Origin of the sequence: Pseudomonas sp. LLC-1 (assembly GCF_002992185.1) — a bacterium.
GTDB classification, from domain to species: domain Bacteria; phylum Pseudomonadota; class Gammaproteobacteria; order Pseudomonadales; family Pseudomonadaceae; genus Aquipseudomonas; species Aquipseudomonas monteilii.
In genome coordinates this window covers 56550-114220 of the sequence record NZ_LUVY01000009.1, presented here as the reverse complement: position 1 = coordinate 114220, position 57671 = coordinate 56550, and the positions used below count along the sequence as shown (strand labels likewise).

The following is a 57671-nucleotide window of genomic DNA, read 5'->3' as shown; positions in this document are numbered from 1 at the left end:
GCCTCGGCGTGCTCGGCCAGGCGGTGTTCCACCAGGTAGTTGATTACCGCCGAACCCGCCGCCATGGCCATCTGGTTGCCCCGGAAGGTGCCGGCATGCGCGCCCGGCTTCCAGGTGTCCAGCCAGTCGCGGTACACCACCACCGCCAGCGGCAGGCTGCCGCCAATGGCCTTGGACAAGGTGACCACGTCCGGCACGATGCCGGCATGTTCGAAGGCGAACATGCGCCCGGTGCGGGCAAAACCGCTCTGGATCTCGTCGACGATCAGCGCCACACCGGCCTGCTCGGTGATGCGGCGCACGCCCTTGAGCCACTCGATATCGGCCGGGATGACCCCACCCTCGCCCTGCACCACCTCCAGGATGACTGCAGCCGGCAGCGGCACACCGCTTTCCGGATCAAGCAGCAGGTTTTCAAGGTAATGCAGGTTGGCCTTCACCCCGGCTTCGCCACCCAGGCCGAACGGGCAACGGTAGTCGTAAGGGTACGGCATGAACTGCGCGCCATTGCCGAGCAAGGCCCCCAGTGGCTCCTTCGGCCCATGGCTGCCCATCAGGCTCAACGCCCCCAGGCTCATGCCATGGTAAGCGCCCTGGAACGCCAGCACGGTGCTACGACCGGTGGCCGTGCGGACCAGCTTCAGCGCTGCTTCTACCGCATCGGTGCCGGTCGGGCCACAGAACTGCACCTTGGCCTCGCGGCGTAGCGCCTCGGGCAGGATGCCGAACAGGTCCTGGACGAAACGGTCCTTGACCGGCGTGGTCAGGTCCAGGGTATGCAGGGGCAACTCATCGGCCAGTACCCGCTGGATCGCCTCGACCACCACCGGGTGGTTATGGCCCAACGCCAACGTGCCGGCGCCGGCCAGGCAATCGATGAACTGGCGGCCTTCGACATCCTCCACGTAGATGCCACGGGCGCGCTTTAGCGCCAGCGGAATGCGCCGTGGGTAGCTTCGGGCATTGGATTCCTGTTGTTGCTGGCGTTGCAGCAGGGGCGATTCGGTAAATTCGTACAAAGGTTGCGACGCGCTGACCGGTGCAACCTGGGCAAGGCTGGAAGCGGTGGACATGGGTAAATCCTCGCAAACAAGCGAATGGGCAGTTATCGCTTGGAAAACGCTTGAGTGCCGGGAGGATTTAGCGGTTGTTGTGGGATTTTGCTTTACCTGTGCCGGCCCTTTCGCGGGCTCGCCCGCTCCCACAGGGACCGCACGGGTTCTGAAACTTGTGTAGTACCTGTGGGAGCGGGCGAGCCCGCGAAAGGGCCGGCACAGGCAATAATGATCAACTGGCCGAGCGCGCCGGCACCTGCAGCAACACCCGCAACCCATCGCTACGGCTGTCGAAGCGCAAACTGCCGGCACACCGCTGCACGATCGCCTGCACGATCGCCAACCCCAACCCGCAGCCACCACTCTGTCCGTTACGCCAAAAGCGCTCGGTCAGGTGCTCAAGGTCGGCGTCGGCAATCCCCGGCCCATGGTCGCGCACCATGAACCCCACCTGCCCGTCGGCCATCTGCACCTCCAGTTCCACCGCCGCATCGCCCCCATGGCGCAGGGCGTTGTCCAGCAGGTTGCGCAGCGCGGCCACCGCCAAGGGGGCCGGCATGCCCAGGTAGATCTGCGTCGCTTCTTCAGGCAAACGCAGCACGATGCGCCGGTTATCACCGCCACCGGCGTCCTGCACCGCCTGCCGAGCCACCTGTTCGGCGCTGCACTGCACGCCATCTTCGAACGACAGGCTGCCTTCCACCCGCGCCAGCATCAGCAACTGTTCCAGCGTGCGATGCATGCGGTCGGCCCCTTGTTCGGCATGCTCCAGCGCCTGCTCGCGCACGGCACCGTCGGTCATGCGCGCCACTTGCAGGTGGGTCTTGATCGCGGTCAGCGGGCTGCGCAGCTCATGGGCGGCATCGTCGGTCAGGCGCCGCTCGCGCTCGATGGTCTGGGCAATGCGCAGGAACAGCTGGTTCTGGGTTTCCAGCAACGGCTGCAATTCGCTGGGCATGCCTGCCACCTGCAGTGGCTCGACGCTATCGGCACGCCTTCGCCGTAGCGCATCGCGCATGCGGTTGAGCGGCTCCAGGCCTTTGCCCAGGCCAATCCACAACAACCCCAGGCTGCCGAGCAGGGCCATCAGCACCGGTGCAGATGCCGCCAGCAGAATCGACTGGTTCAGCGCCTCACGCTCCATGTGCCGGTCAGCCGTGGTGATGCGCACATCACCATGGTTGTAGGTGAAGGTACGCCACAGTGCACCGTCGATCGTCTGGTCTCGGAAGCCACTGCGCTCGTCGTCCATGGCGCCATCGTGCTTGTGGTTGCTGGCAAGGATCTCGCCACGCAGCGAGCTGACCTGGCAGGCCATGCCGTCCGGTACGCTGAACTGGTCGGCAGAAAAGTGCGCCTCCCCGCCCTTGGCGGTGAGCGGCTGCGGCAACTGGTCGATCAGCCCGGCGACCATACGCGCCGACGCCACCAGGCGCTGGTCGAGGGAAAACATCATCTGCTGGCGCAGGTCGCGCAGCATCCACGCAGCGGCCAGCACCCAGATGATCACAAAGGCACTGCCCAGGATAAGGCTAAGGCGTACCCGCAGGCTCATGATGCGGCCTCTTCCGGCGCCTGCGCCGGGCCCAGGCGGTAACCCAGGCCACGTACGGTCTCGACGATGCCGTTGCCCAGCTTGCGCCGCAGGTGGTGAATATGCACGTTCAGGGCGTTGCTCTCGACTTCGTCGCTAAAGCCATACACGCAGTCTTTCAGTTGTTCGCTGGACAACACCCGCCCAGGGTTCTGCAGCAATGCCTGGAGTAGGGCCTGCTCCCGGCGGGACAAGTCGACCGGCCGTCCGGCCAGGGTCGCCTCGCAGCTGCTGGGGTCGTAACGCAACGGGCCGTGCTCGATCACATTCACCGCCCGCCCCGCCACCCGCCGCAGCAGCGTGTGCAGACGAGCGGCCAGCTCGCGCAGGTCGAAGGGTTTGAGCAGGTAGTCGTCGGCACCGGCCTGCAGGCCATCGACGCGGTCGGTGACGGCATCACGAGCAGTCAGCACCAGTACCGGCAGTGTTTCGCCCTGCTGACGCAGGCGGCGCAGCAGTTTCAGGCCGTCTTCGTCGGGCAGGCCGAGGTCGAGAATCATCACATCGAACTGCGCGGCCTGCAGCATCGCCCGCGCACCGGCGGCGTTACCCACCCGGTCAACGGTCAGGCCCTGGGCGGTAAGGCCGGCGCAGATGCCGGCGGCGATCAGGTCGTCGTCCTCGCAGAGCAGAACGTGCATGGTGGAGCTCCCGGAGTGGTATGGCTGGCATTGCACCTTGGGCGGATTAAGGTGGGATTATGAACCAAGCGAGGCCCTGCGGCGTGTCGACATCCAGCAATACCCCTGCATCTTCCACCTCGACCACCACACAGCTACCCCGGTGGGCATGCACCACCGAGCGCGCCCCTTCATCGCCATGCAGTTGCCCCAGCGCCGGCCAGAAATCCCGCCCGAAGATCACCGGGTGCCCTTGCTGCCCTGCATGGCGTGGCAGCACGATACGGGACGCATTGGCGGCCTCGGCCAGGCGGCGCAGGGTTGCCGGCTCGATACATGGCATGTCACCCAGCAGAATTGCTACCGCCTTTGCCTGGCTGTCGTGAAGCGACCGTGCCCCGACAGCCAGGCTATGCCCCATACCGGACGCGGCATCAGGGCTGCCGATTACCCGGCAACCGGCAGGCAACCCGAAATCCTCCCCGCGCTCCCCCTCACGCAAGACCACACGCACCTCGTCGAACACCGCCCTGGCCCGCTCCACGCTGTGCGCCAACAGGCTGCGGCCATCGGCCAGGGTCGCCCGGCGCTTGTCGGAGCCGAAGCGCGTGCTGCTGCCAGCCGCCAACACCAGCGCCATCACGCTCACGGCGCAACCTTCTGGCGCTTGCCAAACCACTGCAACGCCCGGCATACCCCCTGTCGTTCACAATGCTGCACGTTTGCTCCGCCTTCAGCGCGACGAATCGCAGGGATTCAAGACCGACATACAGGGGGCCACAATTCGTATCCGTTGAAAAGGGGTTAACCTTGGGTTAATCGACTCCAGCCAGCATGGCCCCATTCCTGGATCTGCCAAGGCGAAGACATGCGCGTTTTCCTGCTCTTCCTGACACTGTTGCTGGCCGGCCCCTTGCAGGCCAACCCGTTCGACGTCAAACCTGACTTTCTACCGGTCAACCAGGCCTTCGTGCTCACCCACGACCGCCAGGCCGACGGCCAGATGCGCCTGTACTTCCAGATCAAGCCGGGCTACTACCTGTACCAGAAGCGCCTGAAGTTCGACGGCCTGCCCGCCGATCAGCACCCGCAGCTGCCGCCGGCGCTCAACCACCATGACGAGTTCTTTGGTGACAGCGCGGTGTACCGCGACCAGCTTGAGCTGCTGCTGCCCGCCAATGCCCAGGGGCAATTGCGCCTGGGCTGGCAGGGCTGTGCCGACGCCGGCCTGTGCTACCCGCCGCAAACCACGCAAATCGACCTGGGTGGCAGTGTGGCGCCTGCCGCCGAGCAAGCCGGCGACCAGGCGCTGGCCAGCGGCCTGCAACAGGGCCACCTGGCCTGGAGCCTGCTGGCGTTCTTCGGCCTTGGCCTGCTGCTGGCCTTTACCCCCTGCTCGCTGCCCATGCTGCCGATTCTTGCCGGGCTGGTGCTGGGCAACGGCGCCAGCGCCCGGCGCGGCTGGCTGCTGGCCGGGGTGTATGTGCTAAGCATGGCGCTGGTGTACGCCGCCCTGGGCGTGGTCGCCGCGCTGCTGGGGGCCAGCCTGCAAGCTTGGCTGCAGCAACCCTGGCTGCTGGGCAGCCTGGCGGGGCTGTTCGTGCTGCTGGCCCTGCCGATGTTCGGCGCCTTCGAACTGCAACTGCCCGCCGCCCTGCGGGACCGCCTGGACCGCGCCGGGCAAGGCGCCCGTGGCGGCAACCTGTATGGTGCGGCACTGCTGGGGGCGTTGTCCGGCCTGCTGCTTGGCCCGTGCATGACCGCGCCACTGGCCGGGGCGCTGCTGTACATCGCCCAAAGCGGCGACGTGTTGCAAGGCGCGCTGGTGCTGTTCAGCCTTGGCCTGGGCATGGGCGTACCGCTGCTGTTGCTGGTGACCCTGGGCAACCGCTACCTGCCTCGTCCGGGCGCCTGGATGGAGCGGGTCAAGGGCGTGTTCGGCTTCGTGTTCCTGGCCATGGCGCTGTACACCCTGCGCAGCCTGCTGCCCGCCACGCTGCTGCTGGCGCTGAGTGGCGCCTGGCTGATCGCCCTGGCCTGGGCCAGCTGGCCGGCCTTGCAGCGCCAGCCAGCATTGCGCGCCGTGCCACTGCTGGGCGCCCTGTGGGGCGGCCTGTTGCTGGTCGGCGCAGCAGCCGGTGGCGACGACCTCTGGCAACCCCTGCGCCCGTTCGCTGGGGGCGCCACGCCGGCCGCCGCCCAGCAGGCCGAAGACCGTTTCGTGACGGTGAGCCGCCCTGAAGACCTGCAACGTGAACTGGATGCGGCCAAGGCCCGTGGCCAGTGGGTGATGCTCGACTACTACGCCGACTGGTGCGTGTCGTGCAAGGTCATGGAAAAGCAGGTGTTCGCCCGCAGCGACGTGCAGGCCGGCCTGGCCGGCGTGCACCTGTTGCGCCTGGACGTGACCGCCGACACCCCGGCCAGCAAAGCCTTGCTGCAGCGCTACCAGGTACCCGGCCCGCCCAGCATCATCTGGATCGGCCCGGAAGGCGACGAACGCCGCGCGCGGCGCATCACGGGTGAAGTGGACGCCACCACGTTCCAGCAGCACTGGGCCCAGACCAGGAGCCAAGGCTGATGCTGACCGTAACCCTCGGGCCACTGACCATGGCCCTCAACCACCTGCTGATGCTCGCCGCCCTGGGGGTCGCCAGCGTGGTCGGCTGGTTCGTCGCCCGGCGTGGCGGCGAAAGCCCGGAGTCGGCACTGTTCAACCTGTTCCTGATCGGTGTGCTGGCTGCCCGCGCAGGCTTCGTGCTGGCCTACTGGCCGATGTACCGCGATGAGCCGTTGCAGATCATCGACATTCGCGACGGCGGCTTCCTGTTCTGGTCGGGCCTGGCCGGTATCGTCCTCGCAGCCCTGTGGCAGGGCTGGCGCCAACCGGGCCTGCGTCGCCCGCTGGGTTGGGCGCTGTTCAGTGGTGCGTTGTTCTGGGGCCTGGCCAGCCTGGGCGGGCACCTGTACAGCAAAGGCACCGAGCTGCCGGAACTGAGCCTGCGCAACGCTGGCGGCCAATCCGTCGCCTTGCACAGCTACCGTGGCAAGCCGCTGGTGATCAACATCTGGGCCACCTGGTGCCCGCCCTGCCGCCGGGAAATGCCGGTGCTGCAACAGGCGCAAAGCGACTATCCGCACGTGACCTTCCTGTTCGTCAACCAGGGCGAGACCCCGGAAAACGTCAGCACCTTCCTTGCCACCACCGGCCTGAGCCTGACCCACGTGCTGTTCGACGGCACCGGCCTGCTGGCCCAGCGCGTCGGTTCCATGGCCCTGCCCACCACCCTGTTCTACGACGCCGACGGGCGGCTGGTTGGCAGCCACCTGGGCGAACTGTCCCGGGCCAGCCTGCGCCACGCCCTGGAGCCTTTCGACCGGGCCACCGCGCCCGCCCCTGCCGCACAAGGAAACTGACATGCGACTGACTGCCCTGCTGCCCCTGTCCCTGGCCCTGCTGGCCGCCCCCGCCTTGCAGGCCGAAGAGCTGCCCAAGGCCGTTCAGCAACTGCAAGCCAAGGGCGCCGTGATCAAAGGCAGCTTCGATGCGCCCAACGGCCTGCGTGGTTACGCCGCCGAGTACCAGAACAACGCCCTGGCCCTGTACCTCACCCCCGACGGCAAGCATGTGCTGGTCGGCAGCCTGTTCGACGAACAAGGCAAGGACCTGAGCGCCGAGCCGCTGGAAAGGCTGGTGTATGCGCCGATGAGCAAGGAAATCTGGGCGAAGATGGAGAAAACCGCGTGGATTGCCGATGGCAAGGCCGATGCGCCACGCAAGGTTTACCTGTTCAGCGACCCGAACTGCCCGTACTGCAATATGTTCTGGGAACAGGCACGGCCATGGGTGGAGTCGGGCAAGGTGCAGTTGCGCCATATCATGGTCGGCATCATCCGCAAGGACAGCCCGGGCAAGTCGGCAGCCCTGCTGGCGGCGAAAGACCCGGCCAAGGCATTGCAGGAGCATGAAAAAGCCGGCAAGGCCAGCACGTTGAAGGCACTGGAGCAGGTGCCGGAGGCCGTGCAGCAGAAGCTGGCGGCGAACATGGCGTTGATGGAAGAGATGGGGTTGCAGGCGACGCCGGCGATTTTCTATCAGGATGAACAGGGCAACCTGCAGAGCCAGCAAGGCGCGCCGCGACCGGAGTTGCTTGGGAAGATTCTTGGCAAGCGCTGAATGTTAGATCGCCGGGGCAATTGTCCCATCTGTTCGGGCCGCTTCGCGGGTAAACCCTCAACCACAGGCTCATCGATGCAGGTCTACCGAAGAAATTCGCGAATATTCCTACAACCGTGGGCCGTTCAGTGCTTTGCGTACTCCGTCGGTAATGCGACGAAGTTCATCATCGGAGTCCGACTCCGATGATGTGTCGAACGAAGCTGATCTGGTTCGCTGAGCCGCCCGGAATTTTCTGCTGGCCTCGATATCACGGATAAGTTGGTCCCTCGCACCATCAGGACGTGATTGGGGAGGGAGCTTTATATCGGGTCGTTTCACCAAAAGCTCATTGGAGTGGCCAAGGGCGGGGCCGACGGTACCCTTAAGTGCGGCATCGAGTAGTTGCTCAGGATGACTCAGCGAACGCTCGATCTTTTGGAAGGCTGGCCTGGTCATACGGTAAAGGTGTTTATTGGCTATTGATAATGCGCGAGCGCTTTCCAGGTCTAGATGTCTGATGATTGTGGAGAATATGTCGGGTTCATGTATGGAAGTGATGGAAGTGGCCGATTGCGGCATCTGAGCGGAAGGACGTAGCGTGCGTTTCATCCGGCCGCTGGGGTCGACGTGGTTGACGGGATCGCAACTGCAATAGCAGTATGCATTTCTCCCCCCCTTTCCAAACGGGCTCAACCTGTCAGGCGAGATGAATCGCATCATGGCGGGGTTGAATGATCGATAGCCGTTGCCTAGCGCATAGCCACCCGGAACGAGAGAGAAAGCTTCGCCATTGAAACCAAGTAATGTGAGTGATGACGGTAGCTTCGGGTCGTGACCGTAAGCTGAGTATGCGTGATGTTCCCCTGTGTCAGTTTCCTGCACCGACAGTACCGAGGCCTTTTCATCTGTCGCGAACAAACCGTATGCCTCACCGCCAGCGACTCGTTGCTCGGCCAAGGGCAGATCAGGCGTGCGAAAAAGGGTGCGATGCTGGTCACCCTGCTTCACCGTTATGAGCGTATCACCTTGGTAGAAGACCAACACCCTGTTCGATGAACTGATCATGATTGAAACCCCTGATGTCCGGAGTGGATAGAGAACGCTGCTACCCACTGTGAACCCCTTGCAGAGATTGAGGAACTGGTAGAAATAGGAGGTATACCGCGATGGCTTTTTGTCCATCAGCCCATTAATGGTATATCCCATACGTACCCCATCAACTCGGGGGTGTGGTCACGGGCGTCCTGACAAGGAGGGCCAACACTGCATCGCGACAGGAATTACTTGGGAAGATTCTTGGCAAGCGCTGAGTTTTTGGCTGCCTGCACCGGCCTCTTCGCGGGCATGCCCGCGAAGAGGCCGGTGCAGGCTAGCCAATCACTTTAAAGCCCCTCAAGCTCCGCCATCAGGTCACTGAGCCGGTCGACCTTGTCGTCATCCAGCGCACTGCCCTGAAGCCCCTGCACATACTCGGCCAGCGCCTCCACGGTGCTGCACTCGAACATCGCCCGCAGCGGCACGTTCAACTGCAATTCTTTCTGCACCCGCGAGGCGATCTGCGTGGCCAGCAGCGAATGCCCGCCCAACTCGAAGAAGTTGTCGTGCACCCCCACCCGCTCGGCCTTGAGCACATCGGCCCAGATACCGGCCAACACTTCCTCCAGCTCGTTGCGCGGCGCCTGATAGGCCTGGCTGTGCTGGCCGCCGATGTCGATGGCAGGCAACGCCTTGCGGTCGAGCTTGCCATTGGCGTTGTGCGGCAGGTGGTCGAACCAGCCCCAGTGCAGCGGCACCATGTATTCCGGCAACTCGGCACGCAGGCGTTGCTTCACCTGCTCCAGCAACCCGGCGTCAGCGGCGATACCCTGGTGTGCCACGAGATAACCGACCAGGTGCTTGCCATTGACGCCTTCCTGCACGCCCACCGCAGCGTCGAGGATTTCCGCCTGTTCGTGCAGGCGCGCTTCGATCTCGCCCAGCTCGATGCGGTAACCGCGGATCTTCACCTGGTGGTCAATGCGCCCGACGTATTCCAGCACACCGTCCGGGCGCTGCCGCGCCAGATCGCCGGTGCGGTACAGGCGCTCGCCCGGCGCTCCGTAAGGATGAGGAATGAACGCCAAGGCCGTGCGCACCGGGTCGCCGACATAGCCACGGCCCACGCCAGTCCCTGCAACACACAGCTCGCCCACCGCACCCAGCGGCACCAGCGCCTGATCTTCGCCGAACAGGTACAGGCGGTTGTTGTCGGTCGGCGTGCCGATGGGCAGGTAGCTGCCTTGGGTCGACGCAGCATCGACACGGAAGAACGCCACGTCATCGGAGCATTCTGCCGGCCCGTAGGCATTGACCAGGCCGATGTGCGGGTAGCGTTGCAGCCACTGCGCCGCCAGCTCCGGTGGCATGGCTTCGCCGGTCGGCAGCATCCAGCGCAGGCCGTCGAGGGCCTGGTGATCGTTGGCCAGCATGCCTTGAATGAGCGATGGCACGCTTTCCAGCACGGTGATGCCGGTCGTCTGCACATGTGCCAGCAGGCCCTGCGGGTCATGGGCGATGGCGTTCGGCACAATCTCCACCTTGGCCCCGAACAATGGTGCAGCCAGGAACTGCCACACCGAAATGTCGAAGCTCTGCGAGGCAGTCTGGGCGATCACGTCCTGTTCGCTCAGCGCCAGATACGGTACCTTGCTCAGCTGGTTGTTGAGCATCCCGCGCTGCTCCACCACCACCCCTTTTGGCAGGCCGGTGGAGCCTGAGGTGTAGATCACATAGGCCAGGTTGTCCGGGCCACTGTGGATGCCAGGGTTATGGCTGGCAACCGGGCTTGCCTGGATGTCTTCCCACACCAGCAACCGTGGCCGTACCGCAGCCTCCAGTTCGCCCAGCAGTTGCCGACCTTGCTCGGCACAGGCCGCGCTGCACACCAGCACCGGGGTACGGCTGAGCTGGATGATGCTTTGCAGACGCGCCGCCGGCAGGCCCGGGTCCAGTGGCAGGTAGCCGGCACCGGCCTTGAAGCTGCCGACGATCATGCCCAGCAACGGCAGACCGCGCTCGGCCAGCAGTGCCACCGGCTGATCCACCTGCACACCAGCCTCGATCAGGGCGTGGCCCAGGCGGTTGGCCGCCAGGTTCAGCCCGGCGTAGTCGTACGACGCCTCCAGGCAGCGGGCCACGGTACGTTCCGGGTGCGCGGCCACCTGCGCTTCGAACAGCGCAATGTAACTGTGCTCCAACGGGTAGTCGCGGTCGGTGCGGTTGCAGTCTTCCAGCAGGAAGCGCTGTTCTTCTGCACCCAGCAGCGGCAGTTCACTTACCTCACCCTCGAAGCCTTGCACCAGCGCCAGCAGCAGGCGCTTGAACTCGGCCAGCAAGCGCTCGACGGTCGGGAAGTCGAAGTAGCGCTGGTCGAACGACAGGTGCAGGCCAAGGTCGTCGCCCGGGTAGCACACTGCCGTCAGCGGGAAGTTGGTGTGGGTACGGCCCGAATCGGAACTGGCATTCAGGTGCTGGGCATGATCGAGCACGGCGGTTTCCACCGGGGCGTTCTCGAACACGAACAGGCTGTCGAACAGCGGCTGGCCTTTGGGCAGCTCGCTGCACTCCTGAATCGCCACCAGCGGCAGGTATTCGTACTCGCGCAGCTCCATGTTGCTTTGCAGCAGGCCTTGCAGCCACTGGCGCACACTGCGGCGCTCACCGGCTACCGGCAACTGCACGCGCAAGGCAACGCTGTTGATGAACAGGCCGACGGTGCGCTGCATCTGCGGCATGCTCACCGGGCGCCCGGCCACGGTCACGCCAAAGGCCACATCGCGGTCGCCGCTGTAACGCGCCAGCACCAAGGCCCAGGCCGCCTGGGCGAAGGTGTTGACGGTGAGCTGGTGGGCCTGGGCCAGTTCGCGCAGGCGCACGCCATCACTGACTTCAAGGCGGGTGTAGCAATCACCCACCACCATGCCGCTGCCGGCGTGGTCATGGCGCAGCGGGCGGTCACTCGGGATGGCAGTGGCGCGCTCGAAACCGGCGAGGTTGGCCTGCCACCAGGCGCGTGCATCGTCCAGGCCCTGGCGTTGCAGCCAGCCGATGTAGTCGCGGTAGCGCGGCGGCACCGGCAGTTTGGCCTGACGGCCTTCGCCAAGGGCCTGGTACACCTCGAAGAAGTCGTTCATCAACAGCGAGCGGCACCAGGCATCGATCAGGATGTGGTGGTTGCTCATCATGAACCAGTAGCGCTCGTCGGCCACGCGCACCAGGCGCAAGTGGAACGGCGCCTCGCTGAGCAGGGCGAACCCGGCCTCACGCTCCTGCTTGTGCAGGGCTTGCAGGCGCTGTTCCTGGGCATCGTCCGCGAGGCCGCGCCAGTCCTGATAGTCCACCGCCAGGTTGCCCGGCTTGTGAATGATCTGCAGCATCGCCTCGCCACTGTTCCAGCTGAACGATGCGCGCAACGCTTCATGGCGCGCCACCACGGCCTGCCAGGCCTGGGCGAAACGCTCGGGGTCCAGGGCGCTGTTGATGCGGTAGCGGTCCTGCATGTAGTACAGGCCCGTGCCCGGCTCCAGCAGGGTGTGCAGCAGCATGCCTTCCTGCATCGGCGTCAGCGGGTAGACGTCTTCGATCTGTGCAGCCGGTACAGGCAGCGCGTCGATCTGCTCCTGAGTCAGATGCGCCAGCGGGAAGTCCGACGGGGTGAAGCTGCCGTTGCCATCGGCCAGGCAGTGGGCGACCAGCGCCAGCAGTTCCTGGCGGTAGGCTTCGGCCAAGGCAGCGATGGTGTGCTCGTCGTAGCGTTCGGCACTGAACGTCCAGCGCAGTTGCAAGGCACCGCCATACACTTGGCCATCGACGCTCAGCCAGTTGGGCAGCGGTGCGTCGAGGTCATGCGCCAAGCCGGCCGGGGCTTCCAGCGGCTGGAACAGCGCCGCGCTGTCGAACTGCTGGTCGAACTGGCCCAGGTAGTTGAAGGTAATGCGCGCCTGCGGCAAGGCCGCCATCTGCTCGCGCCCTTGCGGGTCGGCCAGGTAGCGCAGCACGCCGTAGCCCAAGCCTTTGTGCGGCACTTGGCGCAGTTGTTCCTTGATGCGTTTGATCGAGCCGGCCCGCGCCGCGTCGTCCTCGCCTGGCTGTGGGCGCAGGCTGAGCGGATACGCGTTGGTAAACCAGCCGACGCTGCGGGTCAGGTCCATGTCTTCGAACAGCCCGTCACGGCCATGGCCTTCAAGCTGCACCAGCACTTCCTCATCGCCGCTCCAGCGGCACAAGGCTCGCGCCAGCGCCGTCAGCAGCAGGTCGTTGACCTGGGTGTGGTAGGCCGCCGGGGCCTGTTGCAGCAGTTGCCGGGTCTGCTCCACATCCAGCCCGATGGCCAGGGTGTGGGCGTGGCGGTGCAGGTTGCCACCTTGCGGGTGATCGCACGGCAACTCGCGGCGCACGCCACCCAGCTGGCCTTGCCACCAGCCCAGCTCGTCGCGCAGAGAATCGCTGCCCGCGTAGCTGGCCAGGCGCGCGGCCCAGTCGCCCATGGCGTGGGTCTTGGCCGGCAGCGGCTGGCCACGGTACAACGTCTGCAGGTCTTCCAGCAGTACCCGCCAGGACACGCCATCGACCACCAGGTGATGAATCGCCAGCAACAGACGCTGACTGCCCTGCCCGTCACACACCAGCAAGGCACGCAGCAGCGGCCCCTGTTGCAGGTCGAGGCTGCGCTGCAAGTCGGTGTACAGCGCCTGGCAATCGGCGAAGTCGGCGACGGTGGCTGTCCACAGCAGTTGCTCGGCGGCTGGCTGGGCGTACTCGGCCTGCCAACGGCCACGGGCCTCGCTGAAGCGCAGGCGCAAGCTGTCGTGGTGCTGGACCAGTGCGGCCAAGGCCTGCGCCAGCGCAGCCTCATCCAGCGGCTGACGCGCTTCCAGCAACACCGCCTGGTTCCAGTGCTGCGGCTGCGGCACCTCGCTGTCGAAGAACCAGTGCTGGATCGGCGTCAGGCCGGCCTGGCCCTGGCGCTCGCCCTGTTCGATGGTGCTGGCAGCTTCGCTGCGCTGAACCACCGCTGCCAAGGTCTGGATGGTCTGGTGCTGGAACAGGTCGCGCGGGGTGAATTGCAAGCCGGCCTGACGGGCCCGGCTGACCACCTGAATCGACAGGATCGAGTCGCCGCCCAGTTCGAAGAAGTTGTCTTGCACGCCAACCTGGGCAACATTGAGCACATCGCGCCAGATCTGCGCGAGTTGCGCCTCCACTTCGTTGCCGGGGGCTTGGTATTGCTGGCGGGCCTGCTCCAGATCGGGCAGCGGCAAGGCACGGCGGTCGAGCTTGCCGTTACCCATCAGCGGCAGGCTTTCTAGCAGCACCAGGTGCGCAGGCACCATGTAGTCCGGCAGGTGCTGGCGGGCATCAGCCTTTACTGCTTCGCGCAACAGGCTTTGCGCCTCGCTACCGGCAGCGGCCTGCTTGCACACCAGGTAACCCACCAGCTGCTTGCCACCGGGCAGGTCGAGGGCCAGCACCACAGCCTCTTCGACGTCGGCATGCGCCTGCAGGCGGCTTTCGATTTCGCCCAACTCGATGCGGAAGCCGCGAATCTTCACCTGCTGGTCGGCACGGCCGACGTATTCCACCAGGCCATCCGTGCCCAGGCGCACCAGGTCGCCGGTGCGGTACAGGCGCCCGCCTTCAGTGCTGAACGGGTCGGCAACGAAGCGCTCGGCGCTGAGGCCCGGGCGGTCGTGGTAGCCCTGGGCCAGGCCGGCACCGCCAACATACAGTTCGCCAATGCCGCCCTGTGGCAGCAAGGCCAGATCTTCGTCAAGGATGTAGGCGGTGCGGCTACCGATGACGCGTCCGATCGGCACGCTGCCCAGCTCTGCCGGCAGCGTTTCTGGCGCCAGGCAGGCCAACGGCATGACCACGGTTTCGGTCGGGCCATAAGCGTTGAAGAACTGCTGCGGCGCAAAGGCCTGGCGAATACGCTGCAGGTGCTCGCCAGTCAGTGCTTCGCCACCGGTAATCACCAGGCGCACCGGCAGTTGTTCGCCTTGCCCGCCCAGGTACTGGGCCAACTGGCTGCCATAGCTGGGGGTGAAGCCCAGAATGCTTACCTGCTGATCACGTACCAGCTGGCAGATCTCTTCGGCACCCCACTGCCCCTGGGCGCGCAGCACCACGCGGGCACCGCACAGCAGCGGCACCCACAGGCGCTCGCTGGCCGCGTCGAAGTTGATCGAATAGAAATGCAGCTCGCAGTCATCGCTGCGCATGCCGAATGCGGCGATCACCGCCTGGCAATGCATGGCGAATTCGCCGTGGCTGACCACCACGCCCTTGGGCTTGCCGGTGGAGCCGGAGGTGTAGATCAGGTAGGCCTGGTGCTGCGGCAGGCTGAGGTTGTCCAGCGGTGCATCGCTGTAGGCCGACAGGCTGCTGGCATCGTCTTCCAGGCTCCAGCGGGCCATGCCTTCGGGCAGCTCGCCCAGGGTTTGCAGCAGCTCGCGCTGGCTGATCAGCAAGCCAATGCGGCTGTCCTCGATCATGTAGCGCAGGCGGTCGAGCGGGTACTCTGGGTCCAGCGGCACATAGGCGCCCCCCGCCTTGAGGATGGCCAGCAGGCCGACGACCATTTCCAGCGAGCGTTCCAGCGCCAGGCCCACGCGTACCTGCGGACCAACACCTCGCTCACGCAAGGCGCGGGCCAGGCGGTTGGCCTGCTGGTCGAGTTCGGCGTAGGTCATGTGCTGGCCGGCGAAGGTCAGCGCACCTGCCTGCGGCGTGCGGGCCGCCTGGGCGGCGAACAGGCCATGCAGCGTGTGGTCAAGGTCGAAGTCCTGCTCACCCTGCAACTGGCCCACCAACACCTGCTGCTCGGCGCTGCTCAGCATCGGCAGCTCGCACAGGCGCTGTTGCGGGTTGTCCAGCAGACCGACCAGCAGTTGTTGCCAGTGCTCGGCCATCCGCGCGATGCGTGGCTCTTCGAACAGGTCGCGGCTGTAGGTCAGGCAGCAGCCCAGGCGGCCGTCGAGGTCGGTCACTTCCAGGTACAGGTCGAACTTGGTGGCGCTGGCGTCGTTGACCAGGTAATCCACCTGCATGCCGGCCAGCGTGCGGCTTTGCTGGAAGGCCCAGCGCTGCACGTTGCACATCACCTGGAACAGCGGGTTGTAGGCACTGCTGCGCGGCGGCTGCAAGGCTTCGACCAACTGGTCGAACGGCAGGTCCTGGTGCGACTGGCCTTCGATGGCGGCCTGGCGCATCTGCTCCAGCAGGTCGCTGGCGGTCATCTGGCCGTCCAGCTCGCAACGCAGCACCTGGGTGTTGAGGAAGGCGCCAATCAGGCCTTCGCTTTCCGGGCGAATACGGTTGGCCACCGGCGCGCCGATGCGCAGGTCTCGCTGGCCACTGTAGCGGTGCAGCAAGGCGGCCAGGGTGGCGGTCATGGTCATGAACAGGGTCAGGCCGCGCTGGCTGTTGAAGGCATGTACGCGAGCGACCAGTGCCGGGTCGAGCTCGAAGCGGTACAGCTCGCCACGGTGGCTCTGCACGGCCGGGCGCGGGCGGTCGGCGGGCAATGCCAGCACCGGGTGTTCGTCGCCCAGGCGGGCCTTCCAGTAATCCAGCTGGCGGGCACCCTCGCCGCTTTCCAGCCACTGCCGTTGCCACACGCTGTAGTCCAGGTATTGCACCGGCAGCGGCGCCAGCGGCGATTCGCGGTCATCGACAAAGGCCTCGTACAGCTCGCCCAGTTCGCGGGCGAAGATGTCCATGGCCCAGCCTTCGGTGACGATGTGGTGCAGGGTCAGCACGAAGAAGTGCTCACGCTCCTCGGCCTTGACCAGGCAGGCGCGCAGCAGCGGGCCACGCTCCAGGTCGAACGGCTGATGCGCCTGGTCGTCGGCCAGTTGTTGCAGGCGTTGCTGGCGGGCATCGGCGGGCAAGGTGCTGAAGTCTTGCCAGTCCAGCTGCAGGCCGCTGTCTTCGGCCACGCACTGGTACGGCACACCGTCGATGCTGGGGAAGGTGGTGCGCAGGGTTTCGTGGCGCACGATCAGCGCCTGCAGTGCACGCTCGAAGGCGTCTACATGCAGGGTGCCGCGCAGGCGCGCCATGCCGCCGACGTTGTAGGCCGGGCTGTCCGGCTCCATTTGCCAGAGGAACCACATGCGCTGCTGCGAATACGACAACGGAACAGCCTGGCGGCGGTCGACACTGGCGATTTCGCCTTGCAGGTTGCGCTCGCCGGCAGCGCGGATGCGTGCGATCTCGGCACAGAACGCGCCCAGCTCGCTGGCTTCGAACAAGGCCTTGAGCGGCAGTTCGACGTCACAAGCCTGGCGGCTGCGCGAGACGATCTGGGTGGCCAGCAGCGAATGCCCGCCCAGGGCGAAAAAGTCGTCCTGCAGGCCGACACGCGGCAGGTTCAGCACCTCACGCCAAATGGCAGCGACCTGCTGTTGCAGCTCGGTTTTTGGCTCGACGTGTTCGCGTTGCTGCCACACCGGGGCCGGCAGCGCCTTGCGGTCGACTTTGCCGCTGGGGCCCAGTGGCATCTGTGCCAGCGGGATGAGTTGCGCCGGCACCATATAGGCGGGCAGTTGTTCAGCCAGCACCGCCAGCAACCCGGCGGGTGGGGCACTGCCGCTGTAGTAGCCAACCAGTTGCGCGCCGACGGCATCCTTGTGAATCAGTACCAGTGCCTGATCGACACCGGCCTGGGCCAGCAGGCAGGCCTGTACTTCCTCAGGCTCGACACGGAAGCCGCGCACCTTCACCTGCTGGTCGAGGCGACCGAGGTACTCCAGGGCCTCAAGCTGAACCTGCCAGCGGGCGCGGTCGCCGCTGCGGTACAGGCGTTCGCCATTGCCGTCGGCCTGGGGCACGAAGCGTTCGGCGGTAAGGCCGGGGCGGCCCAGATAGCCACGGGCCAGGCCTGCGCCACCGAGGTACAGCTCGCCCGGTACGCCGGGGGCCGTCAGTTCCAGCTCATCGTCCAGCACGCGGCACAGCACATTGCCCAACGGGCGGCCGATGGGCGAGCGCTCGCCATCCGCCACCTGGCAGTGCCAGTGGGTGACGTTGATGGCGGTTTCGGTCGGGCCATAGCGGTTGTGCAGTTGCACCTGCGGCAGCACTTGCAGCACACGGTCGCGCAAGGCGGCAGACAGCGCTTCGCCGCCCGAGAACACGCGGCGCAGGCTGTTGCAGGCGGCCACCTGCGGCTCCTGGACGAACACTTGCAACAGCGGCGGCACGAAGTGCAGCGTGGTCACACCATGGGCCTGTACCAGCGCAGCGATGCGCTGCGGGTCGCGGTGCTCGCCGGGGCTGGCCAGTACCAGCTTGCAACCGGTGACCAGCGGCCAGAAGCATTCCCATACCGATACATCGAAGCTGATCGGCGCCTTCTGCATCAGCACGTCGCTGTCATTCAGCGCATAGGTGACCTGCATCCACTGCAAGCGTTCGGCCAGTGCCGCATGGGTGTTGCCCACGCCTTTGGGCTGGCCGGTGGAGCCGGAGGTGTAGATCACGTAGGCCAGGTTGTCGCCGTGCAGGTGCAGGCCTGGCGCGTGGCTCGGCCAGCTGTCCAGGTGCAACTGGTCGAGGGCGATGGCGCTGACGCCGTCGACCTGCGGCAGCTTGCCCAGCAGGCTGCTGTGGCTCAGCAACAGGCCGGCGTTGCAGTCGGTGAGCATGTAGGCCAGGCGTTCGGCCGGGTAATCGACATCCAGCGGCACGTAGGCGCCGCCAGCCTTGAGGATGGCCAGCAGGCCAACCAGCAACTGCGGCGAACGCTCGATGGCAATCGCTACGCAGGTGTCAGGGCCGACGCCTTTATCACGCAGGTAATGGGCCAGGCGGTTGGCCTGCTGGTGCAGTTCGGCGTAGTCGAGGCTGCCGCCGTCCCAGGCCAGCGCTGTGCGCTGCGGGGTCTGGCGGGCCTGTTCGTTAAGCTGCTCGACCAGCAGCCGTTGCGGCGCAGCAGCCGGCGCCTGGCCCCAGCCCAGCAGTTGCGCTCGGCCAGCCTCGTCCAGCAATTGCACCTCGCCCAAGGCCCGCTGTGGCGCGGCACTCACTTGCTCCAGCAGCGCCAGCAAGTGATGGGCCAGGCGTTTGACGGTGCTGGCTTCGAACAGCTCGGCGGCATAGTCGAAGGCCAGGCTCAGGCGGCCCTGGTGGTCTTCTTCACTGTGCAGCTGCAAATCGAACTTGGCTTCGCGGCTGTGCCACGGCAGCTCCTCGGCCAGCAGGCCCGGCAGGCGGCGCAAGGCCGACAGGTCGCGCTGCTGGTGGTTGAACATGACCTGGAACAGGCCCTGCTCGCGTGCGTCGGGCAGGGCTTCGACCAGCTGTTCGAACGGCAAGTCCTGGTTGGCCTGGGCATCCAGGGTGGATTGGCGCACCTGGGCCAGCAACTGCGTGAACGGCAGGCGGCCATCGAGCTGTGCGCGCAGCACCTGGGTGTTGATGAAGAAGCCGACCAGGCCTTGGGTTTCCAGGCGCGGGCGGTTGGCGTTGGGCACGCCGACGCGGATGTCGGCCTGGCCGCTGTAGCGGTGCAGCAGCGCCTGCCAGCCGGTCAGCAGGACCATGAACAGGCTGGCCTGCTGTTCGCGGGCCAGGCCTTTGAGTGCTTCGGTGAGCTTGGCCGGCACCTTCAGATTGAAACGTGAAGCACTGTGCTCGCGCTGGCTGGCGCGGGGGTGGTCGGTGCACAGGTCAAGCGCCGGCAGGTCATCGCCCAACTGTGCCTTCCAGTGCTGCAATTGGCGTTCGGCTTCACCGTCGGCCAGCCATTGCCGCTGCCAGGTGCCATAGTCGGCGTAACCCAGGGTCAGCGGCGCCAGGTTGGCCTCCAGGCCTTGGCAGCGGGCGGCGTACAGCTTGGCGAATTCATCCAGCAGGATGTTCAGCGACCAGCCGTCGGCGACGATGTGGTGCAAGGTCACCCACAGCTGGTGGTCTTCGTCGTCCAGGCGGGCCAGGGTCACACGCAGCAGCGGGCCCTGGGTCAGGTCGAACGGCTGGCGGGCTTCGGCTTCACGCTGGGCGCAGACCTGCTCGGCGGCCTGGCCTTCGAGGTCCAGGCGGCGCAGGCTGAACGGCTGTTGCGCCAGGATGCGCTGTAGGGCCTGGCCGTCTTCTTCACTGAAGACGGTGCGCAGGGATTCGTGGCGCGCCACCAGCGCCTGGAAGGCAGCCTCCAGCGCGCTTTCGTCCAGCTCGCCACGCAGCTGCAGGCCGGCCGGAATGTTGTAGGCTGCCGATTGTGGCTCCAACTGCCACATCAGCCACAAGCGGTTTTGCGCCAGCGACTGGGGCAAGGCCTGGCCGCGCTCCAGCGTTGCGATAGTGGCGGTTTCGGCGGCGCCCTGCGCGATGATCGACGCCACAGCGCTACTGTAATCGGCCAGCACCGGTGCTTCGAACAGGGTGCGCAGGCTCAGGTTGATACCCAGCTCATCGGCCAGTCGGGCGGTGGCCTGGGTGGCGGCGATGGAGTTGCCGCCCAGTAGCAGGAAGTGGTCGTCCGCCGCAATCGCCTCGACCTTGAGGATGTCGCGCCACACCGCTGCGATGCGTGCCTGCAGTTCATCGGCCGCACCCGCGCCCGTAACGGCTTCGCTCACATCCGGGAAGCGGGCATAGCAGTCCAGGCTGCCATCTCCCATGCGCAGGCGGCAGGCCGAGCGCTGCAGCTTGCCACTGGAGGTCTTGGGCAGCGCGCCGGGGTTCAGTAGCAGGACCACGGCCGGGGCCTGGCGGCAGGCATCGGCGATTACCTGGCGCAGGGTCTTGATCAGGTCTTGAGGCTTGATTGCCTTTTGCACGTTGCGGCTGATCTCCACCGCCACGCCGATGCCCTCCTCGCCCTGATGCTCGACGGCGAACACGGCCACCCGGCCTTTGCGCAGTACTTCGACTTCACGCTCGAGGGTTTTCTCCAGGTCCTGCGGGTAGAGGTTCTGCCCACGCACGATCAGCATGTCTTTCAGGCGCCCGGTGACGAACACCTCGCCCTCGCGCATGAAGCCCAGGTCGCCGGTGCGCAGCCAGGTCTGGCCGTCCATTTCAACGAAGGTGCGGGCGCTGGCTTCGGGGTTGCGCCAGTAACCCAAGGCGATGCTTGGGCCACCCGCCCAGATTTCACCCACCTGGTTGTCGCCCAGTACCTGCAGCTGCTGCGGCTCGACGATGCGCACGGCATGCCCGGGTTGCGGGTAGCCGCAGCTCATCAGCACGCTGCCCTGGCCCGGCTGGGCACGGTTGGCGGCGAAGGCTTCGGCGTCCAGCTCCAGCGCGGCGATACCCTGGCCGCGGCGGCTGCCACTGACGAACAGGGTGGCTTCGGCCAGGCCGTAGCTGGCGAAGAAACTGGACGATTCGAAACCGCAGGCCTGGAACTTGTCGGCGAAGGTGGCCAGGCTGTCCTGGCGGATCGGTTCGGAGCCGGAATAGGCCACGCGCCAACGGCTGAGGTCGAGCCCGGCCAACGAGGCCTCGCTGACCCGCTCGCTGCACAGGCGGTAGGCAAAGTCGGGGCCGCCGCTGATGGTGCCGCCGTACTCGCTGATGGCCTGCAACCAGCGCAGTGGCCGGGCCAGGAAGTAACCCGGCGACATCAGCACACAGGGCACTCCGCTGAAGATGGGCTGCAACAGGCCGCCGATCAGGCCCATGTCGTGGTACAGCGGCAACCAGCTGACGATCACGTCGTCGGGGTTGAGGTCGATGCCGAAGCCTTGGCGAATCAACTGCTCGTTGGCCACCAGGTTGCCATGGCTGACTTGCACGCCCTTGGGCAGTGCGGTGGAGCCGGAGGTGTACTGCAGGAAGGCGATGTCATCGCCTTTCAGCGCGGGCTCGCGCCAGTTCGCGGCCAACGCCGGGTCCAGACTGTCCACTGCCAGCAGCTCAGGGCCGTTGTCCGCTGCCAGGGCTTCCAGGCCCTGCAGGGTGCCGTGCAGTGCCGCCACGGTCAGCAACAGGCGCGGCTCGGCGTCATCGATGATCGACAGCAAACGCTCCTGGTGGTGCTGGCGCGCGGACTCCGGCGGATACGCTGGTACCGCGATCACGCCGGCATACAGGCAGCCGAAGAACGCTGCCACGTAATCCGGGCCGCTGGGGAACAACAGCACCGCACGGTCGCCGAAGCCGGCACGGGCCTGCAAGGCGGCGGCGATGGTGCGGGCGCGCTGGTCGAGGTCCCGATAGCTGAGCACGGCCTGCTCGCCGGGGGCGTCGGCCAGAAAGCGCAAGGCGACCTTGTCCGGGGTCTGGGCGGCGCGTTGCGCCAGGGCCTGGACCAGCGAGAGCGGGAGTTCGAAGGCGTCCGTCATGGGGTGTTCCTGCCAGTGTCTGGTTGGGGCGGGCCGGCTGCGGCGCGAACGTGGGCGGGCAGCGAATGGCGACCAAGGATGTACACAGGGGAACGGATGGGCAGGGGCAGAAATTAACGGGTCATGTCTTGAGAGGTGTGGCGCCTGGGAGATCGAGCGCCGCCCGCGCGGCGCATCGCCGGCAAGCCGGCTCCCACATTTGTTTCGGGCCAGTTATTCCTGGGACAGAGACGCGCGCCCTTAGAACTGAAAGATACAGATACTAATTACGTTTCGTATTTGACAATCATTATCATTCTGAATAGCTTGTCGCACGTCGTAGGAAGCTTCCCAGCCTTGGGTGCCTCCTTTCCCCTCTGTGACAAGGTGATTTCCATGGCGGAACAACTATCCACAAGTAAGTGCGATTCACCATTACTGCAGGCCTTCGTCGACAACCGCAGCATCCTGGTCAAGATCGCTGCGCGCATTACCGGCTGCCGCTCGCGCGCCGAAGATGTGGTGCAGGACGCCTTCTTCCGGCTCAGCGCCGCCCCGCAGATCACATCGTCGTTCAAGGCGCAGCTCAGCTACCTGTTCCAGATCGTGCGCAACCTGGCGATCGACCATTACCGCAAGCAGGCGATGGAGCTGAAATACTCCGGCAGCGAGGAGGAAGGCCTGAATGTGGTCATCCAGAACGCCTCGCCCGAAGCCACGCACATCAACCTCGCTGCGCTGGACGACATTGCCGAGGCACTGAACGAACTGCCGCAGCGCACCCGCTACGCCTTCGAGATGTACCGCCTGCACGGCGTGCCGCAGAAAGACATCGCCAAGGAGCTGGGCGTGTCGCCGACACTGGTCAACTTCATGATCCGTGATGCACTGGTGCATTGCCGCAAGACGGCCAACCGGCAGGTCTGAGTCTTCAGGATCGCGCCCATTGGGGCTGCTACGCAGCCCATCGCCGGCAAGCCAGCTCCCACCTCGACCGCATCAACCTCAAGCAATGCGCTACCCCTGTGGGAGCTGGCTTGCCGGCGATGGGCCGCAAAGCGGCCCCATGGCCCTCAAGCCAACTTACATCTGTCGAAAAACCGCTCCCGCCCCAGAATCATCAACGCCGCCCGCTTGTGCGGGAAGTCGAACTCCTTGTCGCAATGGAAGCACTGGTCCTGCATGTAGCCGATCATCTTGCCGTTGTCGGCGCGGGGCTCGGCCACCACCCGCTGGGTACGCGGGTCATCCAGGAACAGGTAGTGCACCAGCGCCGACAGCCAGCTGGCGACCTTGTGTGGCCCGCGATGGCTCTCTTCCCCTACCAGCATGTGGATGCCACGGTCGTAGTCATCGGCCGGGTAGAACGGTGCAATGCGGTCTTCCTTGGCCCAGTACGCCTCGAAGTAGGCAAACGGCTCATCATCAAAGCAGCCGATCAGCGTCAGGGTGTGCGGGTCGGCTTCGAGTTTGTCCAGGTACTCGCGGTGCTGCGCCAGCGTACCGCCCTCCTGCCAGAACGCCTCTACCCGTGGGTTGTTCTGCCAGCGGTTGAAACGCTCCAGGTCGTGCTCGATCTCCAGGGTGCGCAACGACACCCAGCTTCCCAGGCGCGCATCGAAGCGCCGGTACACCTCACCACGCGGCTTGGGTGCGCGGCGCGGGTGGCGCTTGCCGTTGCTGATCTGCATCTGCTGCGGGTACACCGCCGCCACCGACTCCCCCAGCCAAGGCTGTGGCAACTGCCAGAACAACGCCCGCTCGCACAGGTATTGGCCAGGCTGCTCGCCCACCCGCAGCAAACCACAGGCCAGCGCCTGAGGCTGTGGCTCGGGCAAGTGCCAGACCAGGCGCTGGCAGGCCGTGTCGCGAGACAGCAACCAGTAGCAGGCAGCCCACAAGGCCTGGTACGGGCGCTCGGGGCAAAGACGGTCCAGGTGAACATGCAAGGCGGCACCGGCCTCCAGGCGCACCTGGATCAGCGGTCGGCCTTCAAGGGTAAGGCTCAGCCTGCCGCCCCCCTCCTCGGCACTGAGGTGGCGCCAGCGTGGCGGTGACGGGGGCTGCGAAGCGGCATCGAACGGCATGGGCTTGACTCACGAAAATGAAGAAAAGGCTCACTGCTGAGAACGTTGCCGTGGCGCGTGAATTTAGTCTTTCGGGGCCGAGACGGTGATACGGTAAGGCTCGAAGATCCGGGCCAGCTCACCGCTGTCACGCAGGTCTCGCAGCAGGCCGGCGAACGACTGCTCGCCGATAGGCGCCCCCGGGCGCAGCAAGGCGTAGTGGTGATACACCTGGTCAATGCGCTGCGAAGGCACCAGCTGCGCCTTGCTGGCCGGGTTGCGCGCCATGAAGTCACTGAGGTAGGAGCGTGTGACCAGGGCGATGTCGGCGCGGCCGGCCTGCACCATCAGCAGGTTGCTGTCATGGGAGTAGGTCAGGGTCGCGTTGTACGCCTTGCGCAGGTAGTCCGGGTCGGGGTTGAAGCGGGCGAACGCGTAATGGTAGCCGTTGAACAAGGCCAGGCGTTTGCCGCGCAGGTCGTCGAAGTAATGCGGGTCACGGCCATTGGCCTGGCGGGCGACGAACACTTCGGCATCTTCCAGGCCCATGTCCACGGTCTGGTGGGCAATCTGCTCCCAGCCCCATTGCGGGTTCTCGAAAATGGCCATGTCGGTGCGGCCCTGCTGGAAGTCTCCAAAACGCCGCTGGATGGACGTGGGCACCAGGACAAAGTGGTAGCCCTGTTGCAAGCGGTTGAGCGCGTCGACCAATTGCGGCAGCAGGCCGGTGTCGGCCCCCTGTTCGGGGCGCACCGTGTAAGGCGGGAAGTGCGCAGCGCCGATCTTCACCTCGACGGCATCTGCGGCCCATGCCGGCACCGCCAGCCAGTACACGGCCAGCAGCATCAGGGAGGACAGGGCCTTGAGGCCGGGCGCTGGAGTCAAGACGGACACTCATCACGGTTCATGCCTGGGTCCGTCTAAGCTAGGCGTTTTCCCTTGGCGGCACAACTGCCGGTTCCCAGTCTTTGTGCCAAAGCAGGCGGCAAAATGCCATAGGGTGCCGTATGCCCCGACATTGGCTACGCTCTAGCAGGATCTGCAAGGGAGCCTGGTATGGGCCATTGGTTGGTGATCGACCTGGAAGCCACCACCGACGATGGTGGGTGGCCGGTCACAGAGATGGAAATCATTGAAATCGGCGCAAGCCTGGTCACCCGCGAAGGCCGCGAGGTTGACCACTTCCAGCGTTTTGTGCGGCCACGGCGGCGTCCGCAGCTTACCCCGTTCTGCCGTGAGCTGACGCACATCAGCCAGGCCAGCGTGGACGGCGCCGCACCGTTTCACGAGGTGTGGGCAAGCTTCGAGCGCTGGCTCGGGCACCACCGTGGGCAGCTTCAGGCCTGGGTCAGCTGGGGCGACTACGACCGCCAGCAACTGCACCAGGAATGGCAGCAGCACGGGCTCGACAGCCTGCTGCGCACCCTGCCGCACATCAACCTCAAACAGCGCTTTGCCAAAGCCCGCCACCTGCAACGCCCCACCGGTTTGAACGGGGCCTTGCAACTGGCTGGCATGCACTTTTGCGGGCAGCAGCACAGGGCGCTGGAAGACGCGCGCAATACGGCGCGGTTGCTGCCGCTGACGCTCCCCGCCAATGGCCCCTGAAAGCAGATGACGGAGGCAGTGGGCTTGGGCATACTGGCCAGCCCTTTTTCATCACCCTGTTCAGGAGTCGCCCATGTTCCAGGTCAACGAGTACTTCAACGGCACCGTCAAGTCGATCGCATTCGCGGGCGAAGAAGGCCCGGCCACTGTCGGCGTGATGGCCCCGGGCGAATACGAGTTCGGTACCGCCAAACGCGAGATCATGCATGTGGTGTCGGGTGCGCTGACCGTGAAGCTGCCAGGCAGCGACAACTGGGAAACCTTCAAGGCGGGCGACAAGTTCAATGTACCGGCTGACAGCAAGTTCCAGCTGCAGGTGAAAGTGGATACCGCTTACCTGTGCGAGTACCGCGACTAAGCGGTAGCCCGTTCCGGCCTCTTCGCGGGCTCGCCCGCGAAGAATCCAGCACTAACTCTTCAGGAATGCCGCAACCTTTTCAGCCGCCGCCTGCAAATGCTGCTCATGGCTGAACCCCGAAGCCTTCAACGGCTTCAGGTCATGGTCCCCCGCCACTAGCCAGCTCACCTCGATCGCCGGCGACAACGCATACCCTGCCACCGCTTCACGGTTACCTAGCGCATCGCGCTCGCCCTGCACGATCAACGTCGGTGTTTTCAACCCGGCCAGGTGCTCCACGCGCGGCTTCTCAGGTTTACCCACCGCGTAAAAGGGATAGCCCAGGCACACCAGCGCATCCGCACCCAGTTCGTCGGCCAGCAGGCTGGCCATGCGCCCGCCCATGGACTTGCCACCCACCGCCAACCTGCCCGCGACCAAAGGTCGCACCTGCCGGTACACCTCGCGCCAGCATTCCAGTAGCACCTTCTGCGGGTTTGGCGGCCGCTTGCCGCCGGTAACCCTGCGCTCGGCCATGTACGGGAACTCGAAGCGCACGACCGCCACCCCAAGCACCGCAAGCCTTTGCGCCATTTCGTCCATGAACCCGCTGTCCATCGGCGCACCTGCGCCGTGGGCCAGGATCAGGCAGCCCTTGTAGCCATCCTTACCCTGAGCCTGTGGAGGATCGCAGCGCAAGCCTGGGACATTTCCGACCTTCGCCCATTGATCCCCGTCAATACCGGCACTTTGCCCATTAATCATGCTTGCCTCGCTGTAAAGCCTGCCAAATAACCGTGGATGGGAACCCATACATGAACACAACCAGCAGTACCGCCTATAACTACAAGGTGGTCCGCCAATTCGCCATCATGACGGTGGTGTGGGGAATCGTCGGGATGGGGCTCGGCGTCTTCATCGCCGCCCAGCTCGCCTGGCCTTCCCTCAACTTCGACCTCCCCTGGACCAGCTTCGGCCGCCTGCGCCCCCTGCATACCAATGCGGTGATCTTCGCTTTCGGCGGCTGCGCGCTGTTCGCCACCTCCTATTATTCGGTGCAACGCACCTGCCAGACCACCCTGTTCGCACCGGGCCTGGCCGCGTTCACCTTCTGGGGCTGGCAACTGGTGATCCTGCTGGCGGCCATCAGCCTGCCGCTGGGCTACACCAGCTCCAAGGAATACGCCGAACTGGAATGGCCGATCGACATCCTGATCACCATCGTCTGGGTGGCCTACGCCATCGTGTTCTTCGGCACGCTGATGAAGCGCAACACCAAGCACATCTACGTGGGTAACTGGTTCTTCGGGGCCTTCATCCTGACCGTGGCGCTGCTGCACATCGTCAACAACCTGGAACTGCCGGTCAGCCTGACCAAGTCGTATTCGGTGTACGCCGGCGCCACCGACGCCATGGTGCAGTGGTGGTACGGCCACAACGCGGTAGGCTTCTTCCTGACTGCGGGCTTCCTGGGGATGATGTACTACTACGTGCCCAAGCAGGCCGAACGCCCGGTGTATTCCTATCGCCTGTCGATCGTGCACTTCTGGGCACTGATCACCCTGTACATCTGGGCCGGCCCGCACCACCTGCACTACACCGCGCTGCCCGACTGGGCGCAATCGCTGGGCATGGTGATGTCGCTGATCCTGCTGGCACCGAGCTGGGGCGGCATGATCAACGGCATGATGACCCTGTCGGGCGCCTGGCACAAACTGCGCAGCGACCCGATCCTGCGCTTCCTGGTGGTGTCCCTGGCGTTCTACGGCATGTCCACCTTCGAAGGCCCGATGATGGCCATCAAGACGGTCAACGCCCTGTCCCACTACACCGACTGGACCATCGGCCACGTGCACGCTGGCGCCCTCGGCTGGGTAGCCATGATCTCCATCGGTGCGCTGTACCACACCATCCCGAAAGTGTTCGGCAAAGAGCGCATGTACAGCCTCGGCCTGATCAACGCGCACTTCTGGCTGGCCACCATCGGTACCGTGCTGTACATCGCCTCGATGTGGGTCAACGGCATCGCCCAGGGCCTGATGTGGCGCGCGGTCAACAGCGACGGCACGCTCACCTACTCGTTCGTGGAAACCCTGGTGGCCAGCCACCCAGGCTTTGTCGTGCGCTTCGTTGGCGGCGCGATCTTCCTCAGCGGCATGTTCCTGATGGCCTGGAACACCTGGCGCACCGTGCGTTCGCCAGCGCTTGACGTCGCCCCTGCGAACGCCCAGTTGGCTTGAGGAGAAACGCCTGATGAAACATGAAGTCATCGAGAAAAACGTCGGCCTGATGGCCCTGCTGATGGTGTTCGCCGTCAGCATCGGCGGCCTGACCCAGATCGTCCCGCTGTTCTTCCAGGACGTCACCAACAAGCCGGTGGAAGGCATGAAGCCCTACACCGCGCTGCAGCTGGAAGGCCGCGATATCTACATCCGCGAAGGCTGCGTGGGCTGCCACTCGCAGATGATCCGCCCGTTCCGCGCCGAAACCGAGCGCTACGGCCACTACTCGGTAGCCGGCGAAAGCGTATGGGACCACCCGTTCCTGTGGGGCTCCAAGCGCACCGGGCCAGACCTGGCCCGCGTGGGTGGCCGCTACTCGGACGACTGGCACCGCGCGCACCTGTACAACCCGCGCAACGTGGTACCGGAGTCGAAGATGCCGTCGTACCCGTGGCTGGTCGCCCAGCAGGTAGACAACAGCCACACCGACACCAAGATGCGCACCTTGCGCACCCTGGGCGTGCCGTACTCCGACGACGACATTGCCGGCGCCCGCGACGCGGTCAAGGGCAAGACCGAGATGGACGCGCTGGTCGCCTACCTGCAGGTGCTCGGCACCGCGATCAAGAACAAGAGGTGAGTGCGATGGAACTGGACATCGGCATGATCCGCGGCCTGGGCACCCTGGTGGTGATGATCGCCTTCATCGGCCTCTCGCTGTGGGTATTCAACCGCCGCCGCGACCGTGATTTCGCCGAAGCGCGCCTGCTGCCCTTCGTCGACGACCGCCTGCCCCCTGCCGGGCAGGAACCTGCTGCAAAAAGGAGTAACGGGCAATGACCACCTTCTGGAGTACGTACATCAGCGTACTGACCATCGGTAGCCTGATTGGCCTGACCTGGCTGCTGCTCGCCACCCGCAAGGGCGAGAGCAAGAACACCACCGACCAGACCATGGGCCATAGCTTCGACGGCATCGAGGAGTACGACAACCCGCTGCCCAAGTGGTGGTTCTGGCTGTTCGTCGGCACCTTGGTGTTCTCGGTCGGCTACCTGATCCTCTACCCGGGCCTGGGCAACTGGAAAGGCATCTTGCCGGGTTATGAAAATGGTTGGACCGGCGCCAACGAGTGGCAGAAGGAAATGGACAGGGCCGATGCCAAATTCGGCCCGATCTTCGCCAAGTACGCTGCCATGCCCGTGGAAGAAGTCGCCAAGGATCCGCAAGCGCTGAAAATGGGCGGCCGCCTGTTTGCCTCCAACTGCTCGGTGTGCCACGGCTCGGACGCCAAGGGTGCCTTCGGCTTCCCCAACCTCACCGACAAGGACTGGCGCTGGGGCGGTGAAGCGGAAACCATCAAGGCGTCGATCATGAACGGCCGCCATGGTGTGATGCCGGCCTGGGCCGAGGTGATCGGCGAGCAGGGTGTGGCCGATGTGGCCGCGTTCGTGCTGACCAGCATGGACGGCCGCACCCTGCCGGAAGGCGCCAAGGCCGACCCGGCCAAGGGCAAGGAGATCTTCGCCGGCAACTGCGTGGCCTGCCACGGACCGGAAGGCAAAGGCACTCCCGCCATGGGCGCGCCAGACCTGACCCACCCGCAGGCGTTCATCTATGGGTCGAGCTTTGCCCAATTGCAGCAGACCATTCGTTATGGTCGCCAAGGGCAGATGCCGGCGCAGGCCGAGATCCAGGGCAACGACAAGGTGCACCTGCTGGCGGCTTATGTGTATAGCCTGTCGCAGGATCAAGCCTCGCCAGACCTGACCGCCAAGTAAAACCCCTTCGCGGCGGTTCGGCGTCCCGACTCGCCCGCTCCCACAGGTTGATCGCAGATTTCAAGCATTGTGCTGAACCTGTGGGAGCGGGCAAGCCCGCGAAGGGCTGCATAGCAGCCCCTCTCCCCGCAACACCCCCTCCTTGCACCCCCTCCGAACAGAACTAAGCTTGTTGCCTCAGTGGGCTTCGCTCCGAAAGGACCGATGCAGACGCGGCGCATAGCCTGTCGCCGTCCCGATAAAAAGCCTGACCGATCGATCAGAAAAAGATGGAAAACGGTACACATTACAAATATTTATTTGTGTACAATCGTCCGGACCCGATCGCTGCGGGACATCAGCGAACGGGCTCGGACACGGGTCGGCGTACCAAAGTTGCGTTGCGGTAACCCTGATGGTTATCAATACTGGCGCCGATTTTTCGACCAACAAGAACATCAAAACCGTGGAACCTTAGCATGAGCACAGCAATCAGTCCGACTGCTTATAACTATAAGGTCGTCCGCCAGTTCGCCATCATGACGGTGGTCTGGGGGATCCTTGGCATGGGCCTCGGCGTCTTCATCGCCTCGCAGCTGGTATGGCCGCAACTGAACCTGGACCTGCCCTGGACCAGCTTCGGCCGCCTGCGCCCGCTGCACACCAACCTGGTGATCTTCGCCTTCGGGGGCTGTGCGCTGTTCGGCACCAGCTACTACGTGGTGCAGCGCACCTGCCAGACCCGGCTGATCTCCGACAGCATGGCGGCCTTCACCTTCTGGGGTTGGCAGGCGGTGATCGTCGGCGCGCTGATCACCCTGCCGATGGGCTATACCACCACCAAGGAGTACGCCGAGCTCGAATGGCCGCTGGCGATCCTGCTGGCCATCGTCTGGGTGACCTACGGGTTGGTGTTCTTCGGCACCATCGTCAAGCGCAAGACCAAGCACATCTATGTCGGCAACTGGTTCTACGGCGCCTTCATCGTGGTGACCGCGATGCTGCACATCGTCAACCACATCTCGCTGCCGGTGAGCCTGTTCAAGTCGTACTCGGCGTACTCCGGCGCCACCGACGCGATGATCCAGTGGTGGTACGGCCATAACGCCGTGGGCTTCTTCCTCACCACCGGTTTCCTGGGGATGATGTACTACTTCGTGCCCAAGCAGGCCGAGCGGCCGATCTACTCGTATCGCCTGTCGATCGTGCACTTCTGGGCGCTGATTACCCTGTACATCTGGGCCGGCCCGCACCACCTGCACTACACCGCCCTGCCTGACTGGGCACAGTCGCTGGGCATGGTGATGTCGATCATCCTGCTGGCGCCAAGCTGGGGCGGCATGATCAACGGCATGATGACCCTGTCGGGCGCCTGGCACAAACTGCGCACCGACCCGATCCTGCGCTTTTTGGTCGTTTCGCTGGCGTTCTACGGCATGTCCACCTTCGAAGGCCCGATGATGGCCATCAAGACCGTGAACTCGCTGTCGCACTACACCGACTGGACCATCGGCCACGTCCACGCCGGCGCCCTCGGCTGGGTAGCCATGATCTCGATTGGTGCCGTGTACCACATGATCCCGAAACTCTATGGCCGCGAGCAGATGCACAGCATCGGCCTGATCAACGCGCACTTCTGGCTCGCCACCATCGGTACCGTGCTGTACATCGCCTCGATGTGGGTCAACGGCATCACCCAAGGCCTGATGTGGCGCGCCATCAACGATGACGGCACACTCACCTACTCCTTCGTCGAAGCCCTGCAGGCCAGCCACCCTGGCTATATCGTCCGCGCCCTGGGCGGTGCGTTCTTCGCCAGCGGCATGCTGCTGATGGCCTACAACGTGTTCCGTACCGTACGTGCCGCCAACCCGGCACAGGCTGAGGAAGCCGCCAAGATCGTCGTTGTGGGAGCGCACTGATGAAGCATGAAGCCGTCGAGAAGAACATAGGCCTGCTGGCCTTCTTCATGGTCATCGCCGTGAGCGTCGGTGGCCTGACCCAGATCGTCCCGCTGTTTTTCCAGGACGTCACCAACAAACCCGTTGAAGGCATGAAGCCGCGCACCGCGCTGGAAGTGGAAGGCCGCGACATCTACATCCGCGAAGGCTGCGTGGGCTGCCACTCGCAGATGATCCGCCCGTTCCGCGCCGAAACCGAGCGCTACGGCCACTACTCGGTAGCCGGCGAAAGCGTGTGGGACCACCCGTTCCTGTGGGGCTCCAAGCGTACCGGGCCAGACCTGGCCCGCGTGGGTGGCCGCTACTCCGATGACTGGCACCGCGCGCACCTGTACAACCCGCGCAACGTGGTACCGGAGTCGAAGATGCCGTCCTACCCGTGGCTGGTCGAGAACAAGCTCGACGGCAAGGACACCGCGAAAAAACTGGAAGTGCTGCGCACACTCGGCACCCCGTACACCGACGCCGACATTGCCGGCGCGCGTGACGCGGTCAAGGGCAAGACCGAAATGGACGCCATCGTCGCGTACCTGCAGGGTCTTGGCACCATCATCAAAAGCAAACGGTGACGCTGATGGATATCGGGATGATTCGCGGCCTGGGCACCGTCGTGGTGATGGTGGCCTTCGTGGGCCTGGCGCTGTGGGTGTTCAACCCACGGCGTAAAAAGGACTTCGACGAAGCGACCCAACTGCCCTTCGCGGATGACCCCGAGGCCACCCGGCACGTCGAGCAAGCAAAAGCTTCTGGGAGCAAACAACAATGACAACCTTCTGGAGTCTGTACGTTACCGTCCTGACCCTGGGCACCATCTTCTCGTTGACCTGGCTGCTGCTGTCCACCCGCAAGGGGCAGCGCGAAGAAGTGACCGACGAAACCGTCGGGCATGCCTTCGACGGCATCGAGGAATACGACAACCCGCTGCCGAAATGGTGGTTCTGGCTATTCGTCGGCACCATCATCTTCGCCCTTGGCTACCTGGTGCTGTACCCGGGCCTGGGCAACTGGAAAGGCGTACTGCCGGGCTACTCGTACCTGGACAACGACAAGCAGACCGAGTTTTCCAACGGCCAGCCGGGCTGGACCGGCGTGCACGAATGGGAAAAGGAAATGGCCAAGGCCGACGCCCGCTTCGGGCCGATCTTCGCCAAATTCGCCGCCATGCCCATCGAGGACGTGGCCAAGGACCCGCAGGCGCTGAAAATGGGCGCGCGGCTGTTCGCCTCCAACTGCTCGGTGTGCCACGGTTCCGACGCCAAGGGTGCCTTCGGCTTCCCTAACCTCACCGACAACGACTGGCGCTGGGGCGGCGAGCCCGACACCATCAAGACCACCATCATGGGCGGCCGCCATGGCGTGATGCCGGCCTGGGCCGAGGTGATCGGTGATCAGGGCGTGGCCGACGTGGCGGCGTTCGTGGTCAGCAAGCTGGATGGCCGTACCCTGCCGGAAGGCGTCAAGGCCGATGCCGAGAACGGTCAGAAGATCTTCGCCGCCAACTGCGTGGCCTGCCACGGGCCGGAAGGCAAAGGCACACCGGCCATGGGTGCGCCGAACCTGACCCACCCGCAGGCGTTCATCTACGGGTCCAGCTTTGCCCAGCTGCAGCAGACCATCCGTTATGGTCGCCAGGGGCAGATGCCGGCGCAGGAACAGTTGCAGGGTAATGACAAGGTGCACTTGCTGGCGGCTTATGTGTACAGCCTGTCGCACCAGGCTGAACCGGCCAAGGCTGAGTAAGCAGGCCCGGCCCTATCGCCGGCAAGCCAGCTCCCACAAGTACAGCACAGGTCCAGAACCCTGTGGCGGACCTGTGGGAGCTGGCTTGCCGGCGATGAGGCCAGTAAATGCAACACCTGATGACCTGGATCAATTGACACCCGCCATAACACGATTCACACCGCAAACCCAACGCGACTAAAGGTCGCAGTGCGACCCCATACCGCCATCAGCGGCGTATCATGGGCCGTAGAGCGCTAGCAGATTGCGCGAGACTGCGGCCGGCACGCACTGGCCGCGGCGTTTCTCCACTGCCGTGGGACTTGATGATGAGCAAGCAAATTCCGGTACATGACGTCACCCCGCCTGCCAGCAAAGGGAAGGATTCCGTCGACCTCTACGCCTCCCGGGAAAAGATCTACACCCGCGCCTTCACCGGCCTGTTCCGCCGCCTGCGCATGGTCGGTGGTGCCGTGTTGTTCCTGCTGTACTTCGGCACCGTATGGCTGAACTGGGGTGGTCACCAGGCCGTGTGGTGGAACCTGCCCGAGCGCAAGTTCTACATTTTCGGCGCCACCATCTGGCCACAGGACTTCATCCTGCTGTCGGGCATCCTGATCGTCGCCGCCTTCGGCCTGTTCTTCATCACCGTGTTCGCCGGCCGGGTGTGGTGCGGCTACACCTGCCCGCAAAGCGTGTGGACATGGATTTTCATGTGGTGCGAGAAAGTCACCGAAGGCGACCGCAACCAACGCATGAAGCTCGACAAAGCCCCCATGAGCGGCAACAAGTTTCTGCGCAAATTCGCCAAGCACAGCCTGTGGCTGCTGATCGGCTTCGTTACCGGCATGACCTTTGTCGGCTATTTCTCGCCCATCCGCGAACTGGTCATCGAATTCTTCACCGGCCAGGCCGATGGCTGGGCCTACTTCTGGGTCGGGTTCTTTACCCTCGCCACCTACGGCAACGCCGGCTGGCTGCGCGAACAGGTGTGCGTTTACATGTGCCCCTACGCCCGCTTCCAGAGCGTGATGTTCGACAAGGACACGCTGATTGTTTCCTACGACCCGCGCCGTGGTGAAACCCGCGGCCCGCGTAAAAAGGATGCTGACTACAAGGCACAGGGGCTGGGCGACTGCATCGACTGCACCATGTGCGTCCAGGTCTGCCCTACCGGCATCGACATCCGTGACGGCCTGCAGATCGAGTGCATTGGCTGCGCCGCGTGCATCGACGCCTGTGACAGCATCATGGACAAGATGAACTACCCCAAAGGGCTCATCAGCTACACCACCGAACACAACCTGTCCGGGCAGAAGACCCACATGCTGCGCCCGCGCCTGATCGGCTATGCCGTGGTGCTGCTGGTGATGATCATCGGCCTGGCCACCGCCTTCGCCACTCGATCGTTGGTCGGCTTCGACGTCAGCAAAGACCGCGTGCTGTACCGCGAGAACGCCCAGGGCAGGATCGAGAACGTGTACAGCCTGAAGGTGATGAACAAGGACCAGCGCGACCACGTCTACGTACTGGACGCCGCCGGCCTGCCAGACCTCAAGCTTGAGGGCCAGCGCGAGATCCGCGTGGCTGCCGGTGATATCGTCAGCCTGCCGGTGCAGCTGTCGGTCGCCCCCGAGAAGCTGCCCTCGACCACCAACGAAATCACCTTCATCCTCAAAAGCGCCGACGACAGTGACGCCCAGGTTGAAGCCAAGAGCCGGTTCATCGGCCCACAGATCCGCTAAGAGAGATAACGCACAATGCCTGTCGCCACCGCCGCCAGCCCCTGGTACAAGCACCTCTGGCCCTGGATCATCATCGGCATCCTCACCACCTCGGTGTGCCTGAGCCTGACCATGGTCAGTATCGCCGTGAACAACCCGGACAACCTGGTGAACGACAACTACTACGAGGCCGGCAAGGGCATCAACCGCTCGCTGGACCGCGAACTGCTGGCGCAGCAGCTGGGGCTGAAGGCCAGCGTGCACCTGGACGAGCTCACAGGCGAAGTGGACCTGCGCCTGACCGGCAACAGCGGCCCGCAGAGCCTGGAGCTGAACCTGATTTCGCCTACCCAGCCGGAGAAAGACCGCAGGGTGCTGCTGAGCCGGGTTGAAGCAGGGCGTTATGTGGGGCAACTGGAGGACAAGGTCGACGGGCGGCGCTTTGTTGAGCTGCTGGGGAGCGAAGGTGGCCAGGTGTGGCGCTTGTTCGAAGAGGAAAAAGTGGAGCATGGGGTGACCTTGCAATTGGGTGACGAAGCCCTGCAAGGTGCCGAGCACCAACAGTAGCAACACCGCAAATCCCTGTGGGAGCGGGCATGCCCGCGAATGCAATAGCCCAGGCAACGGTGTTTTCAGGCCTGACGCTTTCGCGGGCACGCCCGCTCCCACAGGGTTTCATATATGCCTGACCAGTCGTGCTTGCTTTTATGACCCAACCCACCCCCTGCTACCACTGCGCCCTGCCCGTCCCCGCCGGCAGCCGCTTCACCGCCGTGGTCCTTGGCCAGCCTCGGCAGTTCTGCTGCCCCGGTTGCCAGGCGGTGGCGGAGTCGATCGTCGCCGGTGGCCTGGAGCACTACTACCAGCACCGCAGCGACAACAGTGCCAACCCCGAAGCCTTGCCCAAACAGCTGCAAGACGAGCTGGCCCTGTACGACCGTAGCGACGTGCAGCAAAGCTTCGTGCGCCACCAGGGCGAGCTGGCCGAAACCACCCTGCTGGTCGAAGGCATCAGCTGCGCCGCCTGCGGCTGGCTGATCGAAAAGCACCTGCGCAACCTGCCCGGCGTTGCCGAAGCGCGCCTGAACCTGTCCAACCACCGTCTGCTGCTGAACTGGGACGACAAGCAACAGCCGCTCTCGCGCCTGCTGGCCGAGCTGCGCCAGATCGGCTACGCCGCCCACCCCTACCAACCCGACCAGGCCGCCGAACAGCTGGCCCGCGAAAACCGCAGCGCCCTGCGCCGCCTGGGCGTGGCCGGGCTGCTGTGGTTCCAGGCGATGATGGCAACCATGGCCACCTGGCCGGAATTCAACATCGACCTGTCGCCTGAACTGCACACCATCCTGCGTTGGGTGGCGTTGTTCCTCACCATCCCCATCGTGTTCTACAGCTGCGCGCCGTTCTTCAAAGGCGCAGCACGCGACCTGCGCACCCGCCACCTGACCATGGACGTTTCGGTGTCGCTGGCCATTGGCCTGGCCTTCGGCGCCGGCATCTGGACCGCCATCACCGGCAGTGGCGAGCTGTATTTCGACACCGTGGGTATGTTCGCCCTGTTCCTGCTCACGGGCCGCTACCTGGAGCGCCGCGCCCGGGAACGCACTGCCGCCGCCACCGCGCAACTGGTCAACCTGCTGCCGGCCTCGTGCCTGCGCCTGGACGCCATCGGCCGCAGCGAACGCATCCTGCTCAGCGAACTGCAATGCGGTGACACGGTGCAAGTACTGCCGGGCGCCGTGATCCCCGCCGACGGGCGCATTGTCGAAGGCCGCTCCAGTGTGGATGAGTCGCTGCTGACCGGCGAATACCTGCCACAACCGCGCCGGGTGGGCGAACGGGTCACCGGCGGCACGCTGAACGTCGAAAGCACGCTGAACGTGGAGGTTGAAGCACTGGGCCACGATTCGCGGCTGTCGGCCATCGTGCGCCTGCTGGAACGCGCGCAAACCGAAAAACCACGCCTGGCGGAAATCGCCGACCGGGCCTCGCAGTGGTTCCTGCTGTTCTCGCTGCTGGCCGCAGTGGCCATCGGCCTGTGGTGGTGGTATCTGGACCCTGCGCGGGCGTTCTGGATCGTGCTGGCGATGCTGGTAGCCACCTGCCCTTGCGCACTGTCCCTGGCCACGCCAACGGCGCTGACCGCTGCAACCGGCACCCTGCACAAGCTCGGCCTGCTGGTCACCCGTGGCCATGTGCTGGAAGGCCTGAACCAGATCGACACGGTGATTTTCGACAAGACCGGCACACTGACCGAAGGCCGCCTTACCCTGCGCAGCATCCGCCCTCTCGGCAGCCTGCCCGCCGACCGCTGCCTGGCCTTGGCAGCCGCGCTGGAAAACCGCTCCGAACACCCCATCGCCCGCGCCTTTGGCCGCACCGCCACGCCCGCGGATGATGTGCAGACCGTACCCGGCCTGGGCCTGGAAGGCTTGGTGGACGGCCAGCGCCTGCGCATTGGCCAGGCCACCTTCGTCTGTGCCCTGAGCGGCGCGGAGATCCCCGGCGTGCCGGAACCGCGCGGCCAGTGGTTGCTGCTGGGTGACCGCCAGGGGCCGCTGGCCTGGTTCGGCCTGGACGACCGCCTGCGCGACGATGCCCCTGCCCTGCTCGCCGCCTGCAAGGCCCGAGGCTGGCGTACGCTGCTGCTGTCGGGCGACAGCTCGCCCATGGTCGCCGAAGTGGCCGCGCAGCTGGGTATCGACCAGGCCATTGGCGGCCTGCGCCCGGACGACAAGCTGGACCGGCTGAAAGCGTTGCAGGCAGCCGGAAGCAAGGTGCTGATGCTGGGTGACGGGGTCAACGACGTGCCAGTGCTGGCCGCCGCCGATATCAGCATCGCCATGGGCAGCGCCACGGATCTTGCCAAGACCAGCGCCGATGCCGTGCTGCTGTCCAACCGCCTTCAGGCACTGGTGCAGGCCGTCGACCTGGCCCGCCGCACCCGCCGCAACATCCTCGAAAACCTGCTGTGGGCGTCGCTGTATAATGGCCTGATGTTGCCATTTGCCGCGCTCGGCTGGATTACCCCGGTGTGGGCCGCCATCGGCATGTCGGTCAGCTCGCTGATCGTGGTGCTCAATGCCCTGCGCCTGACCCGCATGCCCCCGGCAGCGGCCTTGCAGAAAACCGAAACATCCCTGCCCGGGAGGAAGTCGCCATGCCCGCCCTCTATGTCATGATCCCCGCCGCTTTGCTGCTGGTCGGCGTGGCCGTGTACATCTTCTTCTGGGCGGTGGACAGCGGCCAGTACGACGACCTTGAAGGCCCCGCCCATAGCATCCTCTTCGACGACCAGGACCCGCGCCACCAGGCGGCCGTCAAACCCGAAGAGCCCGCAGCGTCAGACGACAAGGAAGCACCACCCCGTGCCTGACCTGCTTCCCCTGCTCGGCTCGGCACTGGTCCTCGGCCTGCTCGGTGGCGGTCACTGCCTAGGCATGTGCGGCGGCCTGATGGGCGCGCTGACCCTGGCCATCCCCCCCGAACAACGCGGCCGGCGCCTGCGCCTGCTGGTGGCCTACAACCTGGGACGCATCCTCAGTTATGCCTGCGCCGGCCTGCTGTTGGGCCTGGCTGGCTGGGCAGTCGCCAGCAGCCCGGCAGCCATGGCCTTGCGCGTGGTGGCTGCGCTGCTGCTGATTAGCATGGGCCTGTACCTGGCCGGCTGGTGGAGCGGACTGACCCGTATCGAAGCGCTGGGCCGAGGGCTGTGGCGGTATATCCAGCCGTTCGCCTCGCGCCTGATGCCAGTGTCCAGTATGCCCCGCGCACTGTTGCTGGGGGCGTTGTGGGGCTGGCTGCCATGCGGCCTGGTGTACAGCACTCTGCTGTGGGCGGCCAGCCAGGGCAACGCCGGCTACAGCGCGGCGTTGATGCTGGCATTCGGGCTGGGCACCTGGCCCGTCTTGCTGGCCACGGGGCTGGCGGCGGAGCGGGTAAACGCCTTGTTGAGACGGCGCAGTGTGCGGGTGGCTGGCGGAGTGCTGGTGATGCTGTTCGGGGTGTGGACCCTGCCCGGGCCGCACCAGCATTGGTTGATGGGGCATTGATAGGCGGCCGCTTTGACGCCCCAATGCCCTTGATACAAATCAACACAGTTTCCTACAGACGGCCATAGACTCCGGTGCACTGCTGCTCTTTCCGGGGACCGCCCTCATGCTCGACGACCTACGTTGGGATACCGACCTGATCCGCCGCTACGATCTGGCCGGGCCACGCTACACCTCTTACCCGACCGCCGTGCAACTGCACAGCGAGGTGGGCTCGTTCGACCTGCTCCATGCCCTGCGCGAGAGCCGTCGAGCCGTGCGCCCGCTGTCGCTGTACGTGCATGTGCCGTTCTGCGCCAACATCTGCTACTACTGCGCCTGCAACAAGGTCATCACCAAGGACCGCGCCCGCGCTGCACCCTATTTGCAGCGCCTGGAGCAGGAAATCCAGCTGATCGCCTGCCACCTGGCCCCCAAACAACGTGTTGAACAGCTGCATTTCGGCGGCGGCACGCCGACCTTTCTCAGCCATGTGGAACTGCGCCAGCTGATGGCCACCCTGCGCCAGCACTTCCACCTGCTGGACGACGATTCTGGTGACTACGGCATCGAAATCGACCCCCGCGAAGCCGACTGGTCGACCATGGGCCTGCTGCGCGAGCTGGGTTTCAACCGCGTCAGCCTGGGCGTGCAGGACCTGGACCCGGCCGTGCAGCGCGCGGTCAACCGCCTGCAAAGCCTTGAGCAAACCCGTACCTTGATCGAAGCCGCACGCACGTTGCAGTTCCGCTCGATCAACCTCGACCTGATCTACGGCCTGCCCAAGCAAACCCCGGAAGGCTTTGCCCGCACCGTCGAAGAGGTGATCCGCTTGCAGCCCGACCGGCTGTCGGTGTTCAACTACGCCCACCTGCCCGAGCGCTTCATGCCGCAGCGGCGTATCGACAACAACGACCTGCCCAGCGCGGCGGCCAAGCTGGAGATGCTGCACGCCACCATCGACCAACTGACCGCCGCCGGTTACCGCTACATCGGCATGGACCACTTCGCCCTGCCCGACGACGAGCTGGCGATTGCCCAGGAAGAAGGCACCCTGCAGCGCAACTTCCAGGGCTACACCACCCACGGGCATTGCGACCTGATTGGCCTGGGCGTGTCGGCCATCAGCCAGATCGGCGACCTGTACTGCCAGAACAGCAGCGACCTCAACACCTACCAGGACAGCCTGTCCAACGCCCAGCTGGCCACCCAGCGCGGCCTGCTGTGCAACCACGACGACCGCGTGCGGCGTGCGGTGATCCAGCAACTGATCTGCCATTTCGAGCTGGACTTCGAGCCGATCGAGCAGGCCTTCACCCTTGATTTTCGCGGTTACTTCAACGACCTCTGGCCCGAGCTGCTGACCTTGCAGCGCGACGGCCTGATCAGCCTGGACGACAAAGGCATCCGCATCTTGCCGGCAGGCCGCTTGCTGGCACGCTCGGTGTGCATGGTGTTCGACGCCTACCTGGCCATGCAAAACCGCCAGCGCTTCTCGCGGGTGATCTGAAAACCGAGGCGTTCAACCGCATGGACAAGTTTCCTTGCCGGGCACACTATGGGCACACAAGGACTCCCGGCAGGGCACCTGCCGGGGTTTCGCCAGTGCGCACCAAAAACGCGCACACTGGCCTACACCCTGTGTCGTAGGTTACCCTTACGACTTATGTGTGCTTTCCCACAAGGATCGATTCAAATGTCCGAGCCAGTCAAACTGCGCCCACACAACCAGGCCCACTGCAAGGACTGCAGCCTGGCCCCCCTGTGCCTGCCTCTTTCGCTGAACCTGGAAGACATGGATGCACTGGATGAAATCGTCAAACGCGGCCGCCCGCTGAAAAAAGGCGAGTTCCTGTTCCGCCAGGGTGACAATTTCGGCTCGGTCTACGCGGTACGTTCCGGCGCCCTGAAAACCTTCAGCCTCAGCGACAGTGGCGAAGAGCAGATTACCGGCTTCCACCTGCCCAGCGAGCTGGTCGGGCTGTCGGGCATGGACACCGAGGCCTACCCGGTTTCGGCGCAGGCTCAGGAAACCACTTCCGTGTGCGAGATTCCCTTCGAGCGCCTCGACGAGCTGTCGGTACAGCTGCCGCAGCTACGCCGCCAGCTGATGCGGGTGATGAGCCGGGAAATCCGCGACGACCAGCAAATGATGCTGCTGCTGTCGAAAAAGACCGCCGACGAGCGCATTGCCACCTTCCTGGTCAACCTGTCGGCACGCTTCCGCGCCCGCGGCTATTCGGCCAACCAGTTCCGCCTGAGCATGTCGCGCAACGAAATCGGTAATTATCTGGGCCTGGCGGTGGAAACCGTTTCGCGGGTGTTCACCCGGTTCCAGCAGAATGGCCTGATCCGCGCCGAAGGCAAGGAAGTGCACATTCTCGACCCGATCCAGCTGTGTGCGCTGGCCGGTGGTGCAATCGAGGCCTGAGGCCAGCGTTTAGCGGGTATACTTGGGCATTCGTTTTCCCAGGATACCCGCAACAATGCACAGCGACACCTTCGACCTCAAAGCCCTCATCCGCCCGGTAGTGGACTTCCCCAAGCCAGGCGTGATCTTCCGCGACATTACCCCGCTGTTCCAGTCGCCGCGCGGGCTGCGCTATGTGGCCGACCAGTTCATCGAGCGCTATGTCGAGGCCGAGTTCAGCCACATTGGTGCCATGGATGCGCGGGGCTTTCTGATTGGTTCGATCATCGCCCACCAGCTGAACAAGCCGCTGATCCTGTTCCGCAAGCAAGGCAAACTGCCGGCTAACGTGCTGAGCGAGGGCTACCAGACCGAGTACGGCGAGGCCTTCCTGGAAGTGCACGCCGACAGCCTGTGCGAAGGTGATTCGGTGTTGATCTTCGATGACCTGATTGCCACGGGCGGTACGCTGCTGGCGGCGGCCAATCTGATACGTCGTACCGGGGCGCAGGTGTTCGAGGCGGCGGCGATCATTGACCTGCCAGAGCTGGACGGGTCGCGTCGGTTGCAGGCGGCAGGTGTGCCTACCTTCTGCCTGACCGAGTTTTCCCTCAGCGAATACTGAGTATTAAAGGGGCGCTTTGCGCCCCAATCGCCGGCAAGCCAGCTCCCACAGGTACAGCGCTGCCTTCAGGCCTGAGGTGATCCTGTGGGAGCTGGCTTGCCGGCGATTGGGCCGCAAAGCGGCCCCGGCAATATTAAATCAGAGCGAAATCGGCCGCCGCCCTGCGAGTGCATGGGCCAAGGTACCACCATCTACCATCTCCAGCTCGCCACCCAGCGGCACGCCATGGGCAATCCGCGAAGCCACCAACCCCTTCTCAGCCAGCAACTGCGCAATGTAATGCGCTGTCGCCTCCCCTTCCACCGTCGGGTTGGTCGCCAGGATCACCTCGGTAAAGGTGCCCTGCTCCTCGATACGCGCCATCAGTTGCGGAATGCCAATCGCCTCCGGCCCCAGGCCGTCCAGCGGCGACAGGTGGCCCTTGAGCACGAAGTAACGGCCCCGATAGCCCGTCTGCTCCACTGCATACACATCCGTCGGCCCCTCGACCACGCACAGCTGGGTGTCATCACGGCGCGTGTCGGCGCATTGCGGGCACAGCTCCTGCTCGGTCAGGGTACGGCACTGACGGCAATGGCCTACACCTTCCATGGCCTGGGTCAACGCTTGGGCCAGGCGCAGCCCGCCACTGCGGTCGCGCTCGAGCAGTTGCAGGGCCATGCGCTGGGCGGTTTTCTGGCCGACACCGGGCAGAATACGCAGGCCGTCGATCAGTTGGCGGATGAGGGGGCTGAAGCTCATGAGAAAGGCCTGACAATTCAATAAGAGGCGGTTTATACCCAGCGGGGGCAGTGGCGTCAAATCAGTAGACCGCGCCCTGGCTGAAATCTTTGCAAAAAAAACCGCCGCTGGATTCAGCGGCGGTTTTCGGTATCGCAATGCCCTTAGAACGGCATCTTGAAGCCCGGCGGCAGCTGCATGCCAGCCGTCATGCCGCCCATCTTTTCCTGGCTGCTCTGCTCAACCTTGCGCACCGCATCGTTCAGCGCGGCGGCGATCAGGTCTTCCAGCACTTCTTTGTCGTCCTCGTCAGTCGACATCAGGCTCTGGTCGATGCTGACACGCTTGACGTCGTGACGACCGGTCATCACCACGCTCACCAGGCCACCACCGGACTGGCCGGTGACTTCAGCGTTGGCCAGCTCTTCCTGCATTTTCTGCATCTTTTCCTGCATCTGCTGGGCCTGCTTCATCAGGCCGGCCATGCCACCTTTCATCATGGGGGTATACCTCGATTGGGTCATGTGATGCGGCCCGGCGCAGGGCCGGCCGCATGGTTATCCGTTACTGGCCCTGATTGGCCAGGGCCTCTACAGGCTCAATAGTATCCTGCCGCACCTTGGCACCGAACAACTTGATCATCTGCTGGATCAACGGATCCTGCTCGATCGAGGTGACCGCGTCCTGCTGGCGTTCGGCGCGCTTGCGCGCGGCGGCCTGGGCCGGGGTTTCCTGCTCGGGCAGAATCAGCTCGATGCGCAGGTTCAGCGTGCGCCCCAGGTGCTGGTTGAGCGCTTCGTTCAGGCGTCGCTGCTGGGTAGTGTTGAACAACGCACCTTGGCCAGGGTCCAGGTGCAACAGCCAGTCGTCGCCATCGGCGGCAATCAGCGTACAGTTTGCCGCGATGTTGCCTGTCATCCCGGACACAGGCAACTGCGGGAATAATTCGAGCCATTGCAGGGCCAGGCCGGTGGCCGGCTTGGCCGCTGGCAGCGGCTGGGCTACCGGCTTGGGCGCTTCCTCCTGGATGTGCTCGGCCAGTTCGTCCAGATAACTGAAACCGACCGGGTCGCTTTCACCGCCGTAATAGTCTTCGTCCAGGGGTGGCTCATCGTCCCGATCCATGCCTACGGCGGAGTAGGCGGACGGGTCGAAAGGCGGTTCATCATCATGGGCCGGGGCGGCCTGCTGGACTGGAACTGCGGGCGCAGGTGCGGGTACTGGCTCAGGCTCAGGTTGCGCCACCACCGCTGAAGGCGGTGCTGCGGGCTCTTCCCATGGCAGGTCGATCACCTCTACCGCTGGTTCGGGTTCGGGTTCGGGCTCAACCACAGGAACAGGCTCAGGCTCAACGGCCGCAGCAGCTTCGGCCACAGGCTGAGGCGGCGGCTCGACTGGCGCGGGGGCCTGAACGGGTGGCGCAGCAGGTTCTACCACAACCGTTGGCGGCGCCACGGCAACTGCCGGCGCTGCCACTGGTTTTGCAGAATCAGCTGTGGCCTGGCTGATCCCCACTGGCTTTAGCACCGGTTTCGGTGCGTCGTCAGTATCGGCCGGGCGGAACGCCAGCATGCGCAGCAGCACCATTTCGAAGCCGCCGCGCGGGTCCGGGGCCAACGGCAGGTCTCGGCGGCCGATCAGGCCCATCTGGTAGTAGAACTGCACATCCTCGGCCGGCAGCGCCTGAGCCAGCGCCAGCACCCGCTCGCGATCGCCCTGGCCGTTGTCCACGGCCTCGGGCAGCGCCTGGGCAATGGCCACGCGGTGCAGCACATTGAGCATTTCAGCCAGCACGCCGGCCCAGTCCGGGCCCTGTTCGGCGAGGTTGCGCACGGCCTCCAGCAAGGCCCGGGCATCGCCTTCCAGCAAGGCCTGCAGCACGCCATAGACCTGACCATGATCCAGGCTGCCAAGCATCGCCCGCACATCAGCGGCCAGCACTTTGCCTTCGCCAAAGGCGATGGCCTGGTCGGTCAGGCTCATGGCGTCACGCATCGAACCATCGGCCGCGCGGCCCAGCAGCCACAGGGCATCCGGTTCGAACGGCACGTTTTCGGCAGCCAGTACGTGGCTGAGGTGCTCCACCACACGCTCCGGGCTCATGTTCTTCAGCGAGAACTGCAGGCAGCGCGACAGGATGGTGGCCGGCAGTTTCTGCGGGTCGGTGGTGGCGAGAATGAACTTGACGTAGGGCGGCGGCTCTTCCAGCGTCTTGAGCAAGGCGTTGAAGGAGTGCGTCGAGAGCATGTGCACTTCGTCGATCAGGTAGACCTTGAAGCGCCCACGGCTCGGGGCGTACTGCACGTTGTCGAGCAGTTCGCGGGTGTCTTCGACCTTGGTACGGCTGGCGGCGTCGATTTCGATCAGGTCGACGAAACGGCCTTCGTCGATCTCCCGGCACACCGAACAGGTGCCGCACGGCGTGGAGGTGATGCCGGTTTCGCAGTTAAGGCACTTGGCGATGATACGGGCGATGGTCGTCTTGCCCACACCGCGGGTACCGGTGAACAGGTAGGCGTGGTGCAGGCGCTGGTTGTCCAAGGCATTGATCAAGGCCTTGAGCACATGGGCCTGGCCGACCATTTCGCGGAACGAGCGCGGACGCCATTTACGTGCAAGAACCTGATAACTCATCGAAAAACCATCGTAGCCTGATAGAGCGGAAGAGCGCTAATGCTAGCGGAGCGGGGGCAAAATTGCACCCTGCGCGAGTCGTCTAAGCTTTGAGGCAGGCGCGTTGTTCAGGGAGGATACGCCTTTGCGAAGTTTGCTGGCCCTGCTACTGCTCTGGCCCATGCACAGCCTGGCTGAACAGCCCGTGCTGCGCTTCTCCGTTGCAGAGAGCTGGAGCATGCCGCTGGTCCGCATCGAAGGCGACCAGCCGGTGGAAGGCTTGGTGTATGACCTGATACAAGCGCTGGCCAGGGAAGTGGGCGTACGCCCCCAGTATCACGTCATGGCCCGCCTTCGCCTGCAGGAGGCCATGAACAACGGCGATATCGATGTACGCTGCTATGTCAGCACCCAGTGGTTCAATGACCGCCCCGGGGATTTTGTCTGGAGTATCCCGCTGATACACCAGCGTGACGTGCTGGTAGGCCGCGTGGGCGACAGCAGCCCCATGCCACCGGAACAACTGCCGCCCCAGGCCATTGGCACGGTGCTGGGCTACACCTATTCGACCCTGCAACCGCTGCTGGATCAGGGCCAGTTGCGCCGTGAAGACAGCCGCAGCCAGTTGCTGGTGCTGCAGAAGCTACAGGCTGGGCGCTATCGGCATGCGGTCAGTAATCAGCTGTCGTTGCAGTGGTTCAACCAAGGCTTGCCGGCGGAACAGCAACTGCAGGGCTTGGCAGTGCTGGAGGAACAGGACCTGGGGTGCATGGTGCGCAATGACCCGGCGATACCGACCCAGGGAGTGCTGCGGGCGCTGGTGCGACTGAAGCAATCGGGGGAGATCGAGCGGATTGTGCAGCGGTATGGGGGAGCAAACGACCCGGGCAATATGTCTGTGGCCCGCCCCTGAAATGCCCAGCAAAATGTCGGCACACAGACAGCGCAACTAACTGCCCGGCTCAATTTTTGAAGGCCTGCGCAAACTCTGTGGGAGCGGGCATGCCCGCGAACACCGGCATAGCCGGTGCCATCCACCGAGTAAAGTTCTTCGCGGGCACGCCCGCTCCCACAGAGTTGTGCGGCACACCCGAAATCTCTACTACAAGCCCAACATCACTGGCCTTTGCGTTCAAACGCCAAGCTGACAGCATCCAACAATCAGACGGGACTCGACGGAGGTCGTAGGATAATTCGCTGCACTTATCTGGCCCGTAAGAGTTTTCTCAGACTGATGTCAGATCCATCTAAAAACGCATCATGCATGCGATTACCAAGGTTGTTGCAGGCATCATGCCCCGACTCTTCGACCCACAAGGAATCGCAAATGCGCCGTACCACCCAAGTTCCCTCAGAGAATATGCAGAGCCACGCCGAAACACTCGACGAGGAATTGCGAAAGCTCAGTGCATATTCACCCTGGACGGATGTGCTCCTATTCTGCCTCGGCGCAGTTTCTACAGCGGGAATGCTGATTGCGGGGATATTCATTGCACGCTGGCTCTGACCGAATTGAACGCCCTCACACCAAAGCCAGCAAACCCGCACTCAAGTACAACCCCACGCCAAATACAAAATGCGTAGCCAAGCTCTTCAGGCAGTTACGCGCAGGCGTCGGTGTCCTCGACGCAAAGAACCCCGCCCCCAACGCCGGCTGCATGAAGCACAACGGCGCCACGACCGTGCACACACCAACAACCACCGCAAGCCACAAGGTGGGCGCCTGTAACCAGCCCTCCCCCGCAATCACAACCAACAGCATCGCGAACAGCACGCCAATCGCATAGTGAATCCCCCACCCCAACGCAAGCTCATGCCGCACCGGCTCCGCCTTGGCAATTGCCTGATGCCGTAAACGCCCGCCCAGCAAATGCCCCGCCCAACGCCCGACCATGGCGAAATTCAGCGTGGCAACACCCAAGCGCCGCCGCAGCAGCCCCCACAGGTCCATGACCACCGTGGCACCAATACCAATCGGCAAGGCAGCAGAAAACATCGCAGTAATCGTCATAGAACAAGCCCTCGAAGATTGACGGTCATCACCATGACGCGCAGCATAGAAGTTGAAGTCAACTTCAAGTCAAGGGCCTTAAATGGACATTGCCGACGTCGCCAAACGCACAGGCGTACCCGCCTCGACACTGCGTTACTACGAGAAGAAAGGTTTGCTCAAGTCACTCGCCGGGCGCGGCCAGCGGCGGCAGTTTGCAGCCGATGTGGCAGACCGGTTGGCGCTGATCGCCCTGGGGCAGGCTGCGGGCTTTTCGCTGGATGAAGTGGGGGCGATGCTGGTGGACCTGCAAGTCGACCGGCAGATGCTTATCTCCAAGGCGGACGAGCTGGATGCGCGGATCAAGCGATTGCAAGCGATGAGCAAGGGATTACGGCATGCGGCGCAGTGTCCTGAAGAGGATCACCTGTGCTGCCCGAAATTTCAGCGCTTGATGAAGCTATCGGCAGCTGGCGTGCTGGGTGAAAAACCGGCTTTGGCACCTAGACCAGGGAAGGCTTGAAAAAACGCGAAGCCAGCCACCGCCCCGTACTCAGGCAAACGACCAGCACGGCAACACCCTCAACGCTTAGCAGCATTGCATCAATCCCTAGCTGCGAGATCAAACGGCTGACGACAAAAGGAAAGCCGAATACACCAATGAAATACGACAAGCTGAACAGCAGCAGCGCCTGCGCCGTAAGCCCGGCGGGTGCCTCGTTGGCGGCCAGCCCGTTTATCACCGAGTAATTCAAGCCGTAACCGACCCCCAGTAGCATGGCCGTGGCCAGGTAGCTTTCTGCGCTGTGCACCCATTGATGAAACCCCAGCACGGCCGTTGCCATGATCACGGTTAACACCCAAGAGGTCGCCAGCGGTGGCTGCTTCACAACCCAGCCGGCCAGTAGCAGCCTGCAAACAATTGCAGCGCCCATGAACCCGATGAAGAAAATGGAGTAGTCGAGTCCGAGGCGGGCGGCATAGCTGGTCTGAAAACTGCCCATGGTGCCGAAAATAGCCCCACCCAGCCCTACCATCAGGATTGAGAGACCTGAGCGCGAGCTCAACACGTCAAGCGAGGAAGCCATACCTACTTGAACCCTTTCCGTAGGGCGCTGGCCTGCATGCGTCGAACCGAGCCAGGCGAAATAAACACCGGCCAACGCGGCAGCGCATGCGGCCACCCAAAAAGCGAGCGTGTAAGGCAGGGCAACGAAAGCAGCGAGCTTGCCCAACAATGGCCCGGTCCCGATGCCAGTCAGCATGCTGCCGGACAGCAGCGCAAAACTATGTGTGCGTCGTGATGGCTCGACCATCTGGGCAACCATGATGGGACCTACTGTGTAGAACAGCCCCCAACCGATCCCGAGCATCAGGCCACACGCCAGCAACGCGCCCCCCACGCTGGAGGCCAACGCGAAGCCGAGCGACGCAACGACCAGGCAGAGTGCCCCGACAGCAATCGCGCGAGCAGCACCGAGGCGCTGCAACAAATGCCCCGACCCCACGACGGACAGCAACGTGCTCACCATCGCGACCGCAAACACCTGCCCTGCATCACGCTCACCGCCTCCTAGTGCCTCCACCCGCACCAGCAACAGGAATGTGGTGCCGTAGCTTATCGACAGCAGAAAGCAGGCAATGCAGAAAACAGTGAACCGCTGCAACCGAGGCAGGGCGTTGGACGATTTCATGGACGCAGTCCTTGCTGACAGGTCTTGCTTTCTATCACGGCAAGGCAAAAGCAAAGGCAAGCATTCGCTTGAGTTGAGATCGTCAAATAAGTAACTGAACGCCAGGCAGCACTGGCTGGAGGTGAAGGAAAACGCGACAGGCGAGGAGGCTTTGAGAATTCAAGGGCCTGAAATGGAGGCGGCCCCACCAGCCACACCCCGGCACTCGATGTTCCCGCTATGGCTGCTCCCTTCCGGGCCTGACCAGGTTAACGGGTAATCAATGCGGGGGGACCGATGGGGCCACCACTACATGCCTCGCTGAGCAGCGAGTGGCGCCATTGTACCGGTCTTGGGGGCAGATACAACCTCTAGCGGGAGAAAAAGTCATCATTTCTCAATGACTTGACGGGAGTGGGTGGCGGGCCCGGCCTCTTCACGGATAAACCCGCCCCCACAAGAAACGCGCGCCGGTCTTTAAACCGTGATCCCCTGCCCGGCCAGGAAGGTGACAAAGGCATCTTCGTCCAACACCTTCACACCCAGCTCGGCAGCCTTGGCCAGCTTGGACCCCGCCCCTGGCCCGGCCACCACGCAGTGGGTCTTGCCAGACACCGAACCCGCCACCTTGGCCCCCAGGCTTTCCAGCTTGTCCTTGGCGATGTCGCGGCTCATGCGCTGCAGGGTCCCGGTGAGCACCCAGGTCTGGCCTGCCAGCGGCAAACCTTCAGCCACTTTCTTCTCGCTGGTCCAGTGCATGCCGAACGCCAGCAACTGCGCTTCGATGTCCCGCGCCAGCTTCTGGTTCGCTTCATCCTTGAAGAACTCACGCACGGCATCCGCCTGCTTGGCCGCAAGGGCCTGGCGCAGGTCGATGCCGTCGGCGGCGATGATCTTGTCCAGGGTGTCGAGCTTGGCCACCAGCTTTTCGGCACCGGTGGGGCCGACCGAGGCGATGTCGAGCTTGGCAATCATGCCCGCCAGGGTGGTACTGGCGGCGAATTCGGCAGCCAGTTCGCCTTCGTCCTGAAGTTGCATGCCGCTGGCCAGAAGCTGCTCAATCACCTTCTGGTTGTGCTCGTCTTCAAAGAAGTTGTGGATCTCGTAGGCAACCTCCAGGCCGATGTCCGGCAGGTAGGTGAGCACCTGCGGCAATGCCTGCTGCACGCGCGCCAGGCTGCCCAGCGAGCGGGCCAGCACCTTGGCAGTCTCTTCGCCTACATCCGGAATGCCCAAGGCGTAGATGAAGCGCGCCAAGGCCGGGCGCTTGCTGGCCGCGATGGCATCCAGCAGCTTCTTGCTGGACACTTCGGCGAAACCTTCCAGGCCAACGATCTGGTCGAATTCCAGCTTGTACAGGTCTGCCGGCGAGCCGATCAGGCCTTCGTCCACCAGTTGCTCGACGCTCTTCTCGCCAAGCCCATCGATGTCCATGGCACGGCGCGACACATAGTGGATGATCGCCTGCTTGAGCTGGGCGCCACAGGCCAGGCGGCCAACGCAGCGATACACCGCGCCTTCGCTGGTGGTTTCCTTGCCCTTGCTGCGTTTGACCAGTTGAGTACGCTCGACCTGCGAGCCACACACCGGGCACGCGCTCGGCACTTCGACCGGGCGGGCATCTTCCGGGCGACGTTCCAGCACCACCTGCATCACCTGCGGGATCACGTCACCGGCACGGCGGATGATTACCGTGTCACCGATGCGCAGGCCCAGGCGGGCAATTTCGTCCATGTTGTGCAAGGTGGCGTTGGACACGGTCACACCCGCAACCTTGACCGGCTTCAGGCGCGCTACAGGCGTTACCGCCCCCGTGCGGCCAACCTGGAACTCGACGTCCAGCACCTCGGTCAGCTCTTCCATGGCCGGGAACTTGTGGGCAATCGCCCAGCGTGGCTCACGCGCACGGAAGCCCAACTCGCGCTGGGCGGCCAGGCTGTTGACCTTGAACACGACACCATCGATTTCATACGGCAGGCTGTTACGTCGCTCGCCGATGTCGCGGTAGTAGGCCAGGCATTCTTCGATGCCTGCCGCATGCTTGAGCTCGCGACTGATCGGCATCCCCCAGGCTTTGAGCTGCTCAAGGATGCCGATATGGCTGTCGCCGATGCTTTCAGACACCTGACCAACGCCATAGCAGCAGAACTCCAGCGGGCGGCTGGCGGTGATTTTCGAATCCAGCTGGCGCAGGCTACCGGCGGCGGCGTTGCGCGGGTTGGCGAACGTCTTGCCACCGGCTTCGGCCTGGGCTGCATTGAGCCGGTCGAAACCGGCCTTGCTCATGTACACCTCGCCGCGCACCTCCAGCACCGACGGCCAGCCCTCACCCTGCAGCTTGAGCGGGATGTTGCGCACTGTGCGCACGTTGGCGCTGATGTCTTCGCCGGTGGTGCCATCGCCACGGGTAGCGCCCTGCACCAGCTGGCCATCGCGGTACAGCAGGCTCACGGCCAGGCCGTCGAGCTTGGGTTCACAGCTGAAGTCGACCGCGCCGGGCTGATCGAGGCCTTCTACAACGCGGCGGCCGAACTCACGCAGGTCGGTTTCTTCGAAGGCGTTACCCAGGCTGAGCATAGGGACTTCATGGCGCACCTGGCTAAACGCGGCCAAGGCAGCGCCGCCGACGCGCTGGGTGGGCGAGTCGGGGGTTACCAGGTGCGGGTGTTCAGCCTCAAGCGCCTTGAGCTCATTGAACAGGCGGTCGTATTCGGCATCCGGCACGCTGGGCTCATCGAGCACGTAGTAGCGGTAGTTGTGCTGGTCGAGCTCGGCACGCAGTTCGTGGATACGGGTTTCGGCGGTCATTTTCAGGTTCTCTTGCATAGCAAAAGAGCAGCCCTTGGCTGCTCTTGCGCTTGAAACAGGGTGGACAGAGGTCTGCCCACTTGGGCACATCAGCGCTTCTGGGTCAGCGCGCGGCGCTCGAACTCGACGATACGCTGACGGTAGTGCTCAATCGTCTGGGCGGTCAGCACGCTGCGCTGGTCGTCCTTGAGCTCACCGTTCAGTTCATGGGCCAGCTTGCGCGCCGCAGCCACCATCACGTCGAAGGCTTGCTTCGGATGACGCGGGCCCGGCAGGCCGAGGAAGAAGCTGACGGCACGGGTGCTGAAGTGGTCGATGTCGTCCAGGTCGAACACGCCAGGCTTGACCGCGTTGGCCATGGAGAACAGCACTTCACCGTGGCCGGCCATGCTCTCGTGGCGGTGGAAGATGTCCATTTCGCCGAAGCGCAGGCCGCTTTCCAGAATGTTCTGCAGCAGTGCCGGGCCCTTGAAGCCGCCCTCGTCGCGGGAGATCACGCTGATAACCAGCACTTCCTCGGCCGGCGGCAGGTCCTTCACGCTGCTGCTGGCAGGCGCGGCACCGCTATTGCGGGTGTTGTCGGCGGCAAAGTCGTCGTCGCTTTCGGCGAACAGATCCGGCTCACGCGGCTCGGCGCTGAGGTTCAGGTCGCCCTGCTGTACGTCGGCGGCCGCACGCTTGCCGCGCTTGCCGGCCTTGACCGGCTTGGGCTCGCGCTCGCGATCCCGCGCAGAAGCGCTGAGCGACGGCAGGTCGCTTTCGTCCAGCTCAGGCTCCTTGTGGGTATCCAGCACCCGCGACGGGCCGAGCACTTCGGCACTGCCGCCCTCTTCGTCCGGCAGGTTGGAGTAACTGCGATCCAGACGGAATTTCAACTTGCCTTTTCCGCCGCGCATGCGGCGCCAGCCGTCGAAAAGAATCCCGGCAATGACAATGATGCCGATGACGATCAGCCACTCGCGCAGACCGATTTCCATGTAATCCCGTGCCTCTATAAAAATATGCTTGAAAACAAAGGGTTCAAAGCCCTTTAACACGTGGCGCCAACTCTATGTTCTGACAGGCGTTTTACCCACGCAAAAAACGAGTGACATTAAGCTAGCACGACCAAAGACAACTTTACACCGTCTGTCGCACATGGCGGGGGCATTTCGCTACAGAATGTGCCCCCATCGTCGCGTATCACGCATCGACCATGGCCATGGCCGCCTCCACATCAACTGCAACAAGACGTGAACAACCGGGTTCATGCATGGTCACCCCCATCAATTGATCCGCCATCTCCATGGCAATCTTGTTATGGGTGATGTAGATGAACTGCACGCTTTCACTCATTTCCTTGACCAGACGGGCGTAGCGCCCGACGTTGGCATCGTCCAGCGGCGCGTCGACTTCGTCGAGCATGCAGAACGGTGCGGGGTTCAACTTGAAAATGGCAAACACCAGCGCCAAAGCGGTCAGTGCCTTCTCGCCGCCGGACAGCAGATGGATGGTGCTGTTCTTCTTGCCCGGTGGCCGTGCCATGATCGTCACCCCTGTATCGAGTAGATCTTCGCCCGTCAGTTCCAGATAAGCGCTGCCGCCCCCGAAAACTTTTGGGAAAAGTGCCTGTAATCCGGCATTTATCTGATCAAAGGTATCCTTGAAGCGGTTGCGGGTTTCCTTGTCGATCTTGCGGATGACGTTTTCCAGGGTCTCCAGGGCTTCGACCAGGTCGGCGTCTTGCGCGTCCAGGTAGCGCTTGCGCTCGGACTGCTGCTCGTATTCTTCGATGGCCGCCAGGTTGATCGCACCCAAGCGCTGGATGCGCGCTTCCAGCTGTTCCAGCTCCTGCTCGGTACCCTGCTCGCTGGCCTCGGCCTCAAGGGTGGCAAGTACGCCTTGCAGGTCATAGCCATCGGCCAGCAGCTGCTCCTGCAGGGTTTTGCGCCGCACATCCAAACCTTGGCATTCAAGGCGCAACTGTTCCAGTTGGCCACGCAACACCAGCGCTTGCTGCTCGGCCTGGGTGCGGCGTTTTTCGGCATCGCGCAGTTCGCGGTCGGCTTCGTCCATGTGCAGGCGGGCCTTGCGCATTTCCTCATCGACGCTCATGCGTCGCTCCAGCAGTTCCTCAAGCTTGAGGCGCAGCTCTTCTTGCGGGGCCTCGCCCTCCTCCAGGTTCAGGCTCAGTTGCTCCTGGCGCTCGGTCAGGCGCGCGGCCTGCTGTTCCAGGCGTTCCAGAGCCTGACGTGTGGAGTCGTGCTGGGCACGCAGCGAGCCCAGGCGCACGGCCAGCTGGTGGGCGTGGTCCTTGTGCTGACGGGCTTCCTGGCGCACCCGATCGAGGCTTTCACGCAGCGTGTCGCGGCGCGCCATCAACTGCTCGCGCTGCTCGGTGTCCTGGGCCATCAGCTCCAAGGCTTCTTGCAGCAGCAGGCGTGATTCGCCCAGTTGCTCATGCTCCAGGGCACGCTGCTCTTCCAGCTCAGCCAATTCTTCCTGCAGCCGCCGACGCCGCAGCTCGACCTGTTCGGCACGGGCACGGCTGGCAGACAGGCTGGCATTGAGTTCGCCATGCAGGCGGTTTTCTTCCTGGCTGCGGCGGCGCAGCTGTTCGCGCTGCTCTTCCAGGTCCAGCTGCTGCTCGCGCAGGGTTTGCAGCTGCTGTTCCAGTTGCTCCAGCGCCGCCGCCTGCTCCAGCTGCTCCTGACCTAACCGTTCGATTTCCTGGCCGCGTGCCAAAACCCCGCCTTCGGCCTCACCACCACGACGAACCCGCAGGAAATGCCGGCCAACCCAATAACCATCACGACTGACCAGGCTTTGCCCTTCGGCAAGGGATGCGCGCCGGGCCAGCGCCTCGGCCAGGTTTTCTACCGGTTTGACCTGGCCAAGCCAAGGCGCCAGGTCGATTGGGCCTTCAACTTTTTCCAGCAGGCTGCCGGGCAAGGATGCGTTGTCAGCGCTGGCCAGAAGCAAGCGCAACTCGCCCTGCTCCAGGCCGGCAAAATCGAGCTTGCCGAAGTCGTCCACCAGTACGGCTTGCAGATCGGCGCCAAGCACCGTTTCCACAGCCAGCTCCCAACCCGGCTCCACCCGCAAGCCTTCTGCAAGGCGCGGCTGCTGCTCCAGGCCTTGGCCTTGCAGCCAGTCAGCAGCACCTGCACCCGGCTCCAGCGCGGCCTGCTGCAAAGCCTCCAGCGAAGCCAAACGGCCGCCCAGGCGCTGCAGGTCACCTTGCGCCTGCTGCTGTGCCTGGGTGGCCTGTTGCAGCTGCTCGCGCACGCCTTCCAGTCGCTCGACCACCTGCTCTTCGGACAGTTGCAGTTCTTCCAGCAGCATTTCGCTGCTGGCCAACTGCTCAGCCAGTTCGAGCATGGCGGCATCCTGCGGGTCGCTACCCAGTTGCTCACGCTCCTCGCCCAGCTTGCGCTGGCGTTCGGCCAGACGTTCCAGGCTGGCTTCCAGCTGCTGCAGGCGCGCCTGCTGCACCTCGGCCTGGCGGCGCGGCTCGGCGGAGCGGCTGTTGAAGCTGTCCCACTGCTCCTGCCAGCCGTGCATGCCCAACTCGGCTTCTTCCAGCGTGGCGGCTGCTTCTTCGGCAGCGGCCAAGGTCAACTCCTGCTCGGGTTCGAGCATGGCCAGCTCTTCGCCAAGGGTGGCCAGCAAGGTGCGGTCGTGGCCCAGGTGCGACTCGGTTTCCAGGCGCGTGCGCTCGGCTTCCTTGAAGTCATCCTGCAACTGGCGCAGGCGCTGCTGGCCATGCTGGATGCTCTGCTCGACCCGGGCGATATCACCGGCCACCGAATAGAAGCGGCCCTGCACCTGGTTGAAGCGCTCGGACAGTTCGTGATGGCCGTCGCGCAAGCGCTCGATGCTGGCATCGGCATTGCGCTGCTCGGCCACCAGCGCCTCATGGGACACGTCCTGGTCGCCAATCACCGACTCGCGCTGGCGCACCCGCTCATCCAGGTCGCGCCAGCGCAAGGCCGACAGGCGTGCCTTCATCTGCCGTTCCTGGGCCTTGTACTCACGGTACTTCTCGGCCGCCTGGGCCTGGCGGTGCAGGCGTTCCAGCTGGCGTTCCAGCTCTTCGCGCAGGTCGGTCAGCCGGGCCAGGTTTTCCTGGGTGCGGCGGATACGGTTTTCGGTTTCGCGGCGGCGTTCCTTGTACTTGGAAATGCCGGCGGCTTCCTCGATGAAGTTGCGCAGTTCCTCGGGCTTGGCCTCGATCAGCTTAGAGATCATGCCCTGCTCGATGATCGAGTAGCTGCGCGGCCCCAGGCCAGTACCCAGAAAGATATCGGTAATGTCGCGCCGGCGGCACTTGGTGCCGTTGAGGTAATAGCTGTTCTGCCCGTCGCGGGTGACCTTGCGGCGGATCGAAATCTCGGCGTAGGCGGCGTACTCGCCGACCAGGGTGGTTTCGCTGTTGTCGAACACCAGCTCGATGCTGGCCTGGCTGACCGGTTTGCGGCCACTGGAGCCGTTGAAGATGACGTCGGTCATCGACTCGCCGCGCAGGTTCTTCGCCGAACTCTCGCCCATCACCCAGCGCACTGCGTCGATGATGTTGGACTTGCCGCAGCCGTTGGGGCCGACCACCGCCGCCATGTTGCTGGGGAAGTTGACCGTGGTCGGGTCGACGAACGACTTGAACCCGGCCAGGCGAATGCACTTCAGGCGCATCGGTCAGCCTCGGGCCAGCGCCGCCAGCACCAGTTCGCAGCTGCGCTGGCCGTAGGCGGTGAGCACCTCGCGAATGCGCGGCAGGTCGCGGGCGACCACGGCTTCGAGCAGGCGGGCGAACAGGTCGAGGTAGTCGATCATGTTGGCCTGGCGCTGGTCCAGCGACAGGTAGTAGGCACGGCTCATGGCGGGCTGGAGGTTTTCCACGGTTTCCTGCAGGAACGGGTTGTCGGCGAACGGATAAGCCGCACGCATGACCGCAAAGCTGTCGGCGACGAAGGCCTTGATGTCGAGCTGGTCATGGGCACGCTGCAGGCGCTGCTGGATCTCCAGAAACGGGCGCAGGTCGGCTTCGGTGCGCCATTTTTGCGCAACCGCGTTGCCCAGCAGGATGTAGAACTCGCCCATCAACGAACACAGGCTGCGCACGCTGCGCTCGTCCAGCTCGGTTACGTGGGCACCTCGGCGCGGCAAAATCGCCACCAGGTGGCGGCGTTCGAGGATCAGCAGCGCTTCGCGCACCGAGCCACGGCTGACATTGAGCGCCTGGGTAACCTTCTGCTCCTGGATACGCTCGCCTGGCGCCAGCTCGCCGCGGATGATGCGTTCGGCCAGGTAATCGGCAATCTGCTCGGAGAGGCTGTCCGGGGCCTTGAACGTCATGGTTTTCCTTCAAAATCATTGAACTGGGCACAAGGGGCGGATTGTAGCGTACTTGGGCGGTAATCGCGCAGAGGGGCCAGGCGGTTTATTTGACCTGCCAGACAGCCGCGCGCCCGGCGCGATCTATGCTTGTTCCATAGGCAATGTGTTCGCCCGGGCGCAGACACGAGCAATTTCTTGACCTTTGAGTCAGAAAAATATTGACCTGCTAGACAGGTCTTGCTTAGAGTCCGCCCAACAACAATAAAACCATTGCGAGGCCATCCCCGTGATCCAGTTTCTCGTCAACCAGGAGTTGCGCAGCGAGCACGCCCTGGACCCGAACATGAC

At 64.2% G+C, this 57671-nt stretch carries 44 protein-coding genes and 1 other RNA gene (2 of these 45 cut by a window edge); 26 read left to right on the top strand and 19 right to left on the bottom strand.

The window, feature by feature from the left end; all coding sequences use genetic code 11:
- The 4 genes from A0O30_RS08530 to A0O30_RS08510 form a co-directional block, all read right to left on the bottom strand.
- Positions 1-1073: the 5' portion of an aspartate aminotransferase family protein gene (locus A0O30_RS08530; RefSeq protein ID WP_105946177.1), read on the bottom strand. The gene continues 319 nt to the left of window position 1, outside the view; only the first 1073 of its 1392 coding nucleotides appear in the window; the start codon lies at positions 1071-1073; the stop codon falls past the left edge of the window.
- A gap of 214 nt (positions 1074-1287) precedes the next feature.
- A complete protein-coding gene (locus tag A0O30_RS08520) occupies positions 1288-2610 on the bottom strand; it encodes an ATP-binding protein (RefSeq protein WP_105946176.1) in 1323 nt (440 codons plus the stop codon).
- Positions 2607-3290: a response regulator transcription factor gene (locus A0O30_RS08515; RefSeq protein ID WP_016711682.1), complete on the bottom strand. Its 684-nt coding sequence runs from the start codon at positions 3288-3290 to the stop codon at positions 2607-2609. Before A0O30_RS08515 ends, A0O30_RS08520 begins: the two co-directional genes overlap by 4 nt.
- 46 nt (positions 3291-3336) lie before the next feature.
- Complete coding sequence (locus A0O30_RS08510; RefSeq protein WP_177410264.1) at positions 3337-3918, bottom strand: NTP transferase domain-containing protein; 582 nt, start codon at positions 3916-3918, stop codon at positions 3337-3339.
- A gap of 219 nt (positions 3919-4137) precedes the next feature.
- Here A0O30_RS08510 and dsbD point away from each other — a divergent pair, with 219 nt between their 5' ends.
- The 3 genes from dsbD to dsbG are packed head-to-tail and all read left to right on the top strand — an operon-like array spanning position 4138 to position 7446.
- The gene (gene dsbD / locus A0O30_RS08505) at positions 4138-5850 is read left to right on the top strand and encodes a protein-disulfide reductase DsbD (RefSeq protein ID WP_105946174.1); all 1713 of its coding nucleotides are present in this window, start codon (positions 4138-4140) and stop codon (positions 5848-5850) included.
- Positions 5850-6686 (top strand): TlpA disulfide reductase family protein, encoded by an 837-nt coding sequence (locus tag A0O30_RS08500; protein ID WP_105946173.1) that lies wholly within the window; start codon positions 5850-5852, stop codon positions 6684-6686. The genes dsbD and A0O30_RS08500 overlap by 1 nt, the downstream gene beginning before the upstream one ends.
- Position 6687: 1 nt before the next feature.
- Entirely contained in the window at positions 6688-7446 is a 759-nt protein-coding gene (dsbG, locus tag A0O30_RS08495) for a thiol:disulfide interchange protein DsbG (protein ID WP_105946172.1), read from the top strand.
- A 108-nt stretch (positions 7447-7554) separates the two neighbouring features.
- On the opposite strand, the gene A0O30_RS08490 is transcribed toward dsbG, so the two are convergent.
- Both A0O30_RS08490 and A0O30_RS08485 read right to left on the bottom strand, forming a co-directional pair.
- Positions 7555-8493, bottom strand: coding sequence for an RHS repeat-associated core domain-containing protein (locus tag A0O30_RS08490; protein ID WP_105946183.1), 939 nt, complete (start codon positions 8491-8493; stop codon positions 7555-7557).
- A 317-nt stretch (positions 8494-8810) separates the two neighbouring features.
- Positions 8811-21764 (bottom strand): non-ribosomal peptide synthetase, encoded by a 12954-nt coding sequence (locus A0O30_RS08485; protein ID WP_105946171.1) that lies wholly within the window; start codon positions 21762-21764, stop codon positions 8811-8813.
- Between the two features lie 375 nt (positions 21765-22139).
- On the opposite strand from A0O30_RS08485, the gene A0O30_RS08480 reads away from it, so the two are divergent.
- Complete coding sequence (locus tag A0O30_RS08480; protein WP_033699331.1) at positions 22140-22670, top strand: RNA polymerase factor sigma-70; 531 nt, start codon at positions 22140-22142, stop codon at positions 22668-22670.
- Between the two features lie 146 nt (positions 22671-22816).
- Here A0O30_RS08480 and A0O30_RS08475 read toward each other — a convergent pair whose 3' ends face one another.
- On the bottom strand, positions 22817-23830 hold the full coding sequence (locus A0O30_RS08475) for a GNAT family N-acetyltransferase (protein ID WP_105946170.1): 1014 nt from the start codon (positions 23828-23830) through the stop codon (positions 22817-22819).
- 63 nt (positions 23831-23893) lie between these two features.
- Positions 23894-24694, bottom strand: a complete 801-nt coding sequence (locus tag A0O30_RS08470; RefSeq protein WP_105946169.1) for an ABC transporter substrate-binding protein — start codon at positions 24692-24694, stop codon at positions 23894-23896.
- Between the two features lie 171 nt (positions 24695-24865).
- Here A0O30_RS08470 and A0O30_RS08465 point away from each other — a divergent pair, with 171 nt between their 5' ends.
- Complete coding sequence (locus A0O30_RS08465) at positions 24866-25417, top strand: exonuclease domain-containing protein (RefSeq protein WP_060501198.1); 552 nt, start codon at positions 24866-24868, stop codon at positions 25415-25417.
- A 73-nt stretch (positions 25418-25490) separates the two neighbouring features.
- Positions 25491-25775 (top strand): pyrimidine/purine nucleoside phosphorylase, encoded by a 285-nt coding sequence (locus A0O30_RS08460; protein WP_003259920.1) that lies wholly within the window; start codon positions 25491-25493, stop codon positions 25773-25775.
- A gap of 51 nt (positions 25776-25826) precedes the next feature.
- Here A0O30_RS08460 and A0O30_RS08455 read toward each other — a convergent pair whose 3' ends face one another.
- Positions 25827-26519 (bottom strand): alpha/beta family hydrolase, encoded by a 693-nt coding sequence (locus A0O30_RS08455; protein ID WP_105946168.1) that lies wholly within the window; start codon positions 26517-26519, stop codon positions 25827-25829.
- A 50-nt stretch (positions 26520-26569) separates the two neighbouring features.
- Between A0O30_RS08455 and ccoN (A0O30_RS08450) the strand changes: the two genes are divergently transcribed.
- The 16 genes from ccoN (A0O30_RS08450) (at position 26570) to A0O30_RS08365 (ending at position 42203) form a co-directional block, all read left to right on the top strand.
- Positions 26570-27994 (top strand): cytochrome-c oxidase, cbb3-type subunit I, encoded by a 1425-nt coding sequence (ccoN, locus tag A0O30_RS08450; RefSeq protein WP_016488335.1) that lies wholly within the window; start codon positions 26570-26572, stop codon positions 27992-27994.
- Positions 27995-28007: 13 nt separating this feature from the next.
- Complete coding sequence (ccoO, locus tag A0O30_RS08445; RefSeq protein ID WP_060501205.1) at positions 28008-28616, top strand: cytochrome-c oxidase, cbb3-type subunit II; 609 nt, start codon at positions 28008-28010, stop codon at positions 28614-28616.
- 5 nt (positions 28617-28621) lie between these two features.
- Positions 28622-28816 carry a cbb3-type cytochrome c oxidase subunit 3 gene (locus A0O30_RS08440; protein WP_016711696.1) on the top strand — a complete coding sequence of 65 codons (195 nt, stop codon included), beginning with the start codon at positions 28622-28624 and terminating at the stop codon, positions 28814-28816.
- On the top strand, positions 28813-29754 hold the full coding sequence (gene ccoP / locus A0O30_RS08435; RefSeq protein WP_105946167.1) for a cytochrome-c oxidase, cbb3-type subunit III: 942 nt from the start codon (positions 28813-28815) through the stop codon (positions 29752-29754). The genes A0O30_RS08440 and ccoP (A0O30_RS08435) overlap by 4 nt, the downstream gene beginning before the upstream one ends.
- A 458-nt stretch (positions 29755-30212) precedes the next feature.
- Positions 30213-31655 carry a cytochrome-c oxidase, cbb3-type subunit I gene (gene ccoN, locus A0O30_RS08425; protein WP_003254284.1) on the top strand — a complete coding sequence of 481 codons (1443 nt, stop codon included), beginning with the start codon at positions 30213-30215 and terminating at the stop codon, positions 31653-31655.
- Complete coding sequence (ccoO, locus tag A0O30_RS08420) at positions 31655-32263, top strand: cytochrome-c oxidase, cbb3-type subunit II (protein ID WP_016488340.1); 609 nt, start codon at positions 31655-31657, stop codon at positions 32261-32263. The genes ccoN (A0O30_RS08425) and ccoO (A0O30_RS08420) overlap by 1 nt, the downstream gene beginning before the upstream one ends.
- A gap of 5 nt (positions 32264-32268) precedes the next feature.
- Positions 32269-32460, top strand: a complete 192-nt coding sequence (locus tag A0O30_RS08415) for a CcoQ/FixQ family Cbb3-type cytochrome c oxidase assembly chaperone (protein ID WP_003254287.1) — start codon at positions 32269-32271, stop codon at positions 32458-32460.
- On the top strand, positions 32457-33434 hold the full coding sequence (gene ccoP, locus A0O30_RS08410) for a cytochrome-c oxidase, cbb3-type subunit III (protein WP_016711702.1): 978 nt from the start codon (positions 32457-32459) through the stop codon (positions 33432-33434). Before A0O30_RS08415 ends, ccoP (A0O30_RS08410) begins: the two co-directional genes overlap by 4 nt.
- Positions 33435-33742: 308 nt before the next feature.
- Entirely contained in the window at positions 33743-35158 is a 1416-nt protein-coding gene (ccoG, locus tag A0O30_RS08400; protein ID WP_105946165.1) for a cytochrome c oxidase accessory protein CcoG, read from the top strand.
- 15 nt (positions 35159-35173) lie between these two features.
- Positions 35174-35704 carry a FixH family protein gene (locus tag A0O30_RS08395; protein WP_105946164.1) on the top strand — a complete coding sequence of 177 codons (531 nt, stop codon included), beginning with the start codon at positions 35174-35176 and terminating at the stop codon, positions 35702-35704.
- Between the two features lie 140 nt (positions 35705-35844).
- Positions 35845-38319, top strand: coding sequence for a heavy metal translocating P-type ATPase (locus tag A0O30_RS08390; RefSeq protein ID WP_105946163.1), 2475 nt, complete (start codon positions 35845-35847; stop codon positions 38317-38319).
- The gene (gene ccoS, locus A0O30_RS08385) at positions 38298-38513 is read left to right on the top strand and encodes a cbb3-type cytochrome oxidase assembly protein CcoS (protein ID WP_105946162.1); all 216 of its coding nucleotides are present in this window, start codon (positions 38298-38300) and stop codon (positions 38511-38513) included. Before A0O30_RS08390 ends, ccoS begins: the two co-directional genes overlap by 22 nt.
- The gene (locus A0O30_RS08380) at positions 38506-39189 is read left to right on the top strand and encodes a sulfite exporter TauE/SafE family protein (RefSeq protein WP_105946161.1); all 684 of its coding nucleotides are present in this window, start codon (positions 38506-38508) and stop codon (positions 39187-39189) included. Before ccoS ends, A0O30_RS08380 begins: the two co-directional genes overlap by 8 nt.
- A 106-nt stretch (positions 39190-39295) precedes the next feature.
- Entirely contained in the window at positions 39296-40678 is a 1383-nt protein-coding gene (gene hemN, locus A0O30_RS08375) for an oxygen-independent coproporphyrinogen III oxidase (RefSeq protein ID WP_016711708.1), read from the top strand.
- Between the two features lie 186 nt (positions 40679-40864).
- The gene (fnrA, locus tag A0O30_RS08370; RefSeq protein ID WP_016711709.1) at positions 40865-41599 is read left to right on the top strand and encodes a Crp/Fnr family transcriptional regulator FnrA; all 735 of its coding nucleotides are present in this window, start codon (positions 40865-40867) and stop codon (positions 41597-41599) included.
- 55 nt (positions 41600-41654) lie between these two features.
- Positions 41655-42203: an adenine phosphoribosyltransferase gene (locus tag A0O30_RS08365; RefSeq protein ID WP_105946160.1), complete on the top strand. Its 549-nt coding sequence runs from the start codon at positions 41655-41657 to the stop codon at positions 42201-42203.
- A 138-nt stretch (positions 42204-42341) separates the two neighbouring features.
- On the opposite strand, the gene recR is transcribed toward A0O30_RS08365, so the two are convergent.
- From recR to dnaX, 3 genes are all read right to left on the bottom strand, one after another.
- Positions 42342-42944 (bottom strand): recombination mediator RecR, encoded by a 603-nt coding sequence (gene recR, locus A0O30_RS08360; RefSeq protein WP_105946159.1) that lies wholly within the window; start codon positions 42942-42944, stop codon positions 42342-42344.
- 143 nt (positions 42945-43087) lie between these two features.
- Positions 43088-43423, bottom strand: a complete 336-nt coding sequence (locus A0O30_RS08355; protein ID WP_003254305.1) for a YbaB/EbfC family nucleoid-associated protein — start codon at positions 43421-43423, stop codon at positions 43088-43090.
- A 64-nt stretch (positions 43424-43487) separates the two neighbouring features.
- On the bottom strand, positions 43488-45557 hold the full coding sequence (gene dnaX / locus A0O30_RS08350; RefSeq protein ID WP_105946158.1) for a DNA polymerase III subunit gamma/tau: 2070 nt from the start codon (positions 45555-45557) through the stop codon (positions 43488-43490).
- 124 nt (positions 45558-45681) lie between these two features.
- Here dnaX and A0O30_RS08345 point away from each other — a divergent pair, with 124 nt between their 5' ends.
- Both A0O30_RS08345 and A0O30_RS08335 read left to right on the top strand, forming a co-directional pair.
- The gene (locus tag A0O30_RS08345; protein WP_105946157.1) at positions 45682-46449 is read left to right on the top strand and encodes an ABC transporter substrate-binding protein; all 768 of its coding nucleotides are present in this window, start codon (positions 45682-45684) and stop codon (positions 46447-46449) included.
- 414 nt (positions 46450-46863) lie between these two features.
- Positions 46864-47043 carry a hypothetical protein gene (locus A0O30_RS08335; RefSeq protein WP_105946156.1) on the top strand — a complete coding sequence of 60 codons (180 nt, stop codon included), beginning with the start codon at positions 46864-46866 and terminating at the stop codon, positions 47041-47043.
- A gap of 15 nt (positions 47044-47058) precedes the next feature.
- Here A0O30_RS08335 and A0O30_RS08330 read toward each other — a convergent pair whose 3' ends face one another.
- Positions 47059-47547, bottom strand: coding sequence for a DUF2938 domain-containing protein (locus tag A0O30_RS08330; protein WP_105946155.1), 489 nt, complete (start codon positions 47545-47547; stop codon positions 47059-47061).
- A gap of 82 nt (positions 47548-47629) precedes the next feature.
- Between A0O30_RS08330 and A0O30_RS08325 the strand changes: the two genes are divergently transcribed.
- Complete coding sequence (locus A0O30_RS08325; protein ID WP_105946154.1) at positions 47630-48049, top strand: helix-turn-helix domain-containing protein; 420 nt, start codon at positions 47630-47632, stop codon at positions 48047-48049.
- On the opposite strand, the gene A0O30_RS08320 is transcribed toward A0O30_RS08325, so the two are convergent.
- The 6 genes from A0O30_RS08320 to A0O30_RS08295 form a co-directional block, all read right to left on the bottom strand.
- A complete protein-coding gene (locus A0O30_RS08320) occupies positions 48030-49220 on the bottom strand; it encodes an MFS transporter (protein WP_105946153.1) in 1191 nt (396 codons plus the stop codon). The two genes, A0O30_RS08325 and A0O30_RS08320, sit on opposite strands and share 20 nt — an antisense overlap.
- 182 nt (positions 49221-49402) lie before the next feature.
- Positions 49403-49499, bottom strand: an RNA gene (gene ffs, locus A0O30_RS08315) — signal recognition particle sRNA small type.
- 177 nt (positions 49500-49676) lie between these two features.
- The gene (gene ligA, locus A0O30_RS08310) at positions 49677-52007 is read right to left on the bottom strand and encodes an NAD-dependent DNA ligase LigA (protein WP_105946182.1); all 2331 of its coding nucleotides are present in this window, start codon (positions 52005-52007) and stop codon (positions 49677-49679) included.
- A gap of 89 nt (positions 52008-52096) precedes the next feature.
- Positions 52097-52984 (bottom strand): cell division protein ZipA, encoded by an 888-nt coding sequence (gene zipA / locus A0O30_RS08305; protein WP_105946152.1) that lies wholly within the window; start codon positions 52982-52984, stop codon positions 52097-52099.
- A 205-nt stretch (positions 52985-53189) separates the two neighbouring features.
- On the bottom strand, positions 53190-56678 hold the full coding sequence (gene smc / locus A0O30_RS08300) for a chromosome segregation protein SMC (RefSeq protein WP_105946151.1): 3489 nt from the start codon (positions 56676-56678) through the stop codon (positions 53190-53192).
- Positions 56679-56681: 3 nt separating this feature from the next.
- Positions 56682-57341 (bottom strand): GntR family transcriptional regulator, encoded by a 660-nt coding sequence (locus tag A0O30_RS08295; protein ID WP_105946150.1) that lies wholly within the window; start codon positions 57339-57341, stop codon positions 56682-56684.
- A gap of 268 nt (positions 57342-57609) precedes the next feature.
- Between A0O30_RS08295 and xdhA the strand changes: the two genes are divergently transcribed.
- Positions 57610-57671, top strand: the start of a protein-coding gene (xdhA, locus tag A0O30_RS08290) for a xanthine dehydrogenase small subunit (RefSeq protein ID WP_019099545.1). It continues 1393 nt past the right edge of the window; the window shows 62 of its 1455 coding nt (coding positions 1-62); it begins with the start codon at positions 57610-57612; its stop codon lies off the right edge, out of view.

Excerpts from the sequence above, each read along its gene's own strand:
- A0O30_RS08520 (WP_105946176.1), bottom strand. The coding sequence starts at position 2,610 with ATGAGCCTGCGGGTACGCCTTAGCCTTATCCTGGGCAGTGCCTTTGTG.
- A0O30_RS08515 (WP_016711682.1), bottom strand. The coding sequence starts at position 3,290 with ATGCACGTTCTGCTCTGCGAGGACGACGACCTGATCGCCGCCGGCATC.
- dsbD (WP_105946174.1), top strand. The coding sequence starts at position 4,138 with ATGCGCGTTTTCCTGCTCTTCCTGACACTGTTGCTGGCCGGCCCCTTG.
- A0O30_RS08500 (WP_105946173.1), top strand. The coding sequence starts at position 5,850 with ATGCTGACCGTAACCCTCGGGCCACTGACCATGGCCCTCAACCACCTG.
- dsbG (WP_105946172.1), top strand. The coding sequence starts at position 6,688 with ATGCGACTGACTGCCCTGCTGCCCCTGTCCCTGGCCCTGCTGGCCGCC.
- A0O30_RS08490 (WP_105946183.1), bottom strand. The coding sequence starts at position 8,493 with ATGATCAGTTCATCGAACAGGGTGTTGGTCTTCTACCAAGGTGATACG.
- A0O30_RS08485 (WP_105946171.1), bottom strand. The coding sequence starts at position 21,764 with ATGACGGACGCCTTCGAACTCCCGCTCTCGCTGGTCCAGGCCCTGGCG.
- A0O30_RS08480 (WP_033699331.1), top strand. The coding sequence starts at position 22,140 with ATGGCGGAACAACTATCCACAAGTAAGTGCGATTCACCATTACTGCAG.
- A0O30_RS08475 (WP_105946170.1), bottom strand. The coding sequence starts at position 23,830 with ATGCCGTTCGATGCCGCTTCGCAGCCCCCGTCACCGCCACGCTGGCGC.
- A0O30_RS08465 (WP_060501198.1), top strand. The coding sequence starts at position 24,866 with ATGGGCCATTGGTTGGTGATCGACCTGGAAGCCACCACCGACGATGGT.
- A0O30_RS08460 (WP_003259920.1), top strand. The coding sequence starts at position 25,491 with ATGTTCCAGGTCAACGAGTACTTCAACGGCACCGTCAAGTCGATCGCA.
- A0O30_RS08455 (WP_105946168.1), bottom strand. The coding sequence starts at position 26,519 with ATGATTAATGGGCAAAGTGCCGGTATTGACGGGGATCAATGGGCGAAG.
- ccoN (WP_016488335.1), top strand. The coding sequence starts at position 26,570 with ATGAACACAACCAGCAGTACCGCCTATAACTACAAGGTGGTCCGCCAA.
- ccoO (WP_060501205.1), top strand. The coding sequence starts at position 28,008 with ATGAAACATGAAGTCATCGAGAAAAACGTCGGCCTGATGGCCCTGCTG.
- A0O30_RS08440 (WP_016711696.1), top strand. The coding sequence starts at position 28,622 with ATGGAACTGGACATCGGCATGATCCGCGGCCTGGGCACCCTGGTGGTG.
- ccoP (WP_105946167.1), top strand. The coding sequence starts at position 28,813 with ATGACCACCTTCTGGAGTACGTACATCAGCGTACTGACCATCGGTAGC.
- ccoN (WP_003254284.1), top strand. The coding sequence starts at position 30,213 with ATGAGCACAGCAATCAGTCCGACTGCTTATAACTATAAGGTCGTCCGC.
- ccoO (WP_016488340.1), top strand. The coding sequence starts at position 31,655 with ATGAAGCATGAAGCCGTCGAGAAGAACATAGGCCTGCTGGCCTTCTTC.
- A0O30_RS08415 (WP_003254287.1), top strand. The coding sequence starts at position 32,269 with ATGGATATCGGGATGATTCGCGGCCTGGGCACCGTCGTGGTGATGGTG.
- ccoP (WP_016711702.1), top strand. The coding sequence starts at position 32,457 with ATGACAACCTTCTGGAGTCTGTACGTTACCGTCCTGACCCTGGGCACC.
- ccoG (WP_105946165.1), top strand. The coding sequence starts at position 33,743 with ATGAGCAAGCAAATTCCGGTACATGACGTCACCCCGCCTGCCAGCAAA.
- A0O30_RS08395 (WP_105946164.1), top strand. The coding sequence starts at position 35,174 with ATGCCTGTCGCCACCGCCGCCAGCCCCTGGTACAAGCACCTCTGGCCC.
- A0O30_RS08390 (WP_105946163.1), top strand. The coding sequence starts at position 35,845 with ATGACCCAACCCACCCCCTGCTACCACTGCGCCCTGCCCGTCCCCGCC.
- ccoS (WP_105946162.1), top strand. The coding sequence starts at position 38,298 with ATGCCCGCCCTCTATGTCATGATCCCCGCCGCTTTGCTGCTGGTCGGC.
- hemN (WP_016711708.1), top strand. The coding sequence starts at position 39,296 with ATGCTCGACGACCTACGTTGGGATACCGACCTGATCCGCCGCTACGAT.
- fnrA (WP_016711709.1), top strand. The coding sequence starts at position 40,865 with ATGTCCGAGCCAGTCAAACTGCGCCCACACAACCAGGCCCACTGCAAG.
- A0O30_RS08365 (WP_105946160.1), top strand. The coding sequence starts at position 41,655 with ATGCACAGCGACACCTTCGACCTCAAAGCCCTCATCCGCCCGGTAGTG.
- recR (WP_105946159.1), bottom strand. The coding sequence starts at position 42,944 with ATGAGCTTCAGCCCCCTCATCCGCCAACTGATCGACGGCCTGCGTATT.
- A0O30_RS08355 (WP_003254305.1), bottom strand. The coding sequence starts at position 43,423 with ATGATGAAAGGTGGCATGGCCGGCCTGATGAAGCAGGCCCAGCAGATG.
- dnaX (WP_105946158.1), bottom strand. The coding sequence starts at position 45,557 with ATGAGTTATCAGGTTCTTGCACGTAAATGGCGTCCGCGCTCGTTCCGC.
- A0O30_RS08335 (WP_105946156.1), top strand. The coding sequence starts at position 46,864 with ATGCGCCGTACCACCCAAGTTCCCTCAGAGAATATGCAGAGCCACGCC.
- A0O30_RS08330 (WP_105946155.1), bottom strand. The coding sequence starts at position 47,547 with ATGACGATTACTGCGATGTTTTCTGCTGCCTTGCCGATTGGTATTGGT.
- A0O30_RS08325 (WP_105946154.1), top strand. The coding sequence starts at position 47,630 with ATGGACATTGCCGACGTCGCCAAACGCACAGGCGTACCCGCCTCGACA.
- A0O30_RS08320 (WP_105946153.1), bottom strand. The coding sequence starts at position 49,220 with ATGAAATCGTCCAACGCCCTGCCTCGGTTGCAGCGGTTCACTGTTTTC.
- ligA (WP_105946182.1), bottom strand. The coding sequence starts at position 52,007 with ATGACCGCCGAAACCCGTATCCACGAACTGCGTGCCGAGCTCGACCAG.
- zipA (WP_105946152.1), bottom strand. The coding sequence starts at position 52,984 with ATGGAAATCGGTCTGCGCGAGTGGCTGATCGTCATCGGCATCATTGTC.
- smc (WP_105946151.1), bottom strand. The coding sequence starts at position 56,678 with ATGCGCCTGAAGTGCATTCGCCTGGCCGGGTTCAAGTCGTTCGTCGAC.
- A0O30_RS08295 (WP_105946150.1), bottom strand. The coding sequence starts at position 57,341 with ATGACGTTCAAGGCCCCGGACAGCCTCTCCGAGCAGATTGCCGATTAC.